The sequence below is a fragment of the Stenotrophomonas sp. CASM114 genome (genome assembly GCF_049384325.1).
In the GTDB taxonomy this organism is placed as follows: Bacteria; Pseudomonadota; Gammaproteobacteria; order Xanthomonadales; family Xanthomonadaceae; genus Stenotrophomonas; species Stenotrophomonas muris.
In genome coordinates this window covers 1-56724 of the sequence record NZ_JBMRGJ010000015.1, presented here as the reverse complement: position 1 = coordinate 56724, position 56724 = coordinate 1, and the positions used below count along the sequence as shown (strand labels likewise).

Sequence of the window (56724 nt, the reverse complement as noted above, 5' to 3'; positions counted from 1 at the left end):
CACACCCTGGTGATCGCACCGGGTGAGCGCGTGGCGCTGAAGGAAGAACCGAGCCAGACGCCGAAGCCGTTCACCGTGCCGGCGGTGGACCCGAAGTACAGCACCCTGCCGGAACAGGTGGACCGCAAGGCCGGCGTGCCGCAGACCCGCGAGTTCCCGCAGCTGAAGTTCCCGGCACTGCAGCGCGCCACGCTGAAGAACGGCACCCAGGTGATCCTGGCCGAACGCCACGAGATTCCGGTGGTGCAGTTCAGCTACCAGTTCCCGGGCGGCTTCAGCGCCGACCAGGGCCGCAAGCCCGGCACCGCCAACTTCACCATGAGCCTGATGACCGAAGGCGCCGGCAAGCTCGGTTCGCTGGCCTTCGCCGACGCCGCCGACGCACTGGGCGCCAGCCTGGATGCCTCGGCCGGCCTGGACTCGATGAGCGTGGACCTGTCGGCGCTGAAGGAAAACCTGGCACCGTCGCTGGCGCTGTACCGCGACCTGCTGCGCGAACCGCGTTTCGAGCAGGGCGAGATCGACCGGGTCAAGGCGACCTGGATCGCCGGCATCCAGCAGGAGAAGGTGAACCCGGGTGCAGTGGCCATGCGCGTGCTGCCGCCGCTGCTGTACGGCAAGGGCCACCCGTACGCCATCCCGTTCACCGGCAGCGGCGACGAGGCGGCGATCAACGGCCTGACCCGCGAAGATCTGGTTGATTTCCACCACGACTGGCTGCGCCCGCAGAATGGCACCCTGATCGTGGTCGGTGACACCACCCTGGCCGAGATCGTGCCGCTGCTGGACAAGCAGCTGGGTGACTGGAAGGCGACCGGCGAGGCGCCGCAGGTGAAGGCGGCCACCGATGTCGCGCTGCCGAAGGGCCCGCGCGTGTTCCTGATCGACCAGCCGGGTGCGGTGCAGGCCAACCTGTTCGCCGGCCAGGTGGTGGCGCCGTCCAGCGCCGCCAGTTCGACCCGCTTCGACATTGCCAACGGCGTGATCGGCGGCGACTTCACCTCGCGCCTGAACATGAAGCTGCGCGAGGACAAGCACTGGTCGTACGGCGCGCGCAGCAGCGCGACCAGTTCGGTGGGCCAGCGCCCGTGGATGGCCAGTGCGCCGGTGCAGATCGACAAGACCGGCCCGGCACTGGCGGAAATGCGCAAGGAGATCGCCGCATTCGCCGACGGCAGCAAGCCGGCCACCGCTGCCGAAGTCAACCGCATCCGCAACATCCAGACCCTCAGCCTGCCCGGTGCCTACGAGACCGCCAGTGCCGTGGCCGCGACCGTCGGTTCGATCGTGCAGTTCAAGCGCCCGGACGACTATGTGCTGCGTCGCAAGGCCGAGATCGAAGCGATGACCCCGGCGCAGGTGCAGCAGGCCGCTGCCGAGATCAAGCCGCAGGCCCTGACCTGGGTGGTGGTGGGCGATCTCAAGCAGACCGAAGCGGCCGTGCGCGCGCTGAACCTGGGCGAGGTGACGGTGATCGACGCCGAGGGCAACCCGGTCAAGAAATAAGGCACGACCCGGCCCGCCTGTGGCGGGCCGGCTCCCCCGGTAGTGCCGGCCGCTGGCCGGCAACCCCTTAAGGGGTCGGAGCCCTTTGCGGGGGATCCGGACCCCTCTGCCGACCTGGGGTCGGATCCCCCGCAGGAGGCTCTGACCCCGGCCCCGGCTACCCCCGATTCAGGCTGTTCAGGCAGAATCGCCCCATACCCTTCCAGGATCTGCCCATGCGCGTTCTGCTGCTTTCCTCTCTGCTGCTCACCGTCACTGCCTGTACCTGGGTGCCGATCGAACCGGCCGGCAAGGCGACCCGCGTGTTGCCGGCAGGTCCGGTTCCGGCCGGCTGCATCGCCAAGGGCGAGGTGGTGGTCACCGTGAAGAGCAAGGTCGGCTTCTACAACCGCAACCCGCTGCGCGTGCAGGAAGAGCTGGAAACCCTGGCCCGCAACGAGGCCCCGAGTGCCGGCGCCAACGCCGTACAGGCCGCCGCCGCGCCCGCCGATGGCAGCCAGCGGTTCGCCGCGTTCCAGTGCCCGCCGCGCTGAACGCTTCACCATACGGCCAAGCCTGAATTCGTAAAGATGCGGTGAAGGCCCCGGGGGTTATAGAATAGCGCCCCCTTTTGCCTGAGCCTTGGCGCTAACCTCGATGCTCTTCAAGAATGTCTCGATCGCCGGCCTGGCACACGTTGATGCGCCGCATACGCTGACGACCAAGGAAATCAACGAGCGGCTGCAGCCGACGTTGGATCGCCTCGGTATCCGCACCGACGTGCTCGGCGATATCGCCGGCATCCATGCCCGCCGCCTGTGGGACAACGGCGTGCTGGCGTCCGATGCCGCCACCATGGCCGGCCGCAAGGCGCTGGAAGACGCAGGCATCGATGCGACGCAGGTCGGCCTGCTGGTCAACACCTCGGTCAGCCGCGACTACCTGGAGCCGTCCACCGCCTCGATCGTGTCGGGCAACCTCGGCGTCAGCGACGAGTGCATGACCTTCGACGTCGCCAATGCCTGCCTGGCCTTCATCAACGGCATGGATATCGCGGCGCGCATGATCGAGCGTGGCGACATCGACTACGCGCTGGTGGTGGATGGCGAGACCGCCAACCTGGTGTACGAGAAGACCCTGGAGCGCATGACCGCCCCGGACGTCACCGCCGACGACTTCCGCAACGAGCTGGCCGCCCTGACCACCGGTTCGGGCGCCGCCGCGATGGTGATGGCGCGCTCGGAACTGGTGCCGGATGCACCCCGCTACAAGGGTGGCGTGACCCGTTCGGCCACCGAGTGGAACCAGCTGTGCCTGGGCAATCTGGACCGCATGGTCACCGATACCCGCCTGCTGCTGATCGAAGGCATCAAGCTGGCCCAGAAGACCTTCACCGCCGCCAAGATCGCCTTGGGCTGGGCCGTGGAAGAGCTGGACCAGTTCGTGATCCACCAGGTCAGCCAGCCGCACACCGCTGCGTTCATCAAGAACTTCGGCATCGACCCGAAGAAGGTCATGACCATCTTCGGCGAGCACGGCAACATCGGCCCGGCCTCGGTGCCGATCGTGCTGAGCAAGCTCAAGCAGCTGGGCAAGCTGAAGAAGGGCGATCGCATTGCACTTCTGGGCATTGGTTCCGGCCTGAACTGCTCGATGGCTGAAGTGGTCTGGTAAGCAGCCCGCTGCCCGACCTCCTGTAGAGCCGAGCCATGCTCGGCTCACGCGCGCAGCGCGGCTCTTCCGCAGCGGACCGGAGAGCAGCCGAGCATCGGTTCGGCTCCACATTGCGCCGCGACTCTCCCTAGGTGCTCCGCATGCGCGATCTTCCCGGTTACCCCGCCCACCCGCAGCGCTTCGAGGTTCGCCCCGGCCTGTCGATGAACTATCTCGACGAAGGCCCGCGCGATGGCGAAGTGGTGGTGATGGTGCATGGCAACCCGTCGTGGAGCTATTACTGGCGCACGCTGGTGGCCGGCCTGTCGGACACATACCGCTGCATCGTGCCGGACCACATCGGCATGGGCCTGTCGGACAAGCCCGATGACAGCCGCTACGAGTACACGCTGCAGTCGCGCGTTGACGACCTCGATGCGCTGCTGAAGCACCTGGGCATCACCGGCCCGGTGACCCTGGCGGTGCACGACTGGGGCGGCATGATCGGTTTCGGCTGGGCGCTGTCGCACCACGACCAGGTCAAGCGCCTGGTGGTGCTCAATACCGCCGCGTTCCCGATGCCGGCGGCGAAGACGATGCCGTGGCAGATCGCGCTGGGCCGCCACTGGAAGATCGGCGAGTGGATCATCCGCAGCTTCAATGCGTTCTCGTCCGGTGCCTCGTGGCTGGGCGTGGAGCGGAAGATGCCGGCCGACGTACGCCGCGCCTACGTGTCGCCGTACAACAGCTGGGCCAACCGCATCAGCACCATCCGTTTCATGCAGGACATCCCGCTGTCGCCGGCCGACAAGGCCTGGTCGCTGCTGGAGCGGGCCGGCAAGGCGCTGCCGTCGTTCGCCGACCGACCGGCCTTCCTCGGCTGGGGCCTGCGCGACTTCGTGTTCGACCACCACTTCCTGAAGGGCTTCCAGGCCGCGTTGCCGCAGGCCCAGGTGCATGCCTTCGAGGACGCCGGGCACTACGTGCTGGAAGACAAGCACGAAGTGCTGGTGCCGGAGATCCGCGCTTTTCTGGACAAGAACCCGATCTGATCGGCACACCCGAAGGGTTCATGAGGTTGCCGGCCAGCGGCCGGCACTACTACGCCGCGACCGGTGCCTGCGGCGGTGAGGACGGGCTGTTGCCGTTGTCGTCCGGGTGATCGTCGTCATTATCGGCATCATCGCGCCAGCGCCAGTCGGCCAGCGTCAGCGGGTCCAGGCCATAGGCGATGCGTGCCTTGTCGCACTGCGGGCTGGCCTTGCCGTACTCCCACGATGCATCCACCTCACGGCACACGCTGGGCCGGTTGGGGTGGATGGTGCAGCGTGAGTACACGCCGATCTGCGCGTCCAGCGCCACGCAGCGCACCGGCTTGGAGTGGGTGCCGCGCATGCACAGGCGGTGCGGGTCCAGCACCTCGGTCAGCTGGTGCGGCACGCCGCCGGGGGTGACCTCGTCCGATTCCATCCAGTGGAAGGCCACGCGGTATTGGGTGCAGCAGGCGCCGCAGGTCATGCAGGGATGTTGCATGGGCAAGCCGCCTCGGGCGGCAGTCGGAATCAGGAACGAGGGTGCGGATTTTCCACGAAGTGGGCCGCCGCGCAAGAAATTCCGTAAGCGGCGACAATGAACGGATGAACCGACCCTGCAACATTGCCGCGCGCCTGCCTGAACTGGCGCGTGAACGCCCTGACCAGATCGCCATCCGCTGCCCGGGCCGCCGGGGCGCCGGCAACGGCATGGCCGCCTACGATGTCACCCTGGATTACCGCCAGTTGGACGCCCGCAGTGATGCCATGGCCGCCGGCCTGGCCGGCTATGGGATCGGCCGTGGAGTGCGCACGGTGGTAATGGTGCGGCCGTCGCCGGAGTTCTTCCTGCTGATGTTCGCGTTGTTCAAGCTGGGCGCGGTGCCGGTGCTGGTCGATCCGGGCATCGACAAGCGCGCGCTGAAACAGTGCCTGGACGAGGCGCAGCCGCAGGCCTTCATCGGCATTCCGTTGGCGCACGTGGCGCGGCTGGCGCTGCGCTGGGCGCCGTCGGCGAGCCGCCTGGTCACCGTTGGCCGCCGCCTCGGCTGGGGCGGTACCAGCTTGGCCGCGCTGGAGCGCGCCGGCGCCAAGGGCGGGGCGATGCTGGCCGACACCGATGGCGAGGACATGGCGGCGATCCTGTTCACCAGCGGCTCCACCGGTGTGCCCAAGGGCGTGGTCTACCGCCACCGCCACTTCGTGGGCCAGATCCAGCTGCTGGGCAGCGCGTTCGGCATGGAAGCGGGCGGCGTGGACCTGCCGACCTTCCCGCCCTTTGCCTTGTTCGACCCGGCGCTGGGCCTGACCTCGGTGATCCCGGACATGGACCCGACCCGGCCGGCGCAGGCCGATCCGGCACGCCTGCACGATGCCATCCAGCGCTTCGGCGTGACCCAGCTGTTCGGCTCGCCGGCATTGATGCGGGTGCTGGCCCGGCATGGCCGGCCGTTGCCGACGGTGACCCGGGTGACCTCGGCCGGTGCGCCGGTGCCGCCGGACGTGGTCGCCACCATCCGCAGCCTGCTGCCCGCCGATGCGCAGTTCTGGACCCCGTACGGCGCCACCGAGTGCCTGCCGGTGGCGGTGGTCGAGGGGCGTGAGCTGGAGCGTACCCGCGCGGCCACCGAGGCCGGCGCCGGCACCTGCGTGGGCAGCGTGGTGGCCCCCAACGAGGTGCGCATCATCGCCATCGACGACGCCCCGCTGGCCGACTGGTCGCAGGCACGTGTGCTGGCCACCGGCGAGGTGGGCGAGATCACCGTGGCCGGGCCGACCGCCACCGACAGCTACTTCAACCGCCCGCAGGCCACGGCCGCAGCGAAGATCCGCGAGACGCTGGCCGATGGCAGCACCCGCATCGTCCATCGCATGGGTGACGTGGGCTACTTCGATGCGCAGGGCCGGCTGTGGTTCTGCGGGCGCAAGACCCATCGCGTGGAAACCGCACAAGGGCCGCTGTACACCGAACAGGTCGAGCCGGTGTTCAATACCCTGCCCGGCGTGGCACGCACGGCACTGGTCGGCGTTGGCCCGGCGGGTGCGCAGGTACCGGTGCTGTGCGTGGAACTGCAGCGTGGCCAGAGCGACAGCCCGGCGTTGCAGGAAGCGCTGCGTGCGCATGCCGCAGCGCGCACGCCTGAGGCCGGCCTGCGGCACTTCCTGATGCATCCCGCGTTCCCCGTCGATATCCGTCACAACGCCAAGATCGGCCGCGAGAAGCTCGCCGTCTGGGCCAGCGCCGAACTGGAGAAGCGCGCATGAAGATCCTGGTCACCGGTGGTGGTGGTTTCCTTGGCCAGGCGCTGTGCCGCGGGCTGGTCGAACGTGGCCACCAGGTGCTGGCGTTCAACCGCAGCCACTACCCGGAACTGCAGGCCATGGGCGTGGGCCAGATCCGCGGCGATCTGGCCGATGCGCAGGCAGTGCTGCACGCGGTGGCCGGCGTCGATGCGGTGTTCCACAACGGCGCCAAGGCCGGCGCCTGGGGCAGCTATGACAGCTACCACCAGGCCAACGTGGTCGGCACCGACAATGTCATTGCGGCATGCCGCGCGCACGGCATCAACCGGCTGGTCTACACCTCAACGCCCAGCGTGACCCACCGCGCCACGCATCCGGTGGAAGGCCTGGGGGCTGACGAGGTGCCGTACGGCGAGGACTTCCAGGCACCGTATGCGGCGACCAAGGCGATCGCCGAACAGCGCGTGCTGGCCGCCAACGATGTATCGCTGGTGACGGTGGCACTGCGCCCGCGCCTGATCTGGGGCCCGGGTGACCAGCAGCTGGTGCCACGCCTGGCCGAGCGTGCACGTCAGGGTCGCCTGCGCTTGGTCGGCGACGGCAACAACAAGGTCGATACCACCTACATCGACAACGCCGCGCTCGCGCATTTCCTCGCTTTCGAGGCATTGGCGCCGGGTGCCGCGTGTGCGGGCAAGGCCTACTTCATTTCCAACGGCGAACCGCTGCCCATGCGCGAACTGGTCAACCGGCTGCTGGCCGCTGTTGGCGCGCCGACGGTGGACAAGGCGATCAGTTTCAAGACCGCCTATCGCATCGGCGCGGTCTGCGAACGGCTGTGGCCGCTGCTGCGCCTGCGTGGCGAGCCGCCGCTCACCCGCTTCCTGGCCGAGCAGCTGTGCACGCCGCACTGGTACAGCATGGAGCCGGCCCGCCGCGATTTCGGCTATGTGCCGCAGGTCAGCATCGAAGAAGGGCTGCGCAGGCTGAAGGCTTCATCTGCTGCATAGATCGCCGTCACTGGTTGCACACCGCAGGATCGGGAGGATGGACCCACGCCATCCAAGGCTCGACCACCCGCGAGGAGCGCCATGCTGCATTACGCCATCATTTTCTTTGTCATCGCCATCATCGCCGCCGTTCTGGGCTTTTCCGGTATTGCCGGCGCCGCAACGAACATCGCCTGGATCCTGTTCGTGGTGTTCCTGATCCTTGCGGTGATCTCGATGTTCCGCAAGCGCGGCTAGCCGGTAGTGCCGGCCGCTGGCCGGCATCGCTTTCCGCAGAGTCGAGCCATGCTCGACTCTGCGGGCGATCACAACGCTACGCGGCGCTGTGCAATCCGCGATCGGCTTCGTGACGCTCCAGTGCCAGTTCGATCAGGCGCGTAATCAACGTCGTGTAATCGACTCCGCTGGCACCCCACAATTTCGGGTACATGCTGATGCGGGTGAAGCCCGGCAGCGTGTTGACCTCGTTGATGACGATCCCGCCGCCGGCAGTAAGGAATACGTCCACGCGCGCCATGCCGGCACACTCCAGCGCCTGGTAGGCCTGCAGTGCGATCTGCTGGATGCGCGCCTGGGTTGCGGCATCGATATCCGCAGGTACCACCACCTCGGCGCCAGTTTCGTTGATGTACTTGGTGTCGTAGGCGTAGAACTCGTCGTGCACCACCACCTCGCCGCACAGGCTGGCCTGCGGATGCGCGTTGCCCAGTACCGCGCACTCGATCTCGCGGCCGACCACCGCCGACTCCACCAGCACCTTGTGGTCGTAGCGCAGCGCCAATGCCAGTGCCTCGGCGAAGCCCGCTGCGTCCTTGACCTTGCTCACGCCCACCGACGAACCCTGGTTGGCCGGCTTCACGAACAGCGGCAGGCCGAGCTGCGCGATCACCGCATCGACATCGACCGTTGCCGCCTGGTGGCGACGGATGCACAACCACGGTGCCACCTGCAGGCCAGCGTCGCGCAGCAGGCGCTTGGTCACGTCCTTGTCCATCGCCACTGCCGAACCCAGTACCGGCGAGCCGACGAAGGGCAGGTTGGCCATGCGCAGCAGGCCCTGCAGCGCACCGTCCTCGCCCAGCGGCCCATGCACGATCGGCAGCACCACATCGATCTGGCCCAGCGCGCTGGCCGGATCGGACGGCTGCAGCTGTGCCTGTTCCGCACCCGGGCGCACCGCCAGCGACTGGCCCGAGCGATGCAGCGCGATGCGCGACGGATCATCGGCGTTGATCAGGAAGGTGTCCGGCTGGTTCAGATGCCACTGGCCCTGCTTGTCGATGCCGATCAGCACCGGCTCGAAGCGCTCGCGATCAAGCGCATCGAGGATGTTCTTCGCCGACTGCAGTGAAACCTCGTGCTCGGAGGATTTGCCCCCGAAGATGATGCCGATCCGGGTCCGTGCCATGGGAATGCGATGTCCTGTGCGTTGCGTGGCCGTACAGCATGAACCTTCCATAGCCACCCAGGTGAGGCACAGATGAATCACCGGGCTGCCGGCTCGGGTAGCGGCCAACCATGGTTGGCCCCCTGACATCCAGCGCCGACCAAGGTCGGCATCTACTAACGCGAGATCCCATCAGCATTGGGGTCAGAGCCCGTTGCGCAGCAACGGGACCCCACCCCGCCATCCCACGGATCGCCAGCTTTTGAGGTTGAGGTTGCCGGCCAGCGGCCGGCACTACCGCGGGTGCCGGGCGGCAGCCCGGCGCAAGCCCCCCACCCACGCAGGTAGAATGCGCACATGGCTCTTTCCCTGCTCAAGTCCCTCAAGCCGGTCGCTGGCCGCGCCCTGCAGATCGCCCTGAACCGCGCGCTGGCGCTGGATCCGGATACCCGCCATGCACTGGCCAGCCTCGATGGCCGGCACATCGACCTGACCCTGGAAGCGCCGTCGCTGGCGATGCGCATCAGCGTCGACGGCGACCAGCTGCGGGTGGGCCCGGTGGATGCGCAGGAAGCCGACCTGGCCGTGCGCAGCAGCCTGGCCGGTGTGCTGGCGCAGCTGCCGCTGCTGGCCAACGCACGGCGCGGCGAGTCCAATAACAAGGGCCGTGTACGCGTGGCCGGTGACGCTGAACTGGCGCGACGCCTGCAGCAGCTGGCCAAGGGCTTCGATCCAGACTGGCAGCAGCCGTTCGTCAGCGTGTTCGGCGAGGTACTGGGCGTGCAGGTGGCCAACACCCTGCGCAGCGCCCTGCAGCACGCGCGCCAGGGTGCGATCGATCTGGCCCACAGCGCTGCCGAGTTCATCACCGAGGAATCGCGCGACGTGGTACCGCGCGCCGAACTGGATGCCTTCCACGATGATGTGGACGTACTGCGTGATGACGTCGAGCGCCTTGGCGCGCGCGTCCAGCGCCTGCGGGGTGCCGCATGAAGGCCGTGCTGCGGGCAAGCCGCATCGGCCGGGTGATCCTGCGCTACCGCCTGGACGACCTGCTGCACGGCACGCCGGCTGAGCGCTGGCTGCGCCTGGCCAAACCGTTCGTGCCGCGTGCTTCGGCCGACATCGCTGTACAGTCGCGCGGTGCGCGCCTGCGCCTGGCGCTGCAGGATCTCGGCCCGATCTTCGTCAAGTTCGGCCAGATCCTGTCCACCCGCCGCGACCTGGTGCCGCCGGACGTGGCCAACGAACTGACCCTGCTGCAGGACCGGGTCAAGCCGTTCGACGGCGATACCGCGCGCCGCATCGTCGAGGAAGCACTCGGCCTGCCGGTCAGCGAGGCATTCGCCAGCTTCGATACCGAACCGCTGGCCTCGGCCTCGATCGCACAGGTGCATGCGGCCACGCTGGCCGATGGCCGCCAGGTGGTGGTCAAGGTGCTGCGCCCGGGCATCGAGAAGCAGATCGACGCCGACATCGCCCTGCTCAACTCGCTGGCCGCCCTGGTCGAGCGTACCCATCCGCGTGCCGACAAGATCCGTCCGCGCGAAGTGGTGGCCGAAGTCGAGAACACCCTGGCCGCTGAGCTGGACCTGCAGCGCGAAGGCGCCAATGCCAGCGTGCTGCGCCGCTTCTGGGAAAACAGCGACGACCTGTACGTGCCGGAAGTGATCTGGAGCCACACCGCCGAGCGCGCGCTGACCCTGGAGCGCGTGTGGGGCATTCCGTCCGATGACATCGCTGCACTGGACAAGGCCGGCATCGACCGCAAGGCGCTGGCCGCCAAGGGCGTGCGGGTGTTCTACACCCAGGTGTTCCGCGACAACTTCTTCCATGCCGATGCGCACGCCGGCAACATCTGGGTCGATACCGATCCGTCGCGTCGCGCCAACCCGCGCTTCATCGCGCTGGACTTCGGCATCATGGGCCAGCTGTCGCAGGAAGATCAGTACTACCTGGCCGAGAACTTCATGGCCATCTTCAACCGCGATTATCGCCGCATCGCCGAACTGCACGTGCAGGCGCGCTGGATGCCGGACAACGTGCGCATCGATGATCTGGAAGCGGCCGTGCGTTCGGTGTGCGAGCCGTACTTCACCCGCCCGCTGTCGCAGATATCACTGGCCGAAGTGCTGATGAAGCTGTTCCGCGTGGCGCAGCGCTACCAGCTGACCCTGCAGCCGCAGCTGATCCTGCTGCAGAAGACCCTGCTGAACATCGAAGGTGTCGGGCGCCAGCTGGATCCGCAGATCGACATCTGGGCGGTGGCCAAGCCGGTGCTGGCGAAGATCCTGCGCGAGCGCTACAGCCCGCGTCGGGTCGTGCGCGAGATCGGCAAGCGCTTGCCGGAAATCATGACCCACGCGCCGGACATGCCGCGCCTGGTGCACGCCTGGCTGACCCAGCAGGTGGAGGGCCGCCATGAGCTGGCGATGCGCTCGCGCGATCTGGTCGCGCTCGATGCCAGCGTGCAGCGCCTGCAGAAGCGCGCGGTCGGTGCGATCACCGGCGTCGGCCTGCTGGCCATCGCCGCACTGGTGTACGTGCTGCAGCCGCCAGGTTGGTACTGGGGCGACCTGCCGATGTGGAGCTGGGTGTCAGGTGCCGTCGGCGCGCTGGCGCTGGCGCGCGCGTGGTGGCGCTGAAGCCTGTTGATCGAGGGTCGGCGGCGTCACGCGCCGCCGACCGGCCACGGCTCTACCAGTGGTAGCCCAGGCCCAGGTGCGACTGCACGCTCTGGAAGCGGTCCAGGCGCGTCCTGTGCCAGGTCTTGCCAATGCCCATGTCCAGCACCAGATGCTCCCCCAGCGGCTGGCTGCGGCGCAGGAAGGCACGACGTGCATCGTGTTCGCGCAGCAGCAGCGGATCGGAATCGGCGGCGTAGCCGGACGTACCGCTGCCCAGCCACAGCTGGGTCGAACCACCGCCCTGCGCATCCTTCAGGCGCAGTGACAGCGTGGTGCCATGGCCGTCGGGCCCATTGGACTGGCGATGCCGCTCGTGGCGCAGTGAGGTGGTCACGCGCGGGAAGTAGTGCGAGGCACCTACCGACCAGCCACTCACGTATGCGCCGGCATGGTACTGGGCGTACTTGCCGCCCACGCTCAGCACGGTCTGCGGTGCCACCTTCCACTGGAAGTCCTGGTTGAGCTGGCGGTTGACGAATACCGGGTCATCGTTGGAGGCGGTGAAGGCGGTGCGGGTCGAAAAGCGTTGACTCCAGCGCTGGTGCAGGGAGCCCTGCACCCGGTTGCCGCTGAAGCGTTTGCTGCCGTAGTCGCGTTCACCATGGGCCAGGCCCAGATGCCAGCGGCTGTCACCGCTGCGACCGGCCACATCCACGGTCTGTACGTCGCGCTTGCCAAAGCCATCGGTGTAGTCGGCATGATCCAGCTGCACCGAGACCCGGTCGATGCCGGCATGGGCGCTGGACACAGCCAGCAGCAGGGCGCACGGCAGTGCGCCACGGATGATCAATCGCATGGGGTTACTCCAGGGGTTGGGAATGCAGCGACTGCAGCAGCCGGTAGCGACCGGGCGGCAGGTTTCGTTCCACGGTGATGCGCGGGCCGAACTGGCTGCCCGGGGCGACGATGCGACCGGGCAGGATGATCACGCCGACGCCCAGCGCGGCACCTTCGCCGATCCAGGCGCCGAGCTTGTCGCGCTGGCTGTCGATGACGGTGTCGCCGATGTGGACGGTGACCGTTGCGCCATCCAGGCGATGGTTGCTGGTACGCACCAGCGCGCCCAGGTAGGCACGGGCGTCGACGCGGCTGTCGGCGATGAAGCACTGCGGGCCGATGCAGGCGCCGTCGCCGATCAGTGCGTTCTTCAGTTCACTGGCAAAGCCGATGCGCACACCGTCACCGATGTGCAGCGGACCGCGCAGCAGTGCGTTGTTGCCGATCAGGCAGTCGCGGCCGATCGATACCGGCCCGTGCAGCTGGGCGCCGTCGCAGATGCGGCTGCCAGCGCCGATCCGTACCTCGCCCCGCACGATCGCACGCGGCGAAACCTGGGCGCTGGAATCGACGTGGGGTGGCAGCGTCGATAGCGCGTCGGCCATGGCGGCGAGGTCATTCCACCACATGCGGATACCTGGTCGGCTTGTCGCGTGCCGGCTCGCGGCCGGTAAACAGCCCGGCCACGCCATGCATCAGCCAGATCGCATAGGCGAGCAGCACGTACAGCATCGAGAACGCGGCGGCAGGGACCAGCGACGCGCGGCGGTGGTGGATCGCACTGATCACCGCCAGCAACATGACGATGCCGATCCAGAACAACGGCATCACCGACAGGGCGAGGCCACCCGGCCCATGCAGCTGGGCCGCACCGAACCAGACCTGCAGCGTCAGCACGATGCCGGCAAGGGCAAGCAGCATCATCGGCAGGATGCTGAACACGCCGAAGCGGGTCAGCAGCAGGCCGCGATGCAGGCGCATGCATACCGCATAGCCGACGATCCAGCGTCGCCAGCGCCGCCATTCCTCCACCAGCGTGTTGCATTCCTGCGGGTAGACCACGCAGCGCACGCTCTGGCGGACACGGTAGCCCTGCGCGACCAGCGACCAGGACATATCCAGGTCTTCGACGCGGGTGCGGTCGGAGAAACCGACCTTGCGCAGCACCGAGGTGCGGAACAGGCCACACGAGCCGGAGACGATGAACGGTGCGCCGCCCAGCCATTGCTGGAAGCTGCGCTTGATGACGATCATCGGCAGCTTCAGGCTGGCGCGCACATGCGGCAGGAAGCCGGCACCCTGCAGGCTGGACGAGGGTACGCCACCGACCGCATCGGCACCGCGCTCGATCTCGTCCAGCAGGTGGCCCAGGCCATGGCCGCGCGGATCGATGTGGGTGTCGGCGTCGGTCAGGAACACCTGCTCGGCGGTGGCGTGCCGCAGGCCATGCATCAGCGCGCCGCCCTTGCCGGTGTTGGCCTGGTGCACGGCCACGAGGCGCCCGGGCCAGCGCGCCTGCAGCGCATCAAGTACCTGGGCGGTGTTGTCGGTCGAACCGTCGTTCACGCAGATCACCCGTGCCACGTAGGGGTTCTGCAGCAGGCCGGTCAACGAGCGCTCCAGGCACGGCGCTTCGTTGTAGGCCGGCACGATCGCATCGATGCTGTACAGGCGCGTGCTGGGGCGACGCGAGGCCTGCACGCACACACGCACCAGGATGAAGGCACACATGGCCAGGAACAGCAGCGTTTTCATCACAGCACCAGCCGGTAGGGCACGAAGCCCTCACTGGGGCCGATGCCGATCTGCTGGCCGCGGAACTGCGCGTGGCAGCGCAGGTGGTCCTCCTGCATGTAGTGGCGATCGCCCTGGCTGGCATGCTCGCGCAATGCGTGGATCTTCAGGTCCAGTTGTGCGCTGATGTCCTCGAACACCTGCGGTGCGAACTGCGGCAGGGTGCTGGGGCTCTCGTAGCAGAGGATCTGCGGGATGCTGCGGCAGGCGATGATTGACGCTTCATGGACGGTGCGATGGTCCTGGTGGTGGTCTTCGCCGCACATCGTGTAGACGCGATGCGGTGCGATCTGCGCGCAGGCCTGCTCGATCACCGCGACGATGTCGTTGCGGCAGGCAGGAAAGCGCGTATCCGGGAAATCCTGCTGGATCACCTCGGTCACACCCAGGCGGCGCAACGCGCGGTGGGATTCGTCGCTGCGGTCGATGCCGGCATGGCAGCCACGGCCACCACGGCTGAGCACCAGCGCATGGATGCGTGCACCGTCGCGGGCCAGCTTGGCCAGGCTGCCGCCGCAACCGAGTTCGATGTCGTCGGGGTGGGCGCCGATTGCCAGAATGTCGAGAACCATGGCCGTGTCCTTGCGGAAACCAATGAGGGCCGCGGGCCGGTGGACCATCCCGCGTGAAGAAGGCGGGAACTATCGCAACCCCATCGGAGTACAGGCTTAAGACAAGTACGAAATGTGGCCGGACAGGCCACAATGCTCACCCTTGCTGTGGCAAATGAAAGAAGCAATGACGATGCAGCTTTCGGAATTGAAGAACGAACTGGCACGCTTCGGTGCTGAAAACGACGCGCATGAAACCGAGCGCGCTCGGCGCATGCTCAACATCACGCCGGACACCGGTGAATTCCTGTCGGTGCTGGTGCGTTTCGGCAATGCGCGCCGGGTGCTGGAGATCGGCACCTCCAACGGTTATTCCACGCTGTGGATTGCCGAAGCCGCAGCCGCCATCGACGGCCACGTGACCACACTGGAATACGCCGCGGACAAGGTGGCGATGGCGCGTGACACCTTCGCGCGCAGTGGCCTTGCCGATCGCATCACGCTGGTCCACGGCGATGCCGGGCAGTGGCTGGCACAGGCCGCCGATGCCAGCATTGACCTGCTGTTCCTCGATTCGGACCGCGAACAGTACGCCGGCTGGTGGCCGCAGCTGCGCCGTGTGCTGCGGCGGGGGGGCCTGCTGGTGGTGGACAACGCCACCTCGCACGCCGCGCAGATGGAACCGTTGCGCGCGTTGCTGGATGCCGATCCGGACTTCGGCACCAGCCTGGTGCCGGTGGGCAACGGCGAGCTTCTGGCCGTGCGCAACGCTTGACCGCCGCGCCACCAACCCGGGGTCAGATCCCTTTTCCGCAGGAAAAGGGACCTGACCCCGATCAGGGCGCCCGTATAATCCTGCGGTGAGCACCGAACCTGACACCCTCGCTGCGGTCGAGACCGAAACCGCGCCCCTGCAGCTGCTGCACCTGGACGAGCGCCTGGCCGTGGTCAACAAGCCCGCCGGGCTGATGGTCCACGACAGCAAGCTGGCCCGTGGCGAAGATGATTTCCTGGCCGACCGCCTGCGCGAGCAGCTGGGCCGCCCGATCTTCCTCGTGCACCGCCTGGACCGGGCCACCAGCGGCTGCCTGCTGCTGGCCTTCGACCGCGAGACCGCCAGTGCGCTGGGCAAGGCGTTGATGGGGGGTGAAGTGGCCAAGGACTACCTGACGGTCTGCCGGGGCTGGCCGGCCGAGCTGTCCTGGCGGGTGGACCATGACCTGGACGGCGGGCCGGGCAAGCCGGTGAAGAAGCCGGCGGTCACCGACTTCCAGCGCCTGGCCACCGGCGAGCTGTCGGTGCCGGTGGGTGAGTTCAGCAGTTCGCGCTACGCGCTGCTGCGCTGCCAGCCGCAGACCGGGCGCTTCCGGCAGATCCGCCGGCACCTCAAGCACCTGTCGCACCACATGATCGGCGACACCAGCCACGGCGATGGCCGCCACAACCGCATCTTCCGCATGCAGGGCGTGCACCGCATGCTGCTGCACGCCGAGCGCCTGCGCTTCCCGCACCCGGACGGTGGCAGCGTGGATGTCAGTGCGCCGCTGGATCGCGAGTTCCAGAAGGCGCTGGACCTGTTCGGCTGGCAGGTGGACGACGCCTGATGCTGCTGCGGTAAGCCGAGCGTGGGCTCGGCTCTACAGCCAGCGGCCGGGCGTGGCCCGGCGCACCCCGTTATTTCTTTTCCGGCTCGTTGACGATCGCTTCCAGGTCCTTCTGCAGATCCGCGAACAGCGGCTGCATGCGCGCCTGGATCGCCACCATCACGTTCTGCATCAGCGCCGGGGTCTTGTCCAGCAGGCTCTGGCCGGCCGCGCTCTCGTAGAACTCGGCCATTGCCAGCACGTCTTCCTTGCTGAAGGTCTTCTTGTACAGGTCCACGTACATGGGCCGCAGCTGTTGCCACGACATCGCCTGGCGCAGGGTCTGGCTGGTCCGGGCCTGGATCCGCTTCAGCTGTTCCTGCTGCTGGGCGGTGAGCTGGCGCTGCGCGGCCACCTGCTGGAACTGCTGCTGCTGCATGGCTTCGATCTGCGGCACCATGGTGTCAATCATGCTCTGCGCGCGCGAGGCCGACAGCAGGCGGTTGATGTCGCCGTCGGTCGGCGGGGCGGCCAGGGCCGGAACGCTGGCCACGGCCAGCGCCAGCAGCAGGGCGGCGCGGCGCAGCAGGGACGGCAGGGCGGGTGTGGAGCGGGTCATGCGGGGCTTCCTGCGGTACATGGGACCGCCAGCATACCCGCAGCCCAGGCGAAGGCGGCGTGTTCGGTGCCTGATCGGCGGCATACGGGGCGCGATGGCGTACTTCACCACGTGCCTGCCGCTACAATGCGCGGATGGGCAGTGGACCGGTCACCATCAGCGCGCAGCTTGAAATCCCCGACGGCGAGATCGTCGAGCGGTTCGTGCGCGCCAGTGGCGCCGGCGGCCAGAACGTCAACAAGGTGTCCACCGCGGTGGAACTGCGTTTCGACGTGGCCAACTCGCCCTCGTTGCCCGAACCGTTGCGCGCGCGCCTGCTGGCGCGGCGTGACCGGCGCATGACCGGCGAAGGCGTGCTGGTCATCGACGCGCAACGATTCCGCACCCAGGATCGCAATCGCGAGGATGCGCGCGAGCGGCTGGCGGCCTTCATCCAGGCCGGGCTGAGCGTGCCCAAACCGCGCAAGGCCACCAAGCCGACCCTCGGGTCGAAACTGCGTCGTCTGGACGCCAAACGCGGGCGCGCGCAGATCAAGCGCGGGCGCTCATCACGTGACTGGGAGTGATTGCTTGAACAACCCGACTTCGTTGCTGCCGGCCGTGCCGCCGCAGATGCCGCAGGTCAAACCCAACGCCTTCCTGCGCTGGCTGGCGCGCTGCACCCTGCGCATGGGCGGCTGGAAGGTGACCGGCACCCTGCCGGACATCCCCAGGCTGGTCTTCATCATCGCCCCGCATTCGTCCAACTGGGACGGGCTGTGGGGCATGGCGGCGAAGATCGCGCTGGGCATGAAGGTGAAGGTGCTGGGCAAGGCCTCGCTGTTCTGGTGGCCGCTGGGCCCGCTGCTGCACAAGCTGGGCGTGATCCCGCTCGATCGCAGCTCGCCGCAGGGCACCGTCGGCCAGGCCGTGGACCTGCTGCGCAACAACGAGAAGATGTGGTTCGCCATCACGCCCGAGGGCACCCGCAAGGCGGTGAAGGACTGGAAGGCCGGTTTCCTGAAGATCGCCCGGATGGCTGACGTGCCGATCCTGGCGGCGTATTTCCACTATCCGGAAAAGACCATCGGCATCGGTCCGCTGTTCACCCCGAGCGGCGACGATGTGGCCGACATGGCTGCCATCCGCGAGTTCTACCGGCCCTGGATCGGCAAGACCCGCGGCACGGTCTGAGCCGGTTGCAGGCCGCCGCATAGACGCCACGTCCGGCACATGCCGGGCGAGCGCGACAGGAGTAGGGTGGAGGGCTGGTATCCATACCGTCTGCCCAAGGAGCGTTTTACATGTCGCGTACCGTAGTCCTGGCCGCCGCCATCAGCCTGGCGCTGGCGGCCTGTTCCGGCAAGGAGTCCACCCCCGTGTCCGATGCCCAGAAGACCCCGGCCCAGCAGCCGGCCGAAGCCTCCACCAATCCGCTGCTGAGTGCCAGCACGCTGCCGTTCCAGGCCCCGCCGTTCGACAAGATCAAGGACAGCGACTACCTGCCGGCCTTCGAAGAGGGCATGCGCCAGCACCTGGCCGACGTGCGCAGGATCGCCGACAGCAGCGAGCCGGCCACCTTCGACAACACCATCGTGGCGATGGAGCGCAGCGGCGAGACCCTGACCCGCGTGTCGCGCATCTTCTTCGGCCTGGTCCAGGCCGATACCAACGATGCGCGCCAGAAGATCCAGGAAGAAGTGGCGCCGAAGCTGGCCGCGCACCAGGACGAGATCAACCTCGATCCGAAGCTGTTCGCGCGCGTGAAGTCGCTGTACGACCAGCGTGACACGCTGGAACTGGACCCGGTGCAGAAGCGCCTGGTCGAGCACTACTACGACGGCCTGGTGCGCGCCGGTGCGCAGCTGTCCGACGCTGACAAGGCGACCCTGCGCAAGCTCAACGTGGAAGAGACCACGCTCTCCACCCAGTTCCATACCCGCCTGGTGGCCGCCACCGCCGCTGCGGCCGTCGTCGTCGACGACAAGGCCAAGCTGGCCGGCCTGGACGAGGGCGCTATCAACAACGCTGCGGCCGCCGCCAAGGACCGCAAGCTGGATGGCAAGTTCCTGCTGCCGCTGCAGAACACCACCCAGCAGCCGGTGCTCGGCTCGCTGAGCGACCGCGACCAGCGCGCCGCCGTGCTGAAGGCCTCGGAAACCCGCGCCGAGCGCGGCGATGCCAACGACACCCGGCAGACCGTGCAGCGCCTGGCCCAGCTGCGTGCGCAGAAGGCCAAGCTGCTCGGCTTTGACACCTTCGCCGACTACCAGCTGGGCGACCAGATGGCCAAGACCCCGGCTGCCGCGCTCAAGCTGCTGACCGACACCGTGCCGGCCGCCACTGCCAAGGCGCGTGCCGAAGCTGGCGAGATCCAGAAGGTCATCGACGCGCAGAAGGGCGGATTCCAGGTCGCTGCTTCGGACTGGGACTTCTACGCCGAGCAGGTTCGCAAGGCCAAGTACGATCTGGACGAGTCGCAGATCAAGCCGTACTTCGAACTGGACAACGTGCTGCAGAACGGCGTCTTCTACGCCGCCACCCAGCTGTACGGCATCACCTTCAAGCCGCGCACCGACATTCCGACCTACAACCCGGACATGAAGGTGTACGAAGTGTTCGACAAGGACGGCACCTCGCTGGCGCTGTTCTACACCGACTACTTCAAGCGTGACAGCAAGTCCGGTGGCGCCTGGATGGACGTGTTCGTCGAACAGGACGGCCTGACCGGTGCCAAGCCGGTGGTCTACAACGTCTGCAACTTCACCAAGCCGGCCGCCGGCCAGCCTGCGCTGATCAGCTTCGACGACGTCACCACCATGTTCCATGAGTTCGGCCATGCGCTGCACGGCATGTTCTCGAACGTGAAGTACCCGTCGATCGCCGGCACCGCGACCTCGCGCGACTTCGTCGAGTTCCCGTCGCAGTTCAACGAGCACTGGGCGCTGGACCCGAAGGTGTTCGCCAACTACGCCAAGCACTACAAGACCGGCGAGGCGATGCCGCAGGAGCTGGTCGACAAGATCCTCAAGGCACGCAGCTTCAACCAGGGCTACGCGACGACCGAGTACCTGTCGGCCGCGCTGCTGGACCTGGCCTGGCACACGCAGAAGGCCGACGCGCCGCTGCAGGATGTCGGCGCCTTTGAAGCCAGCGCGCTGAAGAAGTTCAAGGTCGACCTGCCGCAGGTGCCGCCGCGCTACCGCACCACCTACTTCGACCACATCTGGGGTGGTGGTTACTCGGCCGGCTACTACGCCTACTTCTGGGCCGAAGTGCTCGACCATGACGCCTACCAGTGGTTCACCGAGCACGGTGGGCTGACGGCGGCCAACGGCCAGGAGTTCCGCGACAAGATCCTCTCGCGCGGCAACAGCGTGGAGCTGTCGACCCTGTACCGCGATTTCCGCGGCAAGGACCCGTCGGTGGAACCACTGCTGAAGTTCCGCGGGTTGAAGTAAGAAAGCGAAAACGGCGGGGGCAACCCCGCCGTTTTTCTTTCTGTAGCGTCGAGCCATGCTCGACGTTCTTCTGTAGAGCCGAGCCCACGCTCGGCTGATGGTTCCTGGAAAGGCAGCCGAGCATGGGCTCGGCTCTACAAGCAGCGTTACGTTCCCACGTGCACCCGGTTGGCCTGCTCGGCCAGGCCCAGGTGATCCAGCGCGATATCCAGCGCCAGCACGTAGCTCTGCGCGCCGTAGCCGGCGGCGATGCCCAGGCGCTGGCCGACACCAGCCGGCAGGCACGGCTCGGCAACCGCGCCGTCGTCATGCACTTCCACATAGGCGTTGTGCAGGTAGGGCAGCAGGCGCTGCAGGCGCAGGCTGTTGGCACACGCGCCCGGATCGAGCAGGGTCACCTCGCCGCGGCTGTGATCGGCCACACGCAGCGCATCGAGCAGTTCCTGTTCCGAACCACAGGCACGGATCGCCACGCTGGTGCCGGCATCGATCGCACGATGCACCAGTGACTTCAGGACCGGTGCCGGCAGCGGCATCGCGGTGCGGATCAGGGCGCCGGCCGCTTCCGGGCCACGGATGATGAAGATCGACATGGCTCAGCCCTCCTGTGCCAGGCGGCGGCCGACAATGGCCAGCGACAACGGGTAGCCGGCCTGCTGGCTGCGCTGGTCGACCACCACGGCGGCGGGACCGTGCTGCAGGCGCAGGCGCGCATCCAGCCCTGGCTCGCTGGGGGCCTGCAGTTCGATGTACTGCGCCGGCAGCCGTTCCAGCGCCGCCTGCAGCGCGCCACCTTCGGCCTGCCATTGCGCCTCGTCAGCGGTACCGACATCCAGCAGTACCCAGTCGGCCGAGCGCGCCTGCGGCTGGCACAGGCACTGGCGTACCTCGGACAGGCTGGCGCAGTCGCTGCACAGCACGCGATGGCCGGCCAGCTGCGCCGGCAGTTGGGGACGCGGTGCCGACGAAGAGGCGTGGCGGATCACCAGGAGGGTCATACAACACCTTGCGGAATGCGCCCTGCGGCGCGGTGGGCACACGATGCGCGTGCCGCCCGTAAAGGTGCGATGCCCGCGGCCGGTCCCGCGCGTAAAACCTGCGTAACCCTTCCTGTAGAGCCGAGCCTGCGCTCGGCCGCTCTGCGCCCCAGTCGGGCAACCTCGACGCTGCAAGGAACAAGCCGAGCGTGGGCTCGGCTCTACCGGATCGCGTCGCGGGAACCTCTCCCGCCTGGATGTGGTCTGATGCAGCTACCACCTACCCGGAGCCTGCCATGGACGCCGTTGCCCGTCCTCCCTTGTCCGAACGCGCGCTGGTCTGGCTGAAGAAGGAAGCATTGCCGCTGCTGGTGATGCTCGGCCTGCTTGCCGCCGCCCGCGATACCCTCGCCAACCACTACGTGGTGCCGAGTGGCTCGATGCAGCCGACCCTGCAGCCGGGCGACCGGGTGGTGGTGGACATGCGCGCCTACGGCCTGCGCCTGCCGTTCATCGGCAAGGAACTGATGGCCACCGGCGTCCCGCAGCGCGGTGAAGTGGCGGTGTTCGATTCACCGGCTGACGGCACCCGCCTGATCAAGCGCGTGGCGGCGGTGGCCGGTGACCACGTGCAGATGCGCGAGGGCCATCTGAGCATCAACGGCCAGCCGCTGCAGATCGCCGATCTGCAGGACGTGGAAGCCTTCGGCGAGCGCCGTGCCCGCCTCGACCTGGACATGGGCGGCGGTCCGGACATCGCCGATCTGGTGGTGCCGGCCGGCAAGGTGCTGGTGCTGGGTGACCACCGCGGCAACAGCTTCGACGGCCGCTTCTTCGGCTTCGTCGACGCCGACAAGGTCTACGGCCGTGCGGTGGCGGTGTACTACCGCCGCGGCGACGGTTTCGAGTGGCAGCGCCTGTAAGCTGAATTGATACTTCTTGAGTATCAATCCTGACTTATCAGGTTATGGATCGACTGGATCGACAGGCCTAGTCTGAGGCCCGTTCCCTCCCATGCCCGGCCGCCCCACCGGCCCTTCGATCCCATGACTGGCGAAACCGCGGCGGCCGTCGAGCGCCGCCCCCCCACTGTCGATCCCATCGCCGAGACCCGCATCCAGCAGGGCACGCCGGCCTTCCGGCGCACCGCGCTGGCACTGTTCCTGGCCGGCTTCTCCACCTTCGGCCTGCTGTACACCGTGCAGCCGCTGCTGCCCGAGTTCAGCCGCCACTTCGGCGTGTCCGCCGCAGGCAGCGCGATGTCGTTGTCGCTGACCACCGGCACGCTGGCGGTGGCGATGCTGTTGGCCGGCCTGCTGTCCGATGCGGTCGGCCGTCGCCCGTTGATGATCGTTGCGCTGTTGGCGTCGGCCATGCTGTCGCTGAGCACGGCGCTGGTGGACGACTGGACCACGCTGCTGGTGCTGCGCACCCTGCTTGGCCTGGCGCTGAGCGGCGTGCCGGCAGTGGCGATGACCTACCTGGTCGAGGAGATGGACAGCCGCGCGCTGGGCCTGGCGATGGGCCTGTACATCGGCGGCAACGCCATCGGTGGCATGAGCGGGCGCCTGCTGGCCGGCATCATCGCCGATCACTGGGGCTGGCGCTGGGGCATCGGCGTGGTCTCGATCATCGCCGTGGCCAGCACCGTGCTGCTGTGGCTGCAGCTGCCGCCGTCGCGCCATTTCAGCGCGCGACGCGATGGCCTGCGCGAGTTGCCGTCGCGCTGGCGCACGCTGTTCGCCGACCGGGGCCTGCCGTGGCTGTTCGCCACCTCGTTCGTGCTGATGGGCGTGTTCGTCACCCTCTACAACTACCTGGGCTATCACTTGCTGGCGCCGCCGTACCACCTCAGCCAGACCGTGGTCGGGCTGATCTTCAGCGTGTACCTGGTGGGCACCTTCAGTTCGGCGTGGATGGGCCAGCAGGCTACGCGGTACGGGCGCGGCCGCATCCTGTCGATCTCGTTCGCGCTGATCGGCGCCGGCATCGCGCTGCTGGCGATGCCGTGGCTGAGCACGATGGCCCTGGGCATCGCGCTGGTGACCTTCGGCTTCTTCGGTGGTCACTCGGTGGCCAGCAGCTGGGTCGGCAGCCGTGCCGGTACGATGCGCGCGGAAGCGTCGGCGCTGTACCTGTTCGCCTACTACCTGGGCTCCAGCGTGCTGGGCGGGGTGGGTGGCCTGGCCTACGCGGCCTGGGACTGGTGGGGCGTGTGCGCGTTCGCTGCCGTGCTGACCCTGATCGGTGGTGGCATCGTCCGGGCGCTGCAGCAGCGCGCGCCGCAGCCGGTCACGGCCTGACGCCAGCCTCGCGTTCCGCACGGGCGCGGCGTTGCTCTGGTAGATGCCGACCTTGGTCGGCGCTCTGGCACGGCAGCCAACCAAGGTTGGCGTCTACCAAACCTAAGTGGGTGGCACTTCACCCTTCGGCGAACGCCTCGCGCAGCAGCCCGGCGAAGTTGCGGATCAGCGGCGTCACCCCCTCGCGGTGCCATGCCAGCTGCACCTCCGAATGCGCACCGGCATCGGCCAGCGCCACGAAGCGCGCGCCTTCCACGCGGATGTGATCGCAGGACGAGGGCAGGATCGCCGCACCCAGGCCTGCAGCCGCAAGACTGATCAATGTCGATGCCTCACCGGCTTCCTGCACGATGCGCGGCGTGAACCCGGCGGCCGCGCACAGCGCGATCATGTGGTCATGGATGCCCGCGCCCGCGCTGCGGCGAAATGCCACGAACGGCTCCTGCGCGAAGTCGCGTAGCGACAACGTGCCCTGCTTCGACAGCCTGCGCAGGGCAGGGTGGTCGGCATGCACGATCAACGCCAGTGGATCGACGAACAGGCTGTGCGCCACCAGCTCCGGCGGCAATGCGCGCTTGCGGATGATGCCCACGTCCAGTGAACCGTCGAGCAGCGCATCGATCTGCTGCAGCGTGTTCATTTCGCTCAGCTGCAGCCGCACCTGTGGGTACTGCTGGCGGTAGCGCAGGATCGAACGCGGAATCTGCGGCGACAGCGGCGTGGCCCGGGTCAGGCCGATACGCAGTTCGCCCTGCTCGCCGCGCTGCGCGCGCTGTACCTCGTCCACCGCGGTTTCCACCTGCTGCACGATGGCGCGCGCGCGCTCCTGCAGCAGCTCACCCGCAGGCGTCAGCTGCACACGACGATGGCTGCGCACGAACAGGCGCGCCCCGATCAGGTCTTCCAGCTGGCGGATCTGCTGGCTGAGCGGCGGTTGCGACATGCCCAGCCGCTCCGCCGCCTGGCCGAAGTGCAGCGTATCGGCAACAGCGAGGAAGTAACGCAGGTGGCGGAGTTCGATGGACATGCGCCCAGTCTATGCATCGCCAGCCGGAAATGGGGTCAGATCCGTTTTCCTGCGGAAAACGGATCTGACCCCGGTCACCCGTCATCCACGCATGGCGTGGATCTACCGTGTCGACCAAGGTCGACACCCACCAACAGCAGCGACCAACTGTCAGAGGCGGGGCGGTGTGGGTGGGCAGGACCGTTGGCGCCATGGATGGCGCCATCGAGCCCCCAAGGAGGGGTTCACGGCGTGTCCTGCCCACCCACACCGCCCCGCCATCTACGGATAGCAGGCTTTTGCTGTTGCTTTGGCTTCAGCAGGTGCAGGGCGCAGCCCTGCCGAACACCCCTCACCGCTCCGAATGCCCGCTCTGGTCGTAATCGCGCGGACTGAACAACTCCGGCTGGATCAGCTCGATGAACGCGCGCGCCTGCGCCGACAGCGCCTTGCCCCGGCGCACGATCACCCCGTAACTGCGCTCGGGGAACCAGCGCTTCATCGACCGCGCCGCCAACCGCTCGCGGTCGGCCTCGTGCAGGCACAGCGCCGGCACGATGGAAATGCCCATGCCCATCGCCACGTACTGCTTGATCACCTCCCAGCCGCCCACTTCCAGTGCTACGGTGTAGGCGATGCGGTGGCGCTGGAACACCTGGTCAACCAGCCGGTAGGTGATCTGCCGCTTCGGCGGCAGCACCAGCGGGTAGCGCGCGATGTCGGCCAGCTCCAGCTCGCCGCCACTGGCCAGCGGATGGTCGTGCGGCGCGATCAGTACCTGCTCGAAGCGGTAGGCCGGGGCGTAGGTCAGGTCGGCCGGTACATCGGTCATCGAACCGATCGCCAGGTCGGCGGCGTCCTCGCGCAGCAGGTCGGTGCCATCGGCGCTGATCGCGTTGTGCAGGGTCAGGCGCACGTCCGGGTGGTGCAGGCGGAAGCGCTCGACGATCTTCGGCAGCAGGTACAGGATCGTCGAGCTGTTGGCGGCGATGTTCAGCTCGCCCGCATCCAGGCCGCGCACCTTGTCGCGGAAGCGCGCCTCCAGCCCGTCCAGGTTCTCCACCAGCGGCTGCGCCATCTCGTACAGCAGCTGGCCCTCGCGGCTGGGTACCAGGCGGCGCCCACTGCGCTCGAACAACGGCACCCCCAGTTCCCGTTCCAGGGCCTGCAACTGCAGGCTGATCGCCGGCTGGCTGACGAAAAGTGCCTCAGCCGCCCGTGAGACCGAGCCCAGGCGCACCGTCTGGCAGAACGCACGCAACGGCTTCAGCCGATCGGATTTGTAGGAAAAACGCGGACTTGGCGGGTTGCGTGTGGTCATCGCGTCACAAGTATTAGCACAATTTATGTAGAACATTGCAAAAACTGTTTTGCCAAATACTCGGCCCCGGCGGCACCGTGGAGGCGTTCCCCCACCGCTGGAGTCGCCCCATGTCCGCCGTCGCTTCCGCTGTTCCCACCCTCGCCAGCAAGGCCACCCCCGGCATCGCCCTGGCGACCCGCGTGGCCGGCCAGGACACCCTGCTGCCGGCGCCGCTGCTGGCCCTGCTGGTGTCGCTGCACCGTGCGGTGGAACCGGGCCGGCAGGCACGGCTGCAGGCGCGCCGCGAGCGCCAGGCGTTCTTCGATCAGGGCGGCCTGCCGGACTTCCGCGAGGACACCGCTGCGATCCGTAGCGGCGACTGGCGCGTTGCGCCGCTGCCGGCCGCGCTGCAGGACCGCCGCGTCGAGATCACCGGCCCGACCGATCCGAAGATGGTCATCAACGCGCTGAACTCCGGCGCCAAGGTGTTCATGGCCGACTTCGAGGATTCGACCTCGCCGACCTGGCGCAACCTGCTGGCCGGGCAGCAGTCGCTGGCCGCCGCGGTGCGTGGCGATCTCGACTACACCGCCCCCAATGGCAAGCACTACACGCTGCGCCCGCATGACGAGCAGGCGGTGCTGATCGTGCGGCCACGTGGCTGGCACCTGGACGAAAAGCACGTGCGCATCGATGGCCAGTTCATCGCCGGCGGCCTGTTCGACGCGGCGGTGTTCGCCTTCCACAACGCCCGCACCCTGCAGGCGAAGGACCGCGGCCCGTACTTCTACCTGCCCAAGCTGCAGAGCATGGAAGAGGCGGCGCTGTGGGAAACCGCGCTGTCGCACATCGAAGGCATGCTCGGCCTGCCGCACGGCCAGATCAAGGTGACCGTGCTGATCGAAACGCTGCCGGCGGTGTTCGAGATGGATGAGATCCTGCACGCGCTGCGTGACCGCATCGTCGGCCTGAACTGTGGGCGCTGGGACTACATCTTCTCGTACCTGAAGACCTTCCGGCGCCACGCCGACCGCGTGCTGCCCGAGCGCGGCCAGGTGACCATGACCCAGCCGTTCCTGAAGGCCTATTCGGAACTGCTGATCCAGACCTGCCATCGCCGTGGTGCACATGCGATGGGTGGCATGGCCGCGCAGATTCCGATCAACAACGATGCCGCCGCCAACGAACAGGCGATGGCCCGCGTGCGCGCTGACAAGCTGCGCGAAGTGACCGCCGGCCACGACGGCACCTGGGTCGCGCATCCGGCGCTGATTCCGGTGGCGATGGCGATCTTCGACGAACACATGCCCGGTGCGAACCAGCACAGCGTGCTGCGCCAGGATGTGTGCGTCGGCCGCGACGAACTGATCGCACGGCCGCCCGGCACCATCACCCGCGCCGGCTTCGAAGGCAACGTGGAAGTCTGCGTGCGCTACCTGGCGGCATGGCTGGATGGCAACGGCTGCGTGCCGATCCACCACCTGATGGAGGACGCGGCCACCGCCGAGATCAGCCGCAGCCAGTTGTGGCAGTGGCTGCATACGCCGGGCCAGCAGCTGGACGATGGCACCGCCATCGACCTGGCACTGATGGATGCCACGCTGGCACAGCTGCCGGCACGGCTGGGTGACACCGCCACGCTGCCCGGTGGCGCACGCATCGGCGAGGCCATCGCCCTGCTCGGCGAACTGAGCCGCAGCGACGAACTGACCGATTTCCTGACCCTGCCGGCCTACGCGCGCATCGACTGATCGTCGCCCGCGATTCCCGGCGTTTCCCTCCCCGCTGCACGCACGAACCGAACTGGAGAAAGACATGAGCAAGCTGCCCACTGCCGAACAGATCCAGCACGACTGGGATACCAACCCGCGCTGGGAAGGCATCCAGCGCAACTACAGTGCCGCCGACGTGGTGCGCCTGCGCGGCACCGTCCACATCGAGCATTCGCTGGCCCGCCTGGGTGCGGAGAAGCTGTGGGCATCGCTGCATGAGCGCGAGTTCGTCAACGCGCTGGGTGCATTGACCGGCAACCAGGCCATGCAGCAGGTCAAGGCGGGCCTGAAGGCGATCTACCTGTCCGGTTGGCAGGTGGCGGCCGACGCCAACCTGGCCGGGCAGATGTATCCGGACCAGTCGCTGTACCCGGCCGATTCGGTGCCGGCAGTGGTCAAGCGCATCAACAACACGCTGCTGCGCGCCGACCAGCTGCACCACGCCGAAGGCAAGGACGACATCGACTTCCTGCAGCCGATCGTCGCCGATGCGGAGGCCGGTTTCGGCGGCGTGCTCAATGCGTTCGAGCTGATGAAGGCGATGATCGAGGCCGGTGCCGCCGGCGTGCATTTCGAAGACCAGTTGGCGTCGGTGAAGAAGTGCGGGCACATGGGCGGCAAGGTGCTGGTGCCGACCCGCGAGGCGATCGAGAAGCTCAACGCCGCGCGCCTGGCCGCCGATGTGCTGGGCGTGCCGACCCTGCTGGTGGCGCGCACCGATGCCGAAGCGGCTGATCTGCTGACCAGCGACATCGACGGCAACGACAAGCCGTTCACCACCGGTGAGCGCACCGTCGAAGGCTTCTACAAGACCCGCAACGGCCTGGACCAGGCGATCAGCCGCGGCCTGGCCTATGCGCCCTACGCCGACCTGGTGTGGTGCGAGACCGGCAAGCCGGACCTGGAGTTCGCACGCAGGTTCGCCGAGGCGATCCACGCGAAGTTCCCGGGCAAGCTGCTGGCCTACAACTGCTCGCCCAGCTTCAACTGGAAGAAGAACCTGGACGACGCCACCATTGCGAAGTTCCAGCGCGAACTGGGCAGCTACGGCTACAAGTTCCAGTTCATCACCCTGGCCGGGTTCCATGCGTTGAACTACGGCATGTTCAATCTGGCCCACGGCTACGCACGCCGCCAGATGAGCGCGTTCGTCGAGTTGCAGGAAGCCGAGTTCGAAGCGGCCGAGCGCGGCTTCACTGCGGTCAAGCACCAGCGCGAGGTCGGTACCGGCTACTTCGATGCGGTGACCCAGGCGATCCAGCAGGGCCAGTCGTCGACCACCGCGCTGACCGGCTCGACCGAGGAAGAACAGTTCCATGGCGGGCGCAGCGAACGCGCGGCGTGATGCGGCGCGCCGCGTGATCCGGTGGTGCCGGCAACTTGGCCGAAACCCTGTGAAACCCGGCATCGGATTGATCCAGCAGGAGTTTTGCCCGGACACCCGTGACCAGAACGGGCCATCACCGATCTTCACATCAATCAAGATCGGCAGAAGGGTCAAACTGAGATAGGGCGCACACTTTAAAGCGGTGCTATGCTCCGCGGCTCACCAGGGGACGCTGGCGGCGGGTGCAGGGAATGACCGGCAGGGGTGCGGCCGAGAACAGTGATGTGACGACAGGTATCGCCCGGGTGGCGATGGCCGAGATCGTGCACGCTCTGTTGTCCGATGCCGAGGTGGCATTGTTCGCCAGATTCGCCCGCGCATGCAAGCTCCGTGCCGGACAGTGGCTGTTCCAGCGTGGCCACCGCGGCGAGCGCATGTATGTGATCCTCGAAGGCCAGATCGAACTGGACTTCGGCGAGGACCTGGTGATCAAGACGCTCGGGCAGCACGAGTTCTTCGGAGAACTGGGCCTGTTGGTCGGCGACCACCTGCGCAGCGCCAGTGCGCGCGCGCTGGTCGACTGCGATGTGCTGGAGCTGGGCCCGGCCGATTTCCATCGGCTGGTCGAATCCGATCCCGGCCTGGTGGCCTATTTCCTGCGCCGCACGATCATGCGCGTGCTGGCCAACGAACAGGCACTGATCGCACAGCTGCGCCGGCGCAACCACGATCTGGAAACCGCGCTGGACAATCTGTACATCACTACCCATCAGTTGACCCACACCCGTGAGCTGGTGCGTACCGATGAACTGACCGGGCTGCACAACCGGCGAGGCCTCACCCTGTACCTGCAGGAGTGCCGCGAGCGGGCCGAGGGGCCGCCGCAGGCGCTGCTGCTGATCGATTGCGACCGCTTCAAGCAGATCAACGACCGCCACGGCCACCAGGCCGGCGACCGCGTGCTGCAGAGCATGGGCAACATCCTGCGCTCGATGGCCGGCGAGCAGGACCTGGCCTGCCGGCTTGGTGGCGATGAGTTCTGCCTGATCCTGCGCCGTGGCAATCACGAGATCGTGCAGCACGCGGCCGAGTTCATCATCAGTGCGGTGCATGGCCTGCTCGAGCGCAGCCATGGCACGCCGCATGTGAGCCTGGTCAGCATCGGCGCCTGCCTGCTGGCGCCGGAGGCAGGCTGGAGCGAGTGGTATGCCTGCGCGGATCGTGCGCTGTACCAGGCCAAGCGCGATGGCGGCAACTGCCTGCGCTGGGCGGATGATCCGGACGGCCAATAGGGAGAGGCAGGCGATGAATGGCGACAACGGAACGTCAGCCCCGCATAGCCCACAGCTGCGCGCCCTGCTGTTCACCGATCTGTGTGATTCGCTGCAGCTGGTCGAGCGGATCGGCGATGTGGCGGCGGCAAGCCTGTTCCAGGAACACGATCGCCTGGTACTGGTGCTGCAGCAGCGCTGGAACGGCCAGCTGATCGATCGCTCCGATGGCTTGTTCATGCTGTTCGAGCGCGCCGTCGACGCACTGGGCTTCGCCCTGGACTACCAGCGCGAACTGCACGCGCTGGGCCAGCAGCGCGCGATTGAACTGCGCGCGCGCGCCGGCCTGCACGTGGGCGACGTGCTGACCTGGGAGAACAGTACCGAGGCGGTCCGTGCCGGTGCCAAGTCGATGGAGGTGGAAGGCCTGGCCAAGCCGATGGCGGCGCGCCTGATGATGCTGGCCCGCCCCGGCCAGATCCTGCTGTCGGCGGTGGCCGAATCGCTGACCCGCCGTGCCACCGATGCACTGGGCGAGCGTGGCACGCGCCTGCTGTGGAAATCGCACGGGCGCTGGCGCTTCAAGGGCGTGCCGGTGGTGCAGGAAGTGATCGAAGTGGGCGAGATCGGTTCGGCGCCGCTGCGCATGCCGCGCGCCAACGCCAAGGCGCGCCGCGACCTGCCGCTGTGGCGGCAACCGCTGGTGCTGGCCGCCGAAGGCCTGATCCTTGCCGCGGCCGTGCTGGGCGGCTGGCTGCTGCTGCGGTCGGAGCCGGCCATTGCCTTCGCCGAACGTGACTGGGTGGTGCTTGGCGATGTCGACAACCTCACCGGCGATCCGATCTTCGATGACTCGATGCGGCACGCGATCCGGATCGCGCTGGAACAGTCGCGCTACGTGAACGTGCTGTCGGAAGGCAAGATCCGCGAAAGCCTGGAAATGGCGCGGCTCTCGGGCGATACCCGGCTCAACCGCGATACCGCGGTCGATGTGGCGGTGCGGGAGGGCGCGCGCGCGGTGCTGCTGCCGACCGTGCGGCAGAAGATCGGTGGCTACGAGCTGGCCATCGATGTTGCCGCACCGGGCAGTGGCCAGGTGATCCAGACCTTCACCGCCACCGCCGATCGATCCGACCAGATGGTGTTCGCGGTGGACGACGTGGTCGGTCGCCTGCGTCGCGGACTGGGCGAGTCGGTGGCCAGCCTGGAGCAATCCCTGCCGCTGCCGCGCGCCTCGACCCAGGACCTGCGCGCACTGCGCGCGTTCGCGCTGGCCGAGAGCGCACTGGGTCAGCGTCGCTTCGAAGAAGCCCGCAACCTCTACCAGGCCGCGATCGACATCGATCCCGGTTTTGCCTTGGCCTACATGGGCGTGGCCAAGCTGCATGCGCGCGTCGAGGAAGGGCGGCGCGCGCGCGAAGCCATGCAGCACGCGCTGGACCTGCAGGATCGCCTGCCGCCACGCGAGCGGCTGTACCTGAAGGCCTGGATGGCCGAGCTGGAGCCCGGTGGCTGGCCGCTGGAGCACTGGCGCACGCTGGCCAAGGTCTATCCGGATTCGTTCGCGGGGCTGTCCAACACGTCCTGGTACCTGTTGCAGGCCAACCAGTTCAGCGAGGCCGAACCCTATGCGCGTGCGGCTGCGGTGCCGCAGGATCCGCTGCGCCTGTATCCGCTGGTCCACCTGGTGCGGATACAGATCGCCGCCAACCAGCCGCAGCTTGCGGCCGGGACGCTGGCCCAGGCACAGGTCCTGCGCGGTCGTGATGATGTCGATGAGACCGGCGTGGACGTGCTGGTGGCGCAGGGACAGTATGCGAAGGCCGCGCAGCTGCTGCCGCAGATCCGTGCCACCGATGCCCTGCAGCAGCGCATGAAGCTGCGCGCGCAGCTGCTGCTGGCGGCCGCGCAGCGCGATTGCGCGGCCATGCAGCAGGCGGTACGCGAAGACGCACCGGCGCCGACGCTGGCCGACTTCCAGGTGCAGCAGCGACTGCAGCACGCCAGCGTATCGGCGCTGTGCGGCACGGCGGACCGGACCGGACTGCAGGCCATCGCCGCACTGCTGCAGCCGATGCTGCAGGAGCGCGATGATCCCATGCTGCATGCGCGTGTCCTGCAATGGCTGGCGCTGGTGCACCTGGCCCAGCGCCAGGGCCAGTTCGATCTGGCCAGGCGCTGGCTGGACGAGCAGCGGCCGCTGCTGAGCAGCCTGCGTAGTCCAGTCGCGGAACGCTGGCTGCGCATCGTCAGCGCGGAGGATCAACTGCAGATGCAGCGACCGGATGCCGCCCGCACCCTGATCGAGCCGATGCTCGACGGCAACGAGCCGGTGCAGGCCCACGTGGTGCTGCTGCTCGCGTTGCGTGCGCAGGGCGACGCCGCCGCCGTCCGCCGCCAGCAGGCCTGGCTGGCCCAGCACCGGGGCCGGGCGATTGCCGAGGTCACCGCGCTGCAGGTGTGGCAACCGCTGAACGTGCATGACGTCTCCACGTGGGCGACGCCGGCCACGGCCGGCGCACCGTGATGGTCGGTCAGCCGTCGATGCGTTCGCCGACCTTGCCGGCTTCGAAGCAGAACACCACGGTCATGGCCGCTACCGACCCGGACAGGTGGGCCTGCAGCCCATCACGCACCCGGCTCAGTTCCTCGACCGAGGCCAGGGTGCCGATCTTCATGCAGTCGTTTTCGCCAACGGCACCGTCCAGCCCGATCGAGGCCAGGGCCTTGGCCGGCGAAGCGGTGAAGTGGCTGCGGAACGCTTCGCTGCCGATCAGGTGGTCCAGCAGGGTGCTGGCGTCGGCGGCGGAAAGACGGGGATGGCTCATGGGGATTGTCCGTAGGTGGAGCTACTCGTATCGGCCGCGACAGCCTGCCATTGAGGGCCGCGCTGTGCACGTCGCTAAAGTTGGCCGCGCTGCGGTCGTTGCTGCTATGCCGGCTGTGCGGCACAAGGAAGGAAACCGATGCGCCTGCGCCGCTGCGCCAGCCTGATGTTCGAGCCTCGCGAGGCGGTCACCCTGGACCTGCGCGCGATGCTGGCCGGCCACGCCGAGATGGACAGCCAGATCAGCTGGGTGGCGCTGGCCGCCCACCTGGACCAGCCACTGCCGGTGGACGCCGAGGAGCGCCAGCTGCTGGGCGGGCTCAGCGCGCACCGCTGGAGCGAACCGCCCGCCGATGCCTGCCCGGCCATGCTGGCCCGCCTGGTCGAACAGGGCCTGCTGTTGACCGACCCACCGAGCGAGGTGGGGCACCAGATGCGCGACGAGGCGCTGCGGCGCAGCCAGTGGTGGCCATTGGCTGCGCTGGCCCATCGCCATGCGCGCTGGCAGGCCGTGGACAGCGTGGAGGACATGCGCCGGCAGGGGTTGGACACCGCGGCCGGCCTGCGCCAGCGCCTGGGGCCGCCACCGCCGGTGGTGCAGCCGATGCAGGGCGACTACCAGCCGCTGCCGCGCAGCGAAGAGGCCGCGTTCGATGCACTGCTGGCGCGTCGCACCACCTGCCGCAATTTCGACCCGCAGCGCGCGTTGCCGCTGCCACTGCTGGCCCAGGTGCTGCAGCGGACGTTGATGGCGCACGCGGTGCAGAAGGTCGAGCGCGATACCGAGTTCCTGAAGAAGAACGTGCCTTCCGGTGGCGGCCTGCATCCCACCGAGGGCTTCCTGCTGGTGCAGAACGTGGAAGGATTGGCACCGGGCTTGTACCACTATCATCCGGTGCAGCACGCCGTGCTGCCGCTGCCCTCGCCACCGCCGCAGGCGTTGCCTGCGATGGCGCGGCGGATGCTGTCCGGGCAGGCGTGGTTCGCCGATGCGCCAGCGCTGCTGGTACTGGCACCGCGTTATGACCGCTGCTTCTGGAAGTATCGCAACCATGCCAAGGCGCACCGTGCGGTGACGCTGGACGTGGGCCACATTTCGCAGTTGCTGTACCTGTGCGCCACCGAGCGCGGGCTGGCAGCATTCGTGACAGCGGCGATCAACGATGCCGATGTCGATCGTGCTTTTGGGTTCGATGGCATCGGCCAGAGCGCGTTGGCCATCTGTGGCCTGGGCTGGCGCAGTGCCACGCTGGACACGGCCGAATTCGATCCGGCCGGGCGGGTGGCGACGGGCGACGACCGCTGAGCGGCCGTCGCCCCGGCGATCAGGTCGCCTCGAAGTCCACCAGCACCGCGCCGTCGCCGACCTGGTCGCCGGCCTTGGCACGGTAACCCTTCACCGTGCCATCGGCCGGTGCCTGCAGGGTGTGCTCCATCTTCATCGCTTCCAGCACCACCAGCGGCGTGCCGCGCTTGACCTCGGTACCGGCCGCGACCAGCGTGGCCACGATCCTGCCCGGCATGGGTGCCAGCAGGCTGCCGGCGTCGGCCACGGCGTGGTCCGATTCACCCACTGGATCATGCAGGGTGAAGCGGTGCTGGCCGTCGGCGCCGAACAGGTACAGCTGGTTACCGTCGCGCAGCAGCTGCAGCGACCCGCGGCGCTCGCCCAGCTGCACCGTCAGTCCGTGCACATCGGCCGTGCCGATCACCCGCACCGGTGCAGCGTCATCGCACTGCACGCGCCAGCCATCGGCCTGCGCCCACACCTTCAGCGTGTGCTTGCGTTCGCCCTGCTGCAGCGGCACTACGCGCGGCGCGGACGCACCGAGGCGCCAGCCATCCTGTGACCGCCACGGCGAATGCGGATCGCGCACGTCGGTGCTGGCGGGCGCCGTGCTTGCCACCGCGGCCACGGCGGCCAGCAGCCACAGGTCCGCACCCGCGTCGCCCACGGCACTCAATGCCGCCTGTTCGCGTTCGATCAGCGCCGTATCCAGCCTGGCGTGCGCGAACGAATCGGTATTCACCAGGCGGCGCAGGAAGCCGGCGTTGGTGGTCACGCCCACCACCTGGCAGTCGGCCAGGGCCTGGCTCATGCGGCGCAGCGCGGCGCCGCGGTCCACGTCCCAGACGATCAGCTTGGCGATCATCGGATCGTAGTACGGGGTGATGCTGTCGCCTTCCTCCACGCCGGTATCGACGCGCACGTTGGCCGACGCTGCCGGCAGGCGCAGGCGGCGCAGGGTGCCGGTGGAGGGCAGGAAGCCACGGTCGGCATCCTCGGCGTACAGACGCGCTTCGATCGCGTGGCCGTGGATGGCCAGCTGGTCCTGGCGCAGCGGCAGCGGTTGGCCCGAAGCCACGCGCAGCTGCCACTCCACCAGGTCGGTGCCGGTGATGTATTCGGTGACCGGGTGCTCGACCTGCAGGCGGGTGTTCATTTCCATGAAGTAGAAATCGCCGTCCGGGCCGGCGATGAATTCCACCGTGCCCGCACCCTCATAGCCCACTGCGCGTGCGGCATCGACCGCGGCCTTGCCCATTGCAGCACGACGTTCCGCGCTCATGCCCGGCGCGGGTGCTTCTTCCAGCACCTTCTGGTGGCGGCGCTGCACCGAGCAGTCGCGCTCGAACAGGTAGACCGCCTCACCGTGGCTGTCACCGAACACCTGGATCTCGATATGGCGCGTGCGCTCGACGTACTTCTCGACCAGCACGTGGTCGTTGCCGAACGCCGAGGCCGCCTCGCGCTGGCAGCTGGCCAGCGCATCGACGAAGTCCTCGCTGCGTTCGACCTTGCGCATGCCCTTGCCACCGCCACCGGCGCTGGCCTTGATCAGCACCGGGTAGCCGATGCCATCGGCCTGCGCGCGCAGGAAGTCCGGCGCCTGCTGGTCACCGTGGTAACCCGGCGTCAGCGGCACACCGGCCTTGGCCATCAGCGCCTTGGCCGCGCTCTTGTCACCCATCGCGCGGATGGCGCTGGGCGGTGGCCCGATGAAGGTGATGCCGGCGGCGGCGCAGGCATCGGCGAAGTCGGCATTCTCGGACAGGAAGCCATAACCGGGGTGGATGGCCTGTGCGCCGGTAGTGCGCGCGGCATCAAGCAGGGCATCGCCACGCAGGTAGCTCTCGCGTGCGGCGGCCGGGCCGATGTGGACGGCTTCGTCGGCCAGGCGCACATGGCGTGCGTTGCGGTCGGCATCGGAATACACCGCCACGGTGGCGATGCCGAGGCGGCGGCAGGTAGCGATGACGCGGCAGGCGATTTCGCCGCGGTTGGCGATCAGGACTTTGCTGAACATGGCAACGTGCTTCATAGGAGCGTGCTCGGTCATGGCACGGGTCACATGCGGAACACGCCGAAGCGCGTCTGCTGCGGGGCGGCGTTGAGGCTGGCCGACAGCGCCAGCGCCAGCACCTGGCGGGTGTCGGCCGGATCGATCACGCCGTCGTCCCACAGGCGCGCGCTGGCGTAGTACGGGTGGCCCTGCTGTTCGAACTGGTCGCGGATCGGTGCCTTGAAGGCATCCTCTTCCGCCGCCGGCCACTGGCCGCCCTTGGCTTCAATGCCATCGCGCTTGACCGTGGCCAGCACACTGGCGGCCTGCTCGCCGCCCATCACGCCGATGCGCGCGTTCGGCCACATCCACAGGAAGTTCGGCGAGTACGCACGGCCGCACATGCCGTAGTTGCCGGCACCGAACGAGCCGCCGATCACCACGGTGAACTTGGGCACCCTGGCACAGGCCACCGCCATCACCAGCTTGGCGCCGTCCTTGGCGATGCCGCCCTGTTCGTACTTGCGGCCGACCATGAAGCCGGTGATGTTCTGCAGGAACACCAGCGGGATGTTGCGCTGGGTGCACAGCTCGATGAAGTGCGCGCCCTTCAGGGCCGACTCGGAGAACAGGATCCCGTTGTTGGCGATGATGCCGATCGGGTAGCCGTTCAGATGGGCGAAACCGGTCACCAGCGTTGCGCCGTAGCGCGGCTTGAACTCGTCGAAGCGCGAGCCATCCACCAGCCGCGCGATCACTTCGCGAACGTCGTAGGGTTTGCGCGTATCGGCCGGGATCACGCCATACAGCTCATGGGCCGGCAGCAATGGCGCTTCAGGGGGCCGCACCGCCATCGCCGGTTCCGGCTTGCGCCAGTTGAGCTGGGCGATGATCGCGCGCACCCGTGCCAGTGCCTGCAGATCGTTGTCAGCCATGTGGTCGGCCACGCCGGAGATGCGGGTGTGCACGTCGGCGCCACCCAGTTCCTCGGCCGTGACCACTTCACCGGTGGCCGCCTTCACCAGCGGCGGGCCGCCGAGGAAGATCGTGCCCTGCTCGCGCACGATCACGGTCTCGTCGCTCATCGCCGGCACATAGGCGCCACCGGCAGTGCAGCTGCCCATCACGCAGGCGATCTGCGGAATGCCCTGCGCCGACAGGTTGGCCTGGTTGTAGAAGATGCGGCCGAAATGGTCGCGGTCGGGGAAGACTTCGTCCTGCAGCGGCAGGAACGCGCCACCGGAATCGACCAGGTAGATGCACGGCAGGTGGTTCTGCTCGGCGATCTCCTGCGCGCGCAGGTGCTTCTTCACCGTCATCGGGTAGTAGGTGCCGCCCTTGACCGTGGCGTCGTTGGCCACGATCACGCATTCCACGCCGCTCACCCGGCCGATGCCGGCCACCACGCCCGCGGCGGGCACGGCGTCTTCATACATGCCGTGCGCGGCCAACGGCGCGATTTCCAGGAAGGCGCTGCCGGGGTCGAGCAGGGCGTCGATGCGGTCGCGCACCAGCAGCTTGCCGCGCGCGGTGTGCTTGGCGCGTGCCGCCTCGTTGCCACCCAGCGCAGTGCGCGCGAGGGTGGCATGCAGGTCGTCGACCACGGCCTGCATGGCCGCGCGGTTGCTTTCAAACGTTTCGCTGCCTGGTTGCAGCTGGCTGTTCAGGACGGTCATCGCGGTGGCCTTACAGGGTGCGCTGGAACAGTTCGCGGCCGATCAGCATGCGGCGGATCTCCGAGGTGCCGGCGCCGATTTCATACAGCTTGGCGTCGCGCCACAAGCGGCCGGTCGGGTATTCGTTGATGTAGCCGTTGCCGCCGAGGATCTGGATCGCCTGGCCGGTCAGCCAGGTGGCCTTCTCGGCGGCGTACAGGATCGCACCGGCGGCGTCCTGGCGGGTGGTGCGGCCCTGGTCGCAGGCGCGCGCCACGGCATAGACATACGCGCGGCAGGCACCCAGGCCCACGTACATGTCGGCGATCTTGGCCTGGATCAGCTGGAAGCTGCCGATCGGTTCGCCGAACTGGTGGCGCTCGTGCACATAGGGCATGACCACGTCCATGGCCGCGGCCATCAGGCCCAGCGGGCCACCGGACAGCACCACGCGCTCGTAGTCCAGGCCGGACATCAGTACGCGCACGCCACCGCCGACCTGGCCCAGCACGTTCTCTTCGGGAATCTCGCAGTCCTGGAACACCAGCTCGCAGGTGGGCGAGGAGCGCATGCCGAGCTTGTCCAGCTTCTGCGCGGTGGAGAAGCCCTTCATGCCCTTCTCGACCAGGAACGCGGTGATGCCCTTGGCACCGGCCTCCATGTCGGTCTTGGCGTAGACCACCAGCACGTCGGCATCCGGGCCGTTGGTGATCCACATCTTGTTGCCGTTGAGCACGTAGCGGTCGCCGCGCTTGTCGGCACGCAGCTTCATCGACACCACGTCCGAACCGGCACCCGGTTCGCTCATCGCCAGTGCGCCGACCAGGCTGCCATTGCACAGGCCGGGCAGGAAGCGCTGCTTCTGTTCTTCGTTGCCGTTCTTGCGCAGCTGGTTCACGCACAGGTTGGAGTGCGCGCCATAGGACAGGCCGATGCCGCCGGAGGCGCGCGAGATTTCTTCCATCGCCACCACGTGGGCCAGGTAGCCCATGCCGGTACCACCGTATTCTTCTTCCACGGTGAGGCCGAGCAGGCCCTGTTCGCCCAGCTTCGGCCACAGGGCCAGCGGGAACTGGTTGCTGGCATCAGCCTCGGCGGCCAGCGGTGCGACCTCGGCGGCGGCAAAATGGGCCACGCTCTGGCGCAGCAGGTCGATGTCTTCGCCAAGATCGAAGTTCAGGGATGGCACGTGCATTGTGGTGGCTCCACGGCGGGATGGCAGGGAATGGACGCACCCGGCGGGGGAGCGGGCGGCGGTCGGCAGGACCGCCACCCGCACGGGCGATGGCCCCAGCGTAGCGGGGTTCGGATAAGAAGTGAATACGAATTCAAAAATTGAAACTAGAATCAGAACATGGCCTATAAACGCTCTGCATTGATGGAAGAACGCCTGGCGGGCGCCCGTGAACGGATCCTGCTGGCCACCCGCGAGCTGGTCGCCACCGGCGGCTGGCGCAACGCCCCGGTGACCGCCGTGGCGACCCAGGCGGGGGTGTCCACCGGCCTGATCTATCGCCACTTCCCGTCCAAGGCCGAGCTGTTCGTGGAGGTGCTCAACGCCGCGGTGGCCCACGAGGTCGCGATCATGGAGCGCATCGCCAGCGGTCCGGAGGTGGCCAGCGAGCGCCTGCGGCTGGCAATCACCGCCTTCGTCCGCCGCGCCCTGGCCGGGCCGGGGCTGGCGCACGCCTTCATCGTCGAACCGGTCGATCCGGACGTGGAGGCCGAGCGCATGCGCGGACGTCGCGCGTTCGGCGACGTGTTCCTGCGGCTGGTGGAGGAAGGCGTGGCCGCCGGTGAGCTGCCGGCGCAGGACGCGCATGTGGCCGCCGCGTGCCTGGTCGGCGCCTTCACCGAAGCGATGGTCGGTCCGACCGCGCCCAGCCGCGAAGCGCACCGCGACGAAGACGCGCTGGTGGATGCGATCTGCAGCTTCTGCCTGCGCGCGATCGGTGCCCCGGTAATCCGGTAGCGCCGGCCGCTGGCCGGCTTCTGTTGCTGGGGTCAGATCCCTTTTGCGCCGCAAAAGGGATCTGACCCCATCCCCGACCGCATCCCCCGGCATGTTGCGCCGCACCAGCAGTGACGCCTGTTGTCGCACGCAAGGCGCGTTCTATACTCGGTCCATCACGCAGTCGCTCAGCCGTGGTCCAACGACTATCAGCCAGGGGTAACGAAGAGTGCGGAATTACGATCTGGAGTTCCTGAAACGCTTCTCCATGGTGATCGCGCTGCTGGCGACCATCACCCTCGGCCTCATCCTCCTTGCCGCCTACATCCACACCCGGATTCCGCCCGAGGTGTCGCCCACTGCGGCCAAGCGCACCGAACAGCGCATTTCGCCCACCGGCGCGGTCTATGCCGGCAGCACCGGCGCCGCCGCGCAGGCCGCTGCCAAGGCCGCCGCGCTGGCCAAGGCGGCGTCGCAGGTGGCCTACGGCGGCACCAAGGATGGCAAGGTGATCTTCGACAACCTGTGCACCGCCTGCCACACTAACGGTGTGGGCATGGCACCGACGCTGGACCATTCGCATTGGGACAAGCGCATCGCGCAGGGCAAGGACACCCTCTACAAGCACGCCATCGAGGGCTATACCGGCCCCGACGGCGGGATCATGCCGCCCAAGGGCGGCAACCCGGCGCTGACCGAAGAACAGATCCACGCCACCGTGGACTGGATGCTGGGCAACCTGAAGTAACCGCCGCAACGCGCCGCCTCCTGTAGAGCCGAGCCCGCGCTCGGCTGCTCTCCGCGCGGTGTGGCCAGGTGCAGCCGAGCATGGGCTCGGCTCTACGATCCCCCGGCTTTGCCCACCGAGGCCTGATCGCTCATATGCCCCGCTGCGCAGGCGGGGTTTCGCATTTCAGGGTTAGTCTGTGCGCCTCTTCCATGGAGTCGCCCGTTGATGCGCCGCCGTTCCCTCGCCCTTGCCCTGTCCCTGCTGCTGCCGGCCGGCGCCTTTGCCCAGGCCCAGCCGCAGGCCACGCCGGTCGCGCCGCCCTCCGTCGCGCGCGGCAGCGCCACTGTGGTGCTGACCGCTGCGCCGGCCGACTGGCGCGCGCTGGATGGGCAGCGCGTGCGCATCGCCGCGCCGCTCACCCTGGCCGGTACCGACGGCCTGCAGCACTTCGGCCAGCTCACGGTGGCGTTCGATGGCCGTCTCTGGCAGCCGACCGAAGTGGCCGCGCCGGGCACTGCCGGCTATGAGCAGGTGATGGCCGACAACCGGCGCCGCCGCCTGGTGCTGGAAGATGGCAGCGATGCCCGCGACCCCGCCAGCGTGCCCTACCTGCCGGGCAACCCGGTGCTGCGCACCGGCATGCAGCTGCGCAACGTGGAGGGCATCGTGCGCGTGGACGCGCAGGGCCATCCGCGCCTGCAGGTCGAAGGCGCGCTGAAGCTGCCGGAACTGAAGCGCCCGGCAGTACCCACGGTGCCGGGAAGCCTGCACGTGGCCGCCTTCAACCTGGAGAATTTCTTCAATGGTGACGGCCAGGGCGGTGGCTTCCCGACGCTGCGCGGCGCGCGCACGCTGGACGAGCACAAGGCGCAGCTCGCCAAGCTGGTCACCACGGTCAACGCGTTGGGCGCCGATGTCGCTGCGCTGATGGAACTGGAGAACGACGGCTACGGCCCGCAGTCGGCCATCGCCGAACTGGTCGATGCGCTCAACCGCGACCGCGGCGCGCAGGGCGACTGGCGCTTCGTCGACGCCGGCAACGGCCCCGGCGACAACCCGATCCGGGTCGGCATCATCTATCGCAGCACGCGCCTGCAGCCGGTCGGCAAGCCGGCCACGCTGACCGGCGGCCCGTTCGTCGAGCACAGCCGCGTACCGTTGGCGCAGGCCTTCCAGGGCAAGCAGGGCGCGCCGTTTGTGGTGGTTGCCAACCATTTCAAATCGAAGGGTTGCCGTGACGCGGCCGGTGCCGACGCCGATCGCAACGACAATCAGGGCTGCTGGAACGCCACCCGTGTGACGTCGGCGCAGCAGCTGCACGCCTGGCTGCAGACCGATCCGACCGGTACCGGCGCCAGGGACGCGGTGCTGCTGGGTGACTTCAATGCCTACGCGATGGAAGACCCGATCCGCGCCCTGCATGATCTGGGCTGGCAGGACGCGTTCAAGGTGGCCAAGGTCGAGCATCCCTACAGCTACGTCTACAACGGCTACACCGGCCGTCTCGACCACGCGCTGCTGAACCCGGGCATGGCCAGGCGCCTGCGCGGTGCCGCCGAATGGCACAGCAACGCCGACGAGCAGGACGCCAGCGGCTACCAGGGCCGCAACGTGCAGGGCCCGTGGCGCAGCTCCGACCACGACCCGCTGCTGCTGGGCTTCGACAAGTAACGCGCCAGGCCGGGGTCGGATCCCATTCCCACGGAATGGGCTCTGACCCAAGGCATCGCGGGGTCTGAGGCGTAGGGGTCAGAGCCCATTCCGTGGGAATGGGATCCGACCCCGGGTATCGCTCACCCCCAGGCGATCATCCCGATCGCCAGCACCGCCAGCGCCAGTCCCGCGCGGTTCCACTTCGTGGTGGCCTCGCCGAAGACGAACATGCCTACCAGCGCGCCCAGCACCACCACGCCGATGTTCATGCCGGCGAACACGGTGGCCGGGCTCTCTGGCATCGCCTGGTGCGCATGCACATAGAACAGGATGTTGCCGCCATTGAGCAGGCCCAGCAGTGCACCCGCGCCGAGGTTGCGCCAGGCCAGTCGGCTGCGGCCACTGACATGCCGCCACAGCTGCATTGCCAGCATCAGCACGAAGGCGACGCTGAAACTGGCCAGCACCGCCGCCATCGACGGCGTGCCGGACAGCGCCACCTGCTTGAGCAGCACGTCCACCACTGCGAATCCGGCCCATACGCCCAGCAGCCAGCCCCAGCCGCCGGGTGAGGACGCCACCGCCGGGCCGCGCGGGCGCAGGCTGATGGCCACCATCGCCAGCAGGCCCAGGCCCAGGCCGGCCAGTTTCCAGGGCGTTGCGGTCTGGCCGAAGCACAGGAAGGCGGCGGCCAGGGAAAGCAGCAACGACAGCCGCTGCGCCACGTCGCTGCGGACGATGCCGGCCACCGCCACCGCGCGGCCCAGTACCAGGAAGATCGAGGGCAGCACCACCGCCAGCGCCAGCAGTGACAGCCACGGCGCATGCGGCGCGCGCAGCGCATCCAGCGGTGGCTGCAGCACCACGGCGGTGAGCGTTGCCGCCACCAGATAGTTCCAGGTGACCATCTGCGCAACATCCAGCTGGCGGCGTGCGGCCACCTTCAACAACACCGAAACCAGCACACTGCAGATCACGGCCAGTGACAGATAGAGCATGGGGCGGGCACAGGGCAGGGGCGGGGGACGGTATCATGGTGCCATGCACAAGCCCTTGTTCCCCGTTGCCCCCGGCGAAACCGCCTGCCTCGAACTGGACGGCCCGGCCGGCCCGCTGGAAGTGGTCGTCGACCTGCCCAAGGCCGATGTGCCGGTGCAGCCGATCGTGGCCATCGTCTGCCATCCGCTGTCCACCGAAGGTGGCACCCTGCACAACAAGGTGGTCACCATGACCGCCTCCACCCTGCGCGAGCTGGGCATCGCCACGGTGCGCTTCAACTTCCGCAGCGTGGGTGGTTCGGCTGGCACCTTCGATGGCGGCGTGGGCGAGCAGGATGACCTGAAGGCCGTCGCGGCCTGGGTGCGCAGCCAGCGCCCGGACGACCGCCTGTGGCTGGCCGGTTTCAGCTTCGGCGCGTTCGTGTCGCTGAAGGCCGCCGCCACGCTGCAGCCGGAAGCGCTGATCTCGATCGCGCCGCCGGCCGGTCGCTGGGATTTCGACGGCATCGCGCCGCCGGCGCGCTGGCTGGTGATCCAGGGCGAGCAGGACGAGATCGTCGACCCGCAGGTCGTCTACCAGTGGCTGGACACGCTGGACGCCCCGCATGAGCTGGTACGCATGCCCGAGACCAGCCACTTCTTCCACCGCAAGCTGATCGACCTGCGCGGCGCGCTGACCCACGGCGTCAAGCACTGGCTGGGCGCGGCGGCATGAGTGCACCCGAGCTGACCCCGTCGCAGCGGTATGCGGAAGGGGTTGCCCGTGGCGACTGGCAGAACGACCCGGCCCAGCATGCGGCGCTGGCCGAGCTGGACCGCATCCACCTGGGCCTGCTGGACAGTGCCGAGGATGGCTGGCTGGACCGCCTGTCTTCGTTCTGGAAGAAGCCCGAGCCGATCAAGGGCCTGTACTTCTGGGGCGGCGTCGGTCGTGGCAAGACCTTCCTGGTCGACCTGTTCTACGACGGGCTGCCGATCAAGCAGAAGTACCGCACCCATTTCCACCGCTTCATGCGCAGCGTCCATGAGCGCCTGCGCGAGCACCAGGGCCAGAGCGACCCGCTGGCGAAGATCGCCCAGGAATGGCGCAGCAACCTGCGCGTGCTGGTGCTGGACGAGTTCTTCGTCACCGACATCGGCGATGCGATGCTGCTGGCGCGGCTGCTGGAGCGCCTGTTCGCCGAGGGCGTGACCCTGGTCACCACCTCCAACACCGCAGTGGAGAACCTGTACCTCAACGGCCTGCAGCGCGAGAGCTTCCTGCCGGCCATCGGCCTGCTGCAGCGCTTCTGCGTGGAGCTGTACGCCGAAGGTACCGAGGATTACCGGATGCGCGCGCTGACCCGCTCGCCGGTATACCGCGCACCGCTGGCGGCCGACAGCGATGAGTGGCTGGCCACGCGCTGGAACGAGTTGAGTGGCGGCCAGCCGGCCAAGGCCGGCAACATCGAGATCGAGGGCCGCAAGATCCCGGTACGCGGCCGTGGCAAGAGCATTGCCTGGTTCGATTTCGCCGCGCTGTGCGAAGGCCCGCGCGGGCCCTCGGATTACATCGAGATCGCGCACGAGTTCAACACGGTGCTGCTGGGCGGCATTCCCGCCTTCGACCGCTTGAATGAGGATGCCGCGCGCCGCTTCGTCAACCTGATCGACGAGCTGTACGACCGCCACGTCAACCTGGTCTGCACCGCCAGCACCTCGCCGATCGAGCTGTACACCGGCCAGCGCCTGCAGGGCGCGTTCGAACGCACCGCCTCGCGCCTGATCGAGATGCAGAGCGCCGAGTACCTGGGTACCCCGCACCGGGCGTGAGGGCGGTTTACTGTAGAGCCGAGCCCACGCTCGGCTGCTTCTGGATGATGTGCCGAAAGGGAGCCGAGCATGGGCTCGGCTCTACAGCAGCGCCGCGCAGCTATCGGGAAGGCGCCACCGCATTCCCACGCGGCCGCTCATCCGGCCCGGCCGACACCTGCAGGCCCGAGCCATCGCCGTGCTCCACCCGTACGCTCTCGCTGCGCTCCAGCAGCCGCAGCGGTTGGCCTTGGTAGCGCACTTCCAGCGCGTCATGGGTGTCGGCCAGCGACTGCACCAGCGGGCACAGCGACTGTGCTTGGGCCTCGATGCGTTCGGCGCGGCCTTCCAGCTGCTGTTCCATCTGCGCGTCCAGACGGTCGGCGCGTGCCTCCATCGCATCGCTGCGTCCGGTGAAGATCTGCCACAGCATGCTGCGGGCGATGGAGGCGGACAGCGACTCGGCCATGTCCTGCACCTTGGCCTCGAAGCCTGGCCCGAACACAGCCTGTTCCCAGTAGCCCTTGCCCAGCGTGCCGCCGATCCAGTCATCGGCCTGCCGGCGCAGGCGCCGGACCTTGCGGCTGTTGGCGGTACCGGTGAGGCTTTCATAGACCCCGTCGAGCACGTCGAAGCTCAGTCCGCTCACTTCATGGGCCAGCGCCGTGGCGGCCGGCATCAGCTGCCGTGCCCCGGCCTCCATCTGCCGAAGGCGGGCCGCGTCGGCCTCGCTGACCGGCACGACCGTGTCGTCCAGGCTCAGCACGCCATCGTGGAACACCACCTCGTGCGGTGCCTGCGGGCCATGCCGCAGCCAGATGCCACCGCTGTCCACCAGCACGTCATAGTCGGTGTGGATACCGCACTGGTCCGCGCGCAGCTTCGGGGTGTCAGCGGCAATTGCAGGTACGGTGACCACAGCAGCCAGCAGGGCCAAGGCGGGTGCTGACAGGCGCATGGTGGAATCCTTTCCGGTCATTGCAGGACCCCAGCATCCCGCGTTCGGCAGGCGCCGTCACCCGCCGAAAGTCACTGCGCGATGGCGATTCGTCCGGCCATACCGGCTTTCCCACCGGCTGCCCACCACCTATCCACAGGGTTGTCCCTAGCCAGTTTCATCACTGTCATGTGAAGCTGTCATTGTTCCGTTTTCGCGGTGCGTTGTGCCACCGCAATGACGCCTTTCGGACTTGACTGCGCAGCCCGTTCCGGCAGGTCTGAAGCGTCTGATCAGGGCGCCGATGGCACGATCCTTGCGGCGCAAGGGATTGCCGAATTTCACTACATTTGGCGTTGACGGACCCCATTACCCCCACTATCTTGTGGCCGTCGGTCGCAGCAACCCCCATTCCAGGGGTTGCCCCGGGGTACCCATCCGCGATCGTCAACGGCAGTGGCAGGCGCAGGGTCTCATCCCCTGCGACGCCGTCCTGCCATCCTGGGCTGTCATGTCCCGGGCCGCGTCACCCGATGCATCGAGCACCCCCAAATCACGCCAAGAGGACACACGCCGTGAGCACCGAATCCAGCGCCACCATCGAGAAGGAAAGCGAATTCCTGTTGACGTCGCCGCCGACGGCCAACGCGATGAGTGTGACCAAGCGCAATGGGACCACCGAACTGGTGGACCTGAACAAGATCGTGCGTGCGGTGCAGCGTTCCTCCGAAGGCCTGCACGCCGTGGATCCGATGCGCGTGGCCACCCGCACCATTTCCGGCCTGTACAACGGTGCCACCACCCGCGAGCTGGACGAACTGTCCATCCGCACCGCCGCCCTGCTGATCGGTGAAGAGCCCGAGTACGGCCGTCTCGCCGCGCGCCTGCTGGCCAACTACATCGCCAAGGAAGTCTCGGGCCAGGAAATCTACGCCTTCTCGCAGTCGGTCAGCCGTGGCCATGAAGTCGGCCTGATCAACGACCGCCTGCTGAACTTCGTGCAGACCAACGCACGCAAGCTCAACGATGCCATCGACATCTCGCTGGACCTGAACTTCGATTACTTCGGCCTGCGTACCCTGTACGACCGTTACCTGCTGCGCCACCCGCACACCCGCAAGGTGATCGAGACCCCGCAGCAGTTCTTCCTGCGCATCGCCAGCGCGCTGAGCGAGGACGTGTCCGAGACCCTGGCGCTGTACAAGCGCATGGGCAACCTGGACTACCTGCCGTCCAGCCCGACCCTGTTCAATTCCGGCACCACCCACGAGCAGCTGTCCTCGTGCTTCCTGCTGGACTCGCCGCAGGACTCGCTGGAATCGATCTATTCCAAGTACGGCGACATCGCCCAGCTGTCAAAGTTCTCCGGCGGCATCGGCGTCAGCTACACTCGCGTGCGTTCGCGTGGTTCGCTGATCAAGTCGACCAATGGCCATTCCAACGGCATCGTGCCGTGGCTGAAGACCATGGATTCGTCGGTGGCCGCAGTGAACCAGGGCGGCAAGCGCAAGGGCGCGGCCTGCGTGTACCTGGAAACCTGGCACGCCGACATCGAGGACTTCCTCGAGCTGCGCGACAACACCGGTGACGAAGCCCGTCGTGCGCACAACCTGAACCTGGCCAACTGGGTGCCGGACCTGTTCATGAAGCGCGTCGAAGCCGACCAGGAATGGTCGCTGTTCGATCCGCGCGTCGTGCCGGAGTTCACCGACCTGTTCGGCGAAGCCTTCGAGCAGGCCTACCTGCAGGCCGAAGCCCAGGGCAAGGCCAACCGCACCATCTCCGCGCGCAAGCTGTATGCCCGCATGATGCGTACCCTGGCCGAGACCGGCAACGGCTGGATGACCTTCAAGGACAAGTGCAACCGCGCCAGCAACCAGACCCTGCGTCCGGGCAACGTGATCCACCTGTCCAACCTGTGCACGGAAATCCTGGAGGTCACCTCCAACGATGAAACCGCCGTGTGCAACCTGGGTTCGATCAACCTGGGCAACCACTTCGACGAGCACAACGAGTTCGACTTCGAGAAGCTGGCCGAGACCGTTCGCCTGGCCGTGCGCCAGCTCGACCGCGTCATCGACCTGAACTTCTACCCGATCGAGACCGCCCGCCGCGCCAACCTGCGCTGGCGTCCGGTCGGCCTGGGCTGCATGGGCCTGCAGGACGTGTTCTTCCGCAAGCGCCTGCCGTTCGACAGCGCCGAAGCCCGCGCCCTGTCGAAGAAGATTGCCGAAGCGATCTACTTCCACGCGCTGGAAACCTCCTGCGAGCTGGCCCAGGAACGTGGCAAGCACCCGTCGTTCAACGACACCCGTGCCGCCGGTGGCGAACTGCAGTTCGACGCCTGGAACGTGGTGCCGGAAGACACCGCGCGCTGGGATGCCCTGCGCGCCCGCATCAAGGAACACGGCCTGCGCAACTCGCTGATGATCGCGATCGCCCCGACCGCGACCATCGCCTCGATCGCCGGCTGCTACGAGTGCGTCGAGCCGCAGGTGTCCAACCTGTTCAAGCGCGAGACCCTGTCCGGTGACTTCCTGCAGGTCAACCGTTACCTGGTGAACGAGCTGAAGAAGCTGGGCCTGTGGACGCCGGAAATGCGCGATGCCATCAAGCTGGCCGAAGGCTCCATCGCGGGTCTGCCACAGATCCCGGAAACGCTGCGCGAGGTCTATCGCACCGCGTGGGAACTGCCGATGCGTTCGCTGATCGACATGGCCGCCGAACGTGGCGCCTTCATCGACCAGTCGGCCTCGCTCAACCTGTTCATGGAAAGCCCGAACATCGGCGCGATGTCCTCCATGTACATGTACGCCTGGAAGCAGGGCATCAAGACCACCTACTACCTGCGTTCGCGCCCGGCCACCAAGATCGCCAAGACCACGGTCAGCGCTGCGGCCCCGGCCAAGGTGTTCAGCCCGGACGAAGCCATCGCCTGCTCGCTGGAAAACCCGGAAGCCTGCGAGGCCTGCCAGTAAAAAAGAAGGGCCCCGAGTTACAGCTCGGGGCCCTTCTGATGCTTCACAAAACATCCAACGCTTGGTCAGGGTGTTCTTGCTCTGCTACTTCGTCTAGGAAGTGCGCCAACTATACCTTTTCTGCAATTGGAAAAGGTTAGATGCAGATCAAGATTCGAGACCAAGCCCCCTGAACCGTTAAGAGGCTTGATCATGAGTAGAAATACTAAAACTAGCTCCGCTTCGGCTGCCTCGCTGGCGGCACGTACTCTCAACAATGGAAGCTCGTCTGGGCTTGAGCGATCTCTCGCAGGCTCGGTATTGGCTCAGCGTGGGACTGCCAGTCAGACCGGGGCTCGAATGGAAGAGCGTGCGGGCCGCGCACTGAACAACGAGCGATCGTCTGCCACCACGCGTACGTTGGCAGCCAGCTTGGTGTCACAGTCGAATAAGGCTCGATAGCAAGAACTGGCTGGGCTACTTCAGGTAGCCCAGCCCTTCTAGAGAGCTTAGTCATTGATTGTGCAAACAGTCTCAGTACGATTCCAAGGAGTTAGCTAATGCAAGACCCTCGAATCAGTTTGAACAAGCTTGGCGAATACATGACGGCGCCGACCCCCTCGCGACGTAAACGTATTGTTTCAGATCAGCAGACACCGCAGCCTTTTATTGCTGCACGCTACAAGGATGCACGAGAGGCGATTGTTGATTTCATCGTCTCGGGCATGAGTGATCGTACCGGGTTGTTGTCACTGGCTTCTCAGCTTCGCAAGAGTAAAGAGGGATCTGAGTTTGCTATCAATGATCGAATCGCCTCCGCCGATGCTATTGAGAGCTTCATTCAGGCTGTCGATCAAATTGATCTGGGCAATTGCGTTGCCGTGTCGATGCCCGGCACGATCTCCCAAGGCATGACGATCGCAGGTGTGTATGTATCTGTACGGCCTGATATCTATCTGCGGAACTGGTTGACTGGCGAGATTGAAGGAGCTCTCAAACTTCATTTCCCTAAAACTTCGCCTTTGACCTCAGCCGGCGCGGAGTACGTTGCCACCGCCATGCGCGTTTACATGCAGCTCGAGCAAGGCAATTCGCATGTGGATCACCGCAAGTGTTACGTCGTTGACGTGCCGACAGCGTCCGTGACCGTTGCGCCTAAAGCTCATGTCCGGAAGATGAAGGACATTCAGGCGGCGTGCGAGGAAATTGCGATCCGGTGGTTCAGCGGATCAGCTGCAGCGTAGTTTCGACTAGTATTGGACCATTCGCCGGGCCACCTTGGCCCGGCAGAAATTGACGAGATATAGAAATGACATCAACCACCCCCAAGCAGATGCTGCTCGATCCCGGTTTTGAACTGACCCTGCGCCCGATGCGCTACCCGCAGTTCTATGACATGTACCGGAATGCGATCAAGAACACCTGGACGGTGGAAGAGATCAACTTCCAGATCGACATCACCGACCTGCACAGCAAGATGTCGCCGGGTGAGCGCCACCTGATCCACCGCCTGGTCGCGTTCTTCGCCACCGGCGATTCGATCGTGTCCAACAACCTGGTGCTGAACCTGTACCAGCACTTGAATGCGCCCGAAGCGCGCATGTACCTGTCGCGCCAGCTGTATGAGGAAGCACTGCACGTGCAGTTCTACCTGACCCTGCTGGACAACTACCTGCCGGATCCGGAAGAGCGCGCCAAGGCGTTCTCGGCGGTGGAGAACATCGACTCGATCAAGAAGAAGGCCGATTTCTGCTTCAAGTGGATCGACTCGATCCAGGACCTGACCCGCATCGAGACCCGCGAACAGCGCCGCCAGTTCCTGCTCAACCAGATCTGCTTTGCCGCCTGCATCGAAGGCCTGTTCTTCTTCGCTGCGTTCGCCTACGTGTACTACTTCCGTTCGCGCGGCCTGCTGCCGGGCCTGGCCTCGGGCACCAACTGGGTGTTCCGCGACGAGAGCGCGCACATGGAGTTTGCGTTCGAGTCGGTGCGCGTGGTGCGTGAGGAAGAGCCAGACCTGTTCGACGACGAGATGAAGCAGCAGGTCTACGACATGCTGGCCGAAGCCATCGAATGCGAAGTGCAGTTCGCCGAGGACGTGCTGTCCGGCGGCGTGGCCGGCATCTCGACCCGCGACATGCGCCAGTACCTGCAGCACTGCGCCGACCAGCACTTCGCCAAGCTGGGCATGGAAAAGAAGTACAACGTGCGCAACCCGCTGCCGTTCATGGAACTGCAGGACGTGCAGGAGCTGACCAACTTCTTCGAACGCCGCGTCTCGGCCTACCAGGTCGGCGTTCAGGGCGAAGTCGCCTTCGACATGAACTTCTGATCGAACCGGCCAGGCCTGTCGCAACGAAGAACCCCGGCCAATGCCGGGGTTTTTTGTTTCCGTAGCGTCGAGCCACGCTCGACTGCTGCTCGCAAGAAAGTCGAGCATGGCTCGACTCTACAATCAGCGCCGCCCTTCCACCGCCATGCGCACCGCCAGCCCGGCCAGCACCGTGCCCATCAGCCAGCGCTGCACCATCTGCCAGGTGGGGCGCGCGGCCAGGAAGCCGGCGATGCTGCCGGCGGTCAGCGCGATCATGCCGTTCACGCTGACGCTGACCAGGATCTGGGTGGAGCCCAGCACGATCGACTGCATCAGCACGCTGCCTTCGCCGTCCGGGTGCAGGAACTGTGGCAGCAGCGACAGGTACATCACCGCCACCTTCGGGTTCAGCAGATTGGTCAGGAAGCCCATCGTGAACAGCTTGCGCGGGCTGTCCTGCGGCAGGTCACGCACGGCGAACGGCGAACGGCCGCCGGGCCTGAGCGCCTGCCAGGCCAGGTACAGCAGGTACAGCGCGCCGCCGATGCGCAGCGCGTCGTAGGCGAACGGCACGGTCATCAGCAGGGCGGTGATGCCCAGTGCCGCACACAGCATGTAGAACACAAAGCCCAGCGCCACCCCGCCCAGCGAGATCAGGCCAGCCATCGGCCCCTGGCAGATCGAGCGCGAGATGACGTAGATCATGTTCGGCCCGGGCGTGAGCACCATGGCCAGCGAAACCAGCGCGAAGGCCAGCAGGTCGGAAGTGGCGGGCATGGGCAGTCCTGGCAGTGGGCGTGGCGCAGTGTAACGCCTGCCGCAGGCGCGGCCTGCGCAGGCACCGCTGCCGGGTGACCGTTGCACGTGCATGCCGATGGCCATCACGCCGGTCGCTTAGAATCCGCAGCACCCCACACCGAAGCACCCCCATGACCCCGATCCCCGAGACCGTGCCGCCCACCGAAGTGCGCATGGCTGAAATCGTCTTCCCCAACCACACCAACCACCTGGGCACCCTGTTCGGTGGCCAGGCATTGGCATGGATGGACAAGGCCGCGTTCCTGGCCGCCGCCCGCTATTCGCGCCGCACCGTGGTGACCGCGCGCAGCGACCAGGTCGACTTCAAGCTGCCGATCCGCATCGGCCAGATGGTGGAAACCATCGGCCGCATCGTCGAAGTCGGCCGCAGCTCGATGAAGGTCGAGGTGGAACTGGTCGCCGAGGACCTGCACAGCGGCGAGCGCAAGCTGTGCACCCGCGGCCACTTCGTGATGATCGCGCTGGACGAGGAAGGCCACCCGATCGCGGTGCCGCCGCTGCCGGCCGCCTGAGACCAGCGGCTGAACCGGTGCTTGCGGGGGCGCTGCGGCGCCCCCATCTGGCAGCCATGACCCTGCCACTGACCGACTTCATCGACCGCGCCGAGCGCCTGTTCGTGCTGACCGGCGCGGGTTGCAGCACCGCCTCGGGCATACCCGATTACCGGGACGCCGACGGCCAGTGGAAACGCACGCCGCCGGTGACCTACCAGGCCTTCATGGGCGAGGCGACCACCCGCCAGCGTTACTGGGCGCGCAGCCTGCTGGGCTGGCCGCGCTTCGGCCTGGCCCGGCCCAACGGCACCCACCAGGCCCTGGCCGCCCTGGAAAGCCGCGGCAAGCTGCAGGTGCTGCTGACCCAGAACGTGGACGGCCTGCACCAGCGCGCCGGCAGCCGCAACGTGATCGACCTGCATGGCCGCCTGGATCTGGTGCGCTGCATGGGCTGCGAGCGCCGCAGTGGCCGCGAGGATTTCCAGCAGCGGCTGCTGGACGCCAATCCCGGCTGGGACGCGCTGGAGGCCGGCATCGCCCCGGATGGCGACGCCGACCTGGAGACCGATTTCTCCACATTCGTGGTGCCCGATTGCCCGCACTGCGGCGGCGTGCTGAAGCCGGACGTGGTGTTCTTCGGCGAGAACGTGCCGCGCGAGCGGGTGGCGGCGGTGCACGATCATCTGCAGCAGGCCGATGCGGTGCTGGTGGTGGGGTCGTCACTGATGGTCTATTCCGGCTTCCGCTTCGTGCAGGCGGCGGCGAAGGCAGGGTTGCCGGTGGCGGCGTTGAACCGTGGCCGCACCCGTGCCGACGACCTGCTGTTGTTCAAGGATGAGCGGGACTGCGCTGAAGCCTTGTCCGGTTGGGTGGCGGGCTGAGCCGAGCGTCGGCTCGGCTCTACAAGGGGCTGTTCGGCGCTCGGCGGCATGATCGGCTGCGAAACAGCGATCCATCCAGACGGTTGATCCAGGAGCCGCGCAGCGGTGCAATACGCACCCCCTACGTCGTTCATCACCCCCTTGAGCCAGCTGTTTTCGCCGATCTCGTTCGGCCCCCTGACCCTGTCCAACCGCATCGTCATCGCGCCGATGTGCCAGTACTCCGCCGAAGACGGCCGCGCCAGCGACTGGCACGCCATGCACCTGGGCAACCTGGCGCAGTCCGGCGCCGGCCTGTTGATCCTGGAAGCCACCGCGGTCGAGCCGCGCGGCCGCATCAGCTGGGCCGACCTGGGCCTGTGGGATGACGGCACCGAGGCCGCGCTGGCACAGGTGCTGGCCAGCGTCCGCCGCTGGTCGCCGATGCCGCTGGGCATCCAGCTGGGCCATGCCGGCCGCAAGGCATCCACCGCCCGCCCGTGGGACGGGGGTGGCCAGTTGCCGGCCGGCGATGCGCGTGGCTGGGTCACCGTGGCGCCGTCGCCGCTGCCGTTCCATGCCGCCGATCCGGCACCGCAGGAACTGGACGAGGCCGGCATCGCCGAGGTCATCGCCGCCTTCGCTGCCAGTGCGGTGCGCGCCGAGCGCCTGGGTTTCGAGCTGATCGAGCTGCATGCCGCGCACGGTTACCTGCTGCACCAGTTCCTGTCGCCGCTGAGCAACCGCCGCACCGATGGTTACGGTGGGTCGCTGCCGAACCGCCTGCGCCTGCTGGTGGAAGTGTTCGACGCGGTACGCGCGGCGGTGTCCGACAAGGTCGCCGTGGGCGTGCGCATTTCCGCCAGCGATTGGGTCGAGGGTGGCTGGGACCTGGTGCAGAGCGAAGCACTGGCCCAGGTGCTGGACGCGCGCGGCTGCAATTTCCTGCATGTCTCCAGTGGCGGCCTGGACGAGCGCCAGAAGATCACCGTCGGCCCCGGTTACCAGGTGCCGTTCGCGGCGGCGATCAAGGCCAAGGTGCGCATGCCGGTGATCGCCGTGGGCATGATCACCGAACCGGAGCAGGCCGAATCGATCCTGCGCCATCGCCACGCCGATGCCGTGGCCCTGGCGCGCGGCATCCTCTACGACCCGCGCTGGCCGTGGCATGCCGCCGCCGCATTGCGCGACAGCGTTGAACCGGCGCCGCAGTACCTGCGCTGCGAGCCGCGCGATGCGCGCGGCGTGTTCAAGGCGCGCTGAGGCTCACACCCGCCAGGCCGGCGCCATGCCGGCCTGCAGGTGCTCGAACAGCGCGCGGATCTTGGCGGTGAAGTCGCGGCGATCGCTGACGCAGAAATAGACCTCCATCGGCTCCGGACGCCACGTGCTGTCGGCGCCGAACACGGCCTGCAGGCGTCCATCGCGCAGGTAGGGCTGGGCCACGAACGCAGCCAACCGCGTGATGCCGGCACCGGCCGCCGCCAGCGACGCCAGCGCATCGATGTCATCGCAGACCATGCTCGGCGGTAGCACGGCGTCCACACGCTGGCCGTCCTTCAGCAGGCCCCAGCGCAACGGCCGGCCATCGGTGGGGAAGCGGTGCAGCAGCCCGCGATGGCTGCCCAGATCCGATGGTTCCTGCGGGGTGCCATGGGCCTTCAGGTAGGCCGGCGAGGCGCAGAACACGAACGGCACGCGTGCCAGCTGCCGTGCGACCACGCCGTCTTCCAGCTGCGCGCCGATGCGGATGCTGGCATCCACCGCCTCTGGACCATGCTGCACGGCGCGGTCGGTCAGCCGCAGTTCCAGCTGCAGCTGCGGGTAGCGTTGCTGCAGTGACGGCAGCAACGGGGCCAGCACGTGGCGGCCGAACGCGCTGCTGCTGGCGATGCGCAGCGGCCCGGCCGGTTCGATATCACCGGAGGTGACCATCGCCTGCGCGCGCGCCAGGTCGGCCTCGATGTGGCGGACCTGCGCCAGGTACAGCGCGCCGGCCTCGCTGAGCGCCAGCTGGCGCGTACTCCGGTTCAGCAGCCGTACGCCCAGATGCGCTTCCAGCCGGTTGATGTTCTGGCCGACTGCGGTGGCGCTGATGCCAAGGATGCGGGCCGCGGCGGCAATGCTGCCGGTCTCTGCGGTGCGGGTGAAGCTGCGGATCAGTTGCAACAGGTTCATGACCGACCAGCTTGCCACGGTGATGGCCAAGTATCGCTTGGGACTGAACCAAGCGGTTCGGTTGCATCGGTGATCATCCGGCTGCTGGGCAGGAAGCTGCCCTACACTGTGGCGATGCGCCCCGATTCCATCCTCACCCTGTCCTGCCCCGACCGTACCGGCATCGTCTATCGCGTGTCCGGCCTGCTGTTCGACCACGGCTGCAACATCCTCGACGCCCAGCAGTTCGGCGATGAGGAAAGCGGCCGCTTCTTCCTGCGCGTGCATTTCGACCGTGACGCCGGCCTGCCGCTGGAGACCGTGCACGCCGCGATGGCCACGCTTGCCGAAGGCTTCGGCATGGACTGGCAGCTGCATGATGGCCGCCGCCGGGCACGCCTGCTGGTGCTGGTCAGCAAGCAGGGGCACTGCCTCAACGACCTGCTGTTCCGCGCCCACAGCGGCCAGCTGAAGGTCGACATTGCCGCGGTGGCCTCCAACCACGCCGACTTCGCGCCATTGGCCGCGTCCTACCAGGTACCGTTCCACCACCTGCCGGTGACCGCCGATACGCGTGCGGTGCAGGAGCAGCAGATCATCGACCTGGTCGAGCGCGAGCGCATCGACCTGGTGGTGCTGGCGCGCTACATGCAGATCCTGTCACCCACGCTGTGCCGCGCGCTGGCCGGGCGTGCGATCAACATCCATCACAGCTTCCTGCCCAGCTTCAAGGGCGCGCAGCCGTACCACCAGGCGCACGCGCGCGGGGTCAAGATCATCGGCGCCACCGCGCACTACGTCACCGAGGATCTGGACGAAGGACCGATCATCGAACAGGACGTGGCCCGCGTTGACCATGCGATGGCACCGCGCGAACTGGTGCGGCTGGGCAGCGATACCGAATCGCTGGTGCTGGCACGCGCCGTGCGCCGCCATGTGGAGCACCGCATCCTGCTCAACGGGCATCGCACGGTGGTGTTCCGGTAATCGCCCATCCCGCGTCCGCCGGGCATGGCCCGGCGCTACGCACGGATGTGATCCGGTAGTGCCGGCCGCTGGCCGGCAACTGCAGGGATC

The 56724-nt window shown here is 67.4% G+C and carries 52 protein-coding genes (1 of these 52 only partly in view); 33 read left to right on the top strand and 19 right to left on the bottom strand.

Annotation, left to right across the window (positions count from 1 at the left end; translation table 11 throughout):
- The 4 genes from VG566_RS14515 to VG566_RS14500 all read left to right on the top strand — a co-directional run.
- Positions 1-1506, top strand: the 3' portion of a protein-coding gene (locus VG566_RS14515) for a M16 family metallopeptidase (protein ID WP_241884594.1). Its footprint begins 1344 nt before the window's first position; the window shows 1506 of its 2850 coding nt (coding positions 1345-2850); its start codon lies beyond the left edge, outside the window; the stop codon is at positions 1504-1506.
- Between the two features lie 215 nt (positions 1507-1721).
- Positions 1722-2039 (top strand): DUF4156 domain-containing protein, encoded by a 318-nt coding sequence (locus tag VG566_RS14510; RefSeq protein ID WP_005407628.1) that lies wholly within the window; start codon positions 1722-1724, stop codon positions 2037-2039.
- A 103-nt stretch (positions 2040-2142) separates the two neighbouring features.
- The gene (locus VG566_RS14505) at positions 2143-3159 is read left to right on the top strand and encodes a 3-oxoacyl-ACP synthase III (RefSeq protein ID WP_014035559.1); all 1017 of its coding nucleotides are present in this window, start codon (positions 2143-2145) and stop codon (positions 3157-3159) included.
- Between the two features lie 140 nt (positions 3160-3299).
- Positions 3300-4190, top strand: a complete 891-nt coding sequence (locus tag VG566_RS14500) for an alpha/beta fold hydrolase (RefSeq protein WP_014645544.1) — start codon at positions 3300-3302, stop codon at positions 4188-4190.
- A gap of 49 nt (positions 4191-4239) precedes the next feature.
- Here the strand turns inward: VG566_RS14500 and VG566_RS14495 are convergent, their stop codons facing one another.
- The gene (locus VG566_RS14495; RefSeq protein WP_029380125.1) at positions 4240-4671 is read right to left on the bottom strand and encodes a YkgJ family cysteine cluster protein; all 432 of its coding nucleotides are present in this window, start codon (positions 4669-4671) and stop codon (positions 4240-4242) included.
- Between the two features lie 104 nt (positions 4672-4775).
- Here VG566_RS14495 and oleC point away from each other — a divergent pair, with 104 nt between their 5' ends.
- The 3 genes from oleC (at position 4776) to VG566_RS14480 (ending at position 7660) form a co-directional block, all read left to right on the top strand.
- Positions 4776-6434 (top strand): olefin beta-lactone synthetase, encoded by a 1659-nt coding sequence (gene oleC, locus VG566_RS14490; protein WP_241884593.1) that lies wholly within the window; start codon positions 4776-4778, stop codon positions 6432-6434.
- On the top strand, positions 6431-7423 hold the full coding sequence (gene oleD, locus VG566_RS14485; protein ID WP_241884592.1) for a 2-alkyl-3-oxoalkanoate reductase: 993 nt from the start codon (positions 6431-6433) through the stop codon (positions 7421-7423). Before oleC ends, oleD begins: the two co-directional genes overlap by 4 nt.
- Positions 7424-7504: 81 nt before the next feature.
- Positions 7505-7660 (top strand): DUF1328 domain-containing protein, encoded by a 156-nt coding sequence (locus tag VG566_RS14480; protein ID WP_005407633.1) that lies wholly within the window; start codon positions 7505-7507, stop codon positions 7658-7660.
- A gap of 76 nt (positions 7661-7736) precedes the next feature.
- On the opposite strand, the gene ddlA is transcribed toward VG566_RS14480, so the two are convergent.
- On the bottom strand, positions 7737-8831 hold the full coding sequence (gene ddlA, locus VG566_RS14475; RefSeq protein ID WP_241884591.1) for a D-alanine--D-alanine ligase: 1095 nt from the start codon (positions 8829-8831) through the stop codon (positions 7737-7739).
- A gap of 336 nt (positions 8832-9167) precedes the next feature.
- Between ddlA and VG566_RS14470 the strand changes: the two genes are divergently transcribed.
- Positions 9168-9803, top strand: coding sequence for a ubiquinone biosynthesis accessory factor UbiJ (locus VG566_RS14470; protein ID WP_005420772.1), 636 nt, complete (start codon positions 9168-9170; stop codon positions 9801-9803).
- Complete coding sequence (gene ubiB / locus VG566_RS14465; protein ID WP_014645548.1) at positions 9800-11455, top strand: ubiquinone biosynthesis regulatory protein kinase UbiB; 1656 nt, start codon at positions 9800-9802, stop codon at positions 11453-11455. Before VG566_RS14470 ends, ubiB begins: the two co-directional genes overlap by 4 nt.
- Positions 11456-11507: 52 nt before the next feature.
- Here ubiB and VG566_RS14460 read toward each other — a convergent pair whose 3' ends face one another.
- The 4 genes from VG566_RS14460 to VG566_RS14445 are packed head-to-tail and all read right to left on the bottom strand — an operon-like array spanning position 11508 to position 14640.
- Entirely contained in the window at positions 11508-12293 is a 786-nt protein-coding gene (locus VG566_RS14460) for a YaiO family outer membrane beta-barrel protein (protein ID WP_164109128.1), read from the bottom strand.
- Positions 12294-12297: 4 nt separating this feature from the next.
- Entirely contained in the window at positions 12298-12903 is a 606-nt protein-coding gene (locus VG566_RS14455; protein WP_032962223.1) for an acetyltransferase, read from the bottom strand.
- On the bottom strand, positions 12890-14029 hold the full coding sequence (locus VG566_RS14450) for a glycosyltransferase (RefSeq protein WP_014645551.1): 1140 nt from the start codon (positions 14027-14029) through the stop codon (positions 12890-12892). The genes VG566_RS14455 and VG566_RS14450 overlap by 14 nt, the downstream gene beginning before the upstream one ends.
- Positions 14029-14640: a PIG-L deacetylase family protein gene (locus VG566_RS14445; protein ID WP_014645552.1), complete on the bottom strand. Its 612-nt coding sequence runs from the start codon at positions 14638-14640 to the stop codon at positions 14029-14031. Before VG566_RS14445 ends, VG566_RS14450 begins: the two co-directional genes overlap by 1 nt.
- A gap of 166 nt (positions 14641-14806) precedes the next feature.
- On the opposite strand from VG566_RS14445, the gene VG566_RS14440 reads away from it, so the two are divergent.
- Positions 14807-15394 (top strand): O-methyltransferase, encoded by a 588-nt coding sequence (locus VG566_RS14440; protein ID WP_014645553.1) that lies wholly within the window; start codon positions 14807-14809, stop codon positions 15392-15394.
- Between the two features lie 85 nt (positions 15395-15479).
- Positions 15480-16223 carry a pseudouridine synthase gene (locus VG566_RS14435; RefSeq protein ID WP_014645554.1) on the top strand — a complete coding sequence of 248 codons (744 nt, stop codon included), beginning with the start codon at positions 15480-15482 and terminating at the stop codon, positions 16221-16223.
- A 70-nt stretch (positions 16224-16293) separates the two neighbouring features.
- Here VG566_RS14435 and VG566_RS14430 read toward each other — a convergent pair whose 3' ends face one another.
- Positions 16294-16842 carry a DUF2059 domain-containing protein gene (locus VG566_RS14430; protein ID WP_401730180.1) on the bottom strand — a complete coding sequence of 183 codons (549 nt, stop codon included), beginning with the start codon at positions 16840-16842 and terminating at the stop codon, positions 16294-16296.
- Between the two features lie 113 nt (positions 16843-16955).
- On the opposite strand from VG566_RS14430, the gene arfB reads away from it, so the two are divergent.
- The 3 genes from arfB (at position 16956) to dcp (ending at position 20261) form a co-directional block, all read left to right on the top strand.
- On the top strand, positions 16956-17387 hold the full coding sequence (arfB, locus tag VG566_RS14425) for an alternative ribosome rescue aminoacyl-tRNA hydrolase ArfB (RefSeq protein WP_005420755.1): 432 nt from the start codon (positions 16956-16958) through the stop codon (positions 17385-17387).
- A 4-nt stretch (positions 17388-17391) separates the two neighbouring features.
- Positions 17392-17994: a lysophospholipid acyltransferase family protein gene (locus VG566_RS14420; protein ID WP_049405171.1), complete on the top strand. Its 603-nt coding sequence runs from the start codon at positions 17392-17394 to the stop codon at positions 17992-17994.
- 110 nt (positions 17995-18104) lie between these two features.
- Complete coding sequence (gene dcp / locus VG566_RS14415; RefSeq protein WP_142235528.1) at positions 18105-20261, top strand: peptidyl-dipeptidase Dcp; 2157 nt, start codon at positions 18105-18107, stop codon at positions 20259-20261.
- A gap of 146 nt (positions 20262-20407) precedes the next feature.
- On the opposite strand, the gene VG566_RS14410 is transcribed toward dcp, so the two are convergent.
- Positions 20408-20854, bottom strand: coding sequence for a 3-dehydroquinate dehydratase (locus VG566_RS14410; RefSeq protein ID WP_004153636.1), 447 nt, complete (start codon positions 20852-20854; stop codon positions 20408-20410).
- A gap of 3 nt (positions 20855-20857) precedes the next feature.
- On the bottom strand, positions 20858-21259 hold the full coding sequence (locus VG566_RS14405) for a hypothetical protein (RefSeq protein ID WP_053496494.1): 402 nt from the start codon (positions 21257-21259) through the stop codon (positions 20858-20860).
- Between the two features lie 275 nt (positions 21260-21534).
- On the opposite strand from VG566_RS14405, the gene lepB reads away from it, so the two are divergent.
- A complete protein-coding gene (gene lepB / locus VG566_RS14400) occupies positions 21535-22161 on the top strand; it encodes a signal peptidase I (protein WP_241884590.1) in 627 nt (208 codons plus the stop codon).
- Positions 22162-22284: 123 nt separating this feature from the next.
- Positions 22285-23541, top strand: a complete 1257-nt coding sequence (locus VG566_RS14395; protein WP_241884589.1) for an MFS transporter — start codon at positions 22285-22287, stop codon at positions 23539-23541.
- A gap of 118 nt (positions 23542-23659) precedes the next feature.
- Here VG566_RS14395 and VG566_RS14390 read toward each other — a convergent pair whose 3' ends face one another.
- Complete coding sequence (locus VG566_RS14390) at positions 23660-24568, bottom strand: LysR family transcriptional regulator (RefSeq protein ID WP_032956221.1); 909 nt, start codon at positions 24566-24568, stop codon at positions 23660-23662.
- A 331-nt stretch (positions 24569-24899) separates the two neighbouring features.
- On the bottom strand, positions 24900-25868 hold the full coding sequence (locus VG566_RS14385) for a LysR family transcriptional regulator (RefSeq protein WP_241884588.1): 969 nt from the start codon (positions 25866-25868) through the stop codon (positions 24900-24902).
- A 110-nt stretch (positions 25869-25978) separates the two neighbouring features.
- On the opposite strand from VG566_RS14385, the gene aceB reads away from it, so the two are divergent.
- From aceB to VG566_RS14365, 4 genes are all read left to right on the top strand, one after another.
- Positions 25979-27601, top strand: a complete 1623-nt coding sequence (aceB, locus tag VG566_RS14380; RefSeq protein ID WP_241884587.1) for a malate synthase A — start codon at positions 25979-25981, stop codon at positions 27599-27601.
- Positions 27602-27665: 64 nt separating this feature from the next.
- The gene (aceA, locus tag VG566_RS14375; protein WP_019337654.1) at positions 27666-28967 is read left to right on the top strand and encodes an isocitrate lyase; all 1302 of its coding nucleotides are present in this window, start codon (positions 27666-27668) and stop codon (positions 28965-28967) included.
- A gap of 233 nt (positions 28968-29200) precedes the next feature.
- Positions 29201-30241: a GGDEF domain-containing protein gene (locus VG566_RS14370; RefSeq protein ID WP_032956218.1), complete on the top strand. Its 1041-nt coding sequence runs from the start codon at positions 29201-29203 to the stop codon at positions 30239-30241.
- A gap of 13 nt (positions 30242-30254) precedes the next feature.
- Positions 30255-32747 carry a putative peptide modification system cyclase gene (locus VG566_RS14365; RefSeq protein ID WP_197556925.1) on the top strand — a complete coding sequence of 831 codons (2493 nt, stop codon included), beginning with the start codon at positions 30255-30257 and terminating at the stop codon, positions 32745-32747.
- A gap of 7 nt (positions 32748-32754) precedes the next feature.
- Here the strand turns inward: VG566_RS14365 and VG566_RS14360 are convergent, their stop codons facing one another.
- Positions 32755-33048 carry an NHLP-related RiPP peptide gene (locus tag VG566_RS14360; protein ID WP_032956215.1) on the bottom strand — a complete coding sequence of 98 codons (294 nt, stop codon included), beginning with the start codon at positions 33046-33048 and terminating at the stop codon, positions 32755-32757.
- 138 nt (positions 33049-33186) lie between these two features.
- Here VG566_RS14360 and VG566_RS14355 point away from each other — a divergent pair, with 138 nt between their 5' ends.
- A complete protein-coding gene (locus VG566_RS14355) occupies positions 33187-34353 on the top strand; it encodes a putative peptide maturation dehydrogenase (RefSeq protein WP_241884586.1) in 1167 nt (388 codons plus the stop codon).
- Between the two features lie 19 nt (positions 34354-34372).
- Here the strand turns inward: VG566_RS14355 and VG566_RS14350 are convergent, their stop codons facing one another.
- Genes VG566_RS14350 through VG566_RS14340 form a run of 3 tightly spaced genes read right to left on the bottom strand, consistent with a single transcriptional unit; the run spans position 34373 to position 39181 of the window.
- Entirely contained in the window at positions 34373-36388 is a 2016-nt protein-coding gene (locus tag VG566_RS14350) for an acetyl/propionyl/methylcrotonyl-CoA carboxylase subunit alpha (protein ID WP_423172647.1), read from the bottom strand.
- Between the two features lie 8 nt (positions 36389-36396).
- Entirely contained in the window at positions 36397-38007 is a 1611-nt protein-coding gene (locus VG566_RS14345) for a carboxyl transferase domain-containing protein (protein WP_046427997.1), read from the bottom strand.
- 10 nt (positions 38008-38017) lie between these two features.
- Positions 38018-39181, bottom strand: a complete 1164-nt coding sequence (locus tag VG566_RS14340) for an isovaleryl-CoA dehydrogenase (protein ID WP_014645571.1) — start codon at positions 39179-39181, stop codon at positions 38018-38020.
- A gap of 159 nt (positions 39182-39340) precedes the next feature.
- Here VG566_RS14340 and VG566_RS14335 point away from each other — a divergent pair, with 159 nt between their 5' ends.
- The 3 genes from VG566_RS14335 to VG566_RS14325 all read left to right on the top strand — a co-directional run bounded on the left by VG566_RS14335 (position 39341) and on the right by VG566_RS14325 (position 42338).
- Positions 39341-39958, top strand: coding sequence for a TetR/AcrR family transcriptional regulator (locus VG566_RS14335; protein ID WP_014645572.1), 618 nt, complete (start codon positions 39341-39343; stop codon positions 39956-39958).
- Between the two features lie 208 nt (positions 39959-40166).
- Positions 40167-40685 carry a c-type cytochrome gene (locus VG566_RS14330; protein WP_014035592.1) on the top strand — a complete coding sequence of 173 codons (519 nt, stop codon included), beginning with the start codon at positions 40167-40169 and terminating at the stop codon, positions 40683-40685.
- Between the two features lie 207 nt (positions 40686-40892).
- Positions 40893-42338: an ExeM/NucH family extracellular endonuclease gene (locus tag VG566_RS14325; RefSeq protein WP_014645574.1), complete on the top strand. Its 1446-nt coding sequence runs from the start codon at positions 40893-40895 to the stop codon at positions 42336-42338.
- 122 nt (positions 42339-42460) lie between these two features.
- Here VG566_RS14325 and VG566_RS14320 read toward each other — a convergent pair whose 3' ends face one another.
- Positions 42461-43318: a membrane protein gene (locus tag VG566_RS14320; RefSeq protein ID WP_046428023.1), complete on the bottom strand. Its 858-nt coding sequence runs from the start codon at positions 43316-43318 to the stop codon at positions 42461-42463.
- A gap of 43 nt (positions 43319-43361) precedes the next feature.
- Between VG566_RS14320 and VG566_RS14315 the strand changes: the two genes are divergently transcribed.
- The gene (locus tag VG566_RS14315) at positions 43362-44033 is read left to right on the top strand and encodes an alpha/beta hydrolase (RefSeq protein WP_049407483.1); all 672 of its coding nucleotides are present in this window, start codon (positions 43362-43364) and stop codon (positions 44031-44033) included.
- Positions 44030-45130, top strand: coding sequence for a cell division protein ZapE (zapE, locus tag VG566_RS14310; protein WP_134967192.1), 1101 nt, complete (start codon positions 44030-44032; stop codon positions 45128-45130). The genes VG566_RS14315 and zapE overlap by 4 nt, the downstream gene beginning before the upstream one ends.
- Before the next feature lie 100 nt (positions 45131-45230).
- On the opposite strand, the gene VG566_RS14305 is transcribed toward zapE, so the two are convergent.
- On the bottom strand, positions 45231-46067 hold the full coding sequence (locus VG566_RS14305) for a DUF2884 family protein (protein ID WP_032956617.1): 837 nt from the start codon (positions 46065-46067) through the stop codon (positions 45231-45233).
- Between the two features lie 554 nt (positions 46068-46621).
- Between VG566_RS14305 and VG566_RS14300 the strand changes: the two genes are divergently transcribed.
- The 3 genes from VG566_RS14300 (at position 46622) to VG566_RS14290 (ending at position 51335) form a co-directional block, all read left to right on the top strand.
- Complete coding sequence (locus VG566_RS14300; protein ID WP_032956619.1) at positions 46622-49024, top strand: ribonucleoside-diphosphate reductase subunit alpha; 2403 nt, start codon at positions 46622-46624, stop codon at positions 49022-49024.
- A 539-nt stretch (positions 49025-49563) separates the two neighbouring features.
- Positions 49564-50247: a hypothetical protein gene (locus tag VG566_RS14295; RefSeq protein WP_241884584.1), complete on the top strand. Its 684-nt coding sequence runs from the start codon at positions 49564-49566 to the stop codon at positions 50245-50247.
- A gap of 65 nt (positions 50248-50312) precedes the next feature.
- Positions 50313-51335, top strand: coding sequence for a ribonucleotide-diphosphate reductase subunit beta (locus VG566_RS14290; protein WP_069138091.1), 1023 nt, complete (start codon positions 50313-50315; stop codon positions 51333-51335).
- A 123-nt stretch (positions 51336-51458) separates the two neighbouring features.
- Here VG566_RS14290 and VG566_RS14285 read toward each other — a convergent pair whose 3' ends face one another.
- On the bottom strand, positions 51459-52094 hold the full coding sequence (locus VG566_RS14285; RefSeq protein ID WP_032956621.1) for a LysE family translocator: 636 nt from the start codon (positions 52092-52094) through the stop codon (positions 51459-51461).
- Between the two features lie 152 nt (positions 52095-52246).
- Here VG566_RS14285 and VG566_RS14280 point away from each other — a divergent pair, with 152 nt between their 5' ends.
- The 3 genes from VG566_RS14280 (at position 52247) to VG566_RS14270 (ending at position 54753) form a co-directional block, all read left to right on the top strand.
- Complete coding sequence (locus VG566_RS14280) at positions 52247-52648, top strand: acyl-CoA thioesterase (RefSeq protein ID WP_004153688.1); 402 nt, start codon at positions 52247-52249, stop codon at positions 52646-52648.
- Between the two features lie 56 nt (positions 52649-52704).
- Positions 52705-53511, top strand: coding sequence for an NAD-dependent protein deacetylase (locus VG566_RS14275; RefSeq protein WP_100450898.1), 807 nt, complete (start codon positions 52705-52707; stop codon positions 53509-53511).
- Positions 53512-53652: 141 nt separating this feature from the next.
- On the top strand, positions 53653-54753 hold the full coding sequence (locus tag VG566_RS14270) for an NADH:flavin oxidoreductase/NADH oxidase (protein ID WP_241884583.1): 1101 nt from the start codon (positions 53653-53655) through the stop codon (positions 54751-54753).
- Positions 54754-54756: 3 nt separating this feature from the next.
- Here VG566_RS14270 and VG566_RS14265 read toward each other — a convergent pair whose 3' ends face one another.
- A complete protein-coding gene (locus tag VG566_RS14265; protein WP_164109154.1) occupies positions 54757-55668 on the bottom strand; it encodes a LysR family transcriptional regulator in 912 nt (303 codons plus the stop codon).
- Between the two features lie 114 nt (positions 55669-55782).
- Here VG566_RS14265 and purU point away from each other — a divergent pair, with 114 nt between their 5' ends.
- The gene (purU, locus tag VG566_RS14260; protein ID WP_005411937.1) at positions 55783-56634 is read left to right on the top strand and encodes a formyltetrahydrofolate deformylase; all 852 of its coding nucleotides are present in this window, start codon (positions 55783-55785) and stop codon (positions 56632-56634) included.
- Positions 56635-56724: the final 90 nt, after the last annotated feature.

Bases quoted from the DNA above. Each gene is read 5' to 3' on its own strand.
- VG566_RS14510 (WP_005407628.1), top strand. From the start codon at position 1,722: ATGCGCGTTCTGCTGCTTTCCTCTCTGCTGCTCACCGTCACTGCCTGT.
- VG566_RS14505 (WP_014035559.1), top strand. From the start codon at position 2,143: ATGCTCTTCAAGAATGTCTCGATCGCCGGCCTGGCACACGTTGATGCG.
- VG566_RS14500 (WP_014645544.1), top strand. From the start codon at position 3,300: ATGCGCGATCTTCCCGGTTACCCCGCCCACCCGCAGCGCTTCGAGGTT.
- VG566_RS14495 (WP_029380125.1), bottom strand. From the start codon at position 4,671: ATGCAACATCCCTGCATGACCTGCGGCGCCTGCTGCACCCAATACCGC.
- oleC (WP_241884593.1), top strand. From the start codon at position 4,776: ATGAACCGACCCTGCAACATTGCCGCGCGCCTGCCTGAACTGGCGCGT.
- oleD (WP_241884592.1), top strand. From the start codon at position 6,431: ATGAAGATCCTGGTCACCGGTGGTGGTGGTTTCCTTGGCCAGGCGCTG.
- VG566_RS14480 (WP_005407633.1), top strand. From the start codon at position 7,505: ATGCTGCATTACGCCATCATTTTCTTTGTCATCGCCATCATCGCCGCC.
- ddlA (WP_241884591.1), bottom strand. From the start codon at position 8,831: ATGGCACGGACCCGGATCGGCATCATCTTCGGGGGCAAATCCTCCGAG.
- VG566_RS14470 (WP_005420772.1), top strand. From the start codon at position 9,168: ATGGCTCTTTCCCTGCTCAAGTCCCTCAAGCCGGTCGCTGGCCGCGCC.
- ubiB (WP_014645548.1), top strand. From the start codon at position 9,800: ATGAAGGCCGTGCTGCGGGCAAGCCGCATCGGCCGGGTGATCCTGCGC.
- VG566_RS14460 (WP_164109128.1), bottom strand. From the start codon at position 12,293: ATGCGATTGATCATCCGTGGCGCACTGCCGTGCGCCCTGCTGCTGGCT.
- VG566_RS14455 (WP_032962223.1), bottom strand. From the start codon at position 12,903: ATGTGGTGGAATGACCTCGCCGCCATGGCCGACGCGCTATCGACGCTG.
- VG566_RS14450 (WP_014645551.1), bottom strand. From the start codon at position 14,029: ATGAAAACGCTGCTGTTCCTGGCCATGTGTGCCTTCATCCTGGTGCGT.
- VG566_RS14445 (WP_014645552.1), bottom strand. From the start codon at position 14,640: ATGGTTCTCGACATTCTGGCAATCGGCGCCCACCCCGACGACATCGAA.
- VG566_RS14440 (WP_014645553.1), top strand. From the start codon at position 14,807: ATGACGATGCAGCTTTCGGAATTGAAGAACGAACTGGCACGCTTCGGT.
- VG566_RS14430 (WP_401730180.1), bottom strand. From the start codon at position 16,842: ATGTACCGCAGGAAGCCCCGCATGACCCGCTCCACACCCGCCCTGCCG.
- arfB (WP_005420755.1), top strand. From the start codon at position 16,956: ATGGGCAGTGGACCGGTCACCATCAGCGCGCAGCTTGAAATCCCCGAC.
- dcp (WP_142235528.1), top strand. From the start codon at position 18,105: ATGTCGCGTACCGTAGTCCTGGCCGCCGCCATCAGCCTGGCGCTGGCG.
- VG566_RS14410 (WP_004153636.1), bottom strand. From the start codon at position 20,854: ATGTCGATCTTCATCATCCGTGGCCCGGAAGCGGCCGGCGCCCTGATC.
- VG566_RS14405 (WP_053496494.1), bottom strand. From the start codon at position 21,259: ATGACCCTCCTGGTGATCCGCCACGCCTCTTCGTCGGCACCGCGTCCC.
- lepB (WP_241884590.1), top strand. From the start codon at position 21,535: ATGGACGCCGTTGCCCGTCCTCCCTTGTCCGAACGCGCGCTGGTCTGG.
- VG566_RS14395 (WP_241884589.1), top strand. From the start codon at position 22,285: ATGACTGGCGAAACCGCGGCGGCCGTCGAGCGCCGCCCCCCCACTGTC.
- VG566_RS14390 (WP_032956221.1), bottom strand. From the start codon at position 24,568: ATGTCCATCGAACTCCGCCACCTGCGTTACTTCCTCGCTGTTGCCGAT.
- VG566_RS14385 (WP_241884588.1), bottom strand. From the start codon at position 25,868: ATGACCACACGCAACCCGCCAAGTCCGCGTTTTTCCTACAAATCCGAT.
- aceB (WP_241884587.1), top strand. From the start codon at position 25,979: ATGTCCGCCGTCGCTTCCGCTGTTCCCACCCTCGCCAGCAAGGCCACC.
- aceA (WP_019337654.1), top strand. From the start codon at position 27,666: ATGAGCAAGCTGCCCACTGCCGAACAGATCCAGCACGACTGGGATACC.
- VG566_RS14370 (WP_032956218.1), top strand. From the start codon at position 29,201: ATGACCGGCAGGGGTGCGGCCGAGAACAGTGATGTGACGACAGGTATC.
- VG566_RS14365 (WP_197556925.1), top strand. From the start codon at position 30,255: ATGAATGGCGACAACGGAACGTCAGCCCCGCATAGCCCACAGCTGCGC.
- VG566_RS14360 (WP_032956215.1), bottom strand. From the start codon at position 33,048: ATGAGCCATCCCCGTCTTTCCGCCGCCGACGCCAGCACCCTGCTGGAC.
- VG566_RS14355 (WP_241884586.1), top strand. From the start codon at position 33,187: ATGCGCCTGCGCCGCTGCGCCAGCCTGATGTTCGAGCCTCGCGAGGCG.
- VG566_RS14350 (WP_423172647.1), bottom strand. From the start codon at position 36,388: ATGACCGAGCACGCTCCTATGAAGCACGTTGCCATGTTCAGCAAAGTC.
- VG566_RS14345 (WP_046427997.1), bottom strand. From the start codon at position 38,007: ATGACCGTCCTGAACAGCCAGCTGCAACCAGGCAGCGAAACGTTTGAA.
- VG566_RS14340 (WP_014645571.1), bottom strand. From the start codon at position 39,181: ATGCACGTGCCATCCCTGAACTTCGATCTTGGCGAAGACATCGACCTG.
- VG566_RS14335 (WP_014645572.1), top strand. From the start codon at position 39,341: ATGGCCTATAAACGCTCTGCATTGATGGAAGAACGCCTGGCGGGCGCC.
- VG566_RS14325 (WP_014645574.1), top strand. From the start codon at position 40,893: ATGCGCCGCCGTTCCCTCGCCCTTGCCCTGTCCCTGCTGCTGCCGGCC.
- VG566_RS14320 (WP_046428023.1), bottom strand. From the start codon at position 43,318: ATGCTCTATCTGTCACTGGCCGTGATCTGCAGTGTGCTGGTTTCGGTG.
- VG566_RS14315 (WP_049407483.1), top strand. From the start codon at position 43,362: ATGCACAAGCCCTTGTTCCCCGTTGCCCCCGGCGAAACCGCCTGCCTC.
- zapE (WP_134967192.1), top strand. From the start codon at position 44,030: ATGAGTGCACCCGAGCTGACCCCGTCGCAGCGGTATGCGGAAGGGGTT.
- VG566_RS14305 (WP_032956617.1), bottom strand. From the start codon at position 46,067: ATGCGCCTGTCAGCACCCGCCTTGGCCCTGCTGGCTGCTGTGGTCACC.
- VG566_RS14295 (WP_241884584.1), top strand. From the start codon at position 49,564: ATGCAAGACCCTCGAATCAGTTTGAACAAGCTTGGCGAATACATGACG.
- VG566_RS14290 (WP_069138091.1), top strand. From the start codon at position 50,313: ATGACATCAACCACCCCCAAGCAGATGCTGCTCGATCCCGGTTTTGAA.
- VG566_RS14285 (WP_032956621.1), bottom strand. From the start codon at position 52,094: ATGCCCGCCACTTCCGACCTGCTGGCCTTCGCGCTGGTTTCGCTGGCC.
- VG566_RS14280 (WP_004153688.1), top strand. From the start codon at position 52,247: ATGACCCCGATCCCCGAGACCGTGCCGCCCACCGAAGTGCGCATGGCT.
- VG566_RS14275 (WP_100450898.1), top strand. From the start codon at position 52,705: ATGACCCTGCCACTGACCGACTTCATCGACCGCGCCGAGCGCCTGTTC.
- VG566_RS14265 (WP_164109154.1), bottom strand. From the start codon at position 55,668: ATGAACCTGTTGCAACTGATCCGCAGCTTCACCCGCACCGCAGAGACC.
- purU (WP_005411937.1), top strand. From the start codon at position 55,783: ATGCGCCCCGATTCCATCCTCACCCTGTCCTGCCCCGACCGTACCGGC.